At 34.4% G+C, this 46,722-nt stretch carries 34 protein-coding genes, 1 tRNA gene and 1 other RNA gene; 11 read left to right on the top strand and 25 right to left on the bottom strand.

Features of this window, described 5'->3' with window-relative positions; genetic code table 11:
* Window positions 1-530 precede the first annotated feature (530 nt).
* The 3 genes from ssrA to BW942_RS17385 form a co-directional block, all read right to left on the bottom strand.
* Window positions 531-878, bottom strand: a transfer-messenger RNA (tmRNA) gene (gene ssrA / locus BW942_RS17395).
* Between the two features lie 276 nt (window positions 879-1,154).
* Window positions 1,155-2,528 carry an LIMLP_03685 family anti-sigma factor gene (gene rsx / locus BW942_RS17390; protein ID WP_000845843.1) on the bottom strand — a complete coding sequence of 458 codons (1,374 nt, stop codon included), beginning with the start codon at window positions 2,526-2,528 and terminating at the stop codon, window positions 1,155-1,157.
* 9 nt (window positions 2,529-2,537) lie between these two features.
* Window positions 2,538-3,062, bottom strand: a complete 525-nt coding sequence (locus tag BW942_RS17385) for an RNA polymerase sigma factor (RefSeq protein WP_000250738.1) — start codon at window positions 3,060-3,062, stop codon at window positions 2,538-2,540.
* A 344-nt stretch (window positions 3,063-3,406) separates the two neighbouring features.
* Between BW942_RS17385 and BW942_RS17380 the strand changes: the two genes are divergently transcribed.
* Window positions 3,407-3,655, top strand: coding sequence for a DUF433 domain-containing protein (locus BW942_RS17380; protein ID WP_001038641.1), 249 nt, complete (start codon window positions 3,407-3,409; stop codon window positions 3,653-3,655).
* A gap of 422 nt (window positions 3,656-4,077) precedes the next feature.
* Here BW942_RS17380 and BW942_RS17375 read toward each other — a convergent pair whose 3' ends face one another.
* The 6 genes from BW942_RS17375 to BW942_RS17350 all read right to left on the bottom strand — a co-directional run bounded on the left by BW942_RS17375 (window position 4,078) and on the right by BW942_RS17350 (window position 12,919).
* Window positions 4,078-4,605 (bottom strand): NuoI/complex I 23 kDa subunit family protein, encoded by a 528-nt coding sequence (locus BW942_RS17375; RefSeq protein WP_000537600.1) that lies wholly within the window; start codon window positions 4,603-4,605, stop codon window positions 4,078-4,080.
* Window positions 4,592-6,040 carry an NADH-quinone oxidoreductase subunit G gene (locus BW942_RS17370; protein WP_000238902.1) on the bottom strand — a complete coding sequence of 483 codons (1,449 nt, stop codon included), beginning with the start codon at window positions 6,038-6,040 and terminating at the stop codon, window positions 4,592-4,594. Before BW942_RS17370 ends, BW942_RS17375 begins: the two co-directional genes overlap by 14 nt.
* Before the next feature lie 802 nt (window positions 6,041-6,842).
* On the bottom strand, window positions 6,843-7,985 hold the full coding sequence (aroC, locus tag BW942_RS17365; protein ID WP_001141234.1) for a chorismate synthase: 1,143 nt from the start codon (window positions 7,983-7,985) through the stop codon (window positions 6,843-6,845).
* Window positions 7,986-8,046: 61 nt separating this feature from the next.
* Window positions 8,047-9,543 carry an HD-GYP domain-containing protein gene (locus tag BW942_RS17360; protein ID WP_001974354.1) on the bottom strand — a complete coding sequence of 499 codons (1,497 nt, stop codon included), beginning with the start codon at window positions 9,541-9,543 and terminating at the stop codon, window positions 8,047-8,049.
* Between the two features lie 1,125 nt (window positions 9,544-10,668).
* Window positions 10,669-12,138: an HD-GYP domain-containing protein gene (locus BW942_RS17355; protein WP_000339988.1), complete on the bottom strand. Its 1,470-nt coding sequence runs from the start codon at window positions 12,136-12,138 to the stop codon at window positions 10,669-10,671.
* 166 nt (window positions 12,139-12,304) lie between these two features.
* Window positions 12,305-12,919 (bottom strand): ACT domain-containing protein, encoded by a 615-nt coding sequence (locus BW942_RS17350; protein WP_000614023.1) that lies wholly within the window; start codon window positions 12,917-12,919, stop codon window positions 12,305-12,307.
* A gap of 172 nt (window positions 12,920-13,091) precedes the next feature.
* Here BW942_RS17350 and BW942_RS17345 point away from each other — a divergent pair, with 172 nt between their 5' ends.
* On the top strand, window positions 13,092-14,912 hold the full coding sequence (locus tag BW942_RS17345; RefSeq protein ID WP_000828455.1) for an ABC transporter ATP-binding protein: 1,821 nt from the start codon (window positions 13,092-13,094) through the stop codon (window positions 14,910-14,912).
* 53 nt (window positions 14,913-14,965) lie between these two features.
* Window positions 14,966-15,364 (top strand): SET domain-containing protein, encoded by a 399-nt coding sequence (locus BW942_RS17340; RefSeq protein WP_000928001.1) that lies wholly within the window; start codon window positions 14,966-14,968, stop codon window positions 15,362-15,364.
* On the opposite strand, the gene BW942_RS17335 is transcribed toward BW942_RS17340, so the two are convergent.
* On the bottom strand, window positions 15,353-16,579 hold the full coding sequence (locus tag BW942_RS17335) for a DUF3095 domain-containing protein (protein ID WP_000616634.1): 1,227 nt from the start codon (window positions 16,577-16,579) through the stop codon (window positions 15,353-15,355). The two genes, BW942_RS17340 and BW942_RS17335, sit on opposite strands and share 12 nt — an antisense overlap.
* On the opposite strand from BW942_RS17335, the gene BW942_RS17330 reads away from it, so the two are divergent.
* A complete protein-coding gene (locus tag BW942_RS17330) occupies window positions 16,559-16,795 on the top strand; it encodes a hypothetical protein (protein WP_000606959.1) in 237 nt (78 codons plus the stop codon). The two genes, BW942_RS17335 and BW942_RS17330, sit on opposite strands and share 21 nt — an antisense overlap.
* 457 nt (window positions 16,796-17,252) lie before the next feature.
* Here the strand turns inward: BW942_RS17330 and BW942_RS17325 are convergent, their stop codons facing one another.
* Complete coding sequence (locus BW942_RS17325; protein ID WP_001974395.1) at window positions 17,253-19,295, bottom strand: sigma-54-dependent Fis family transcriptional regulator; 2,043 nt, start codon at window positions 19,293-19,295, stop codon at window positions 17,253-17,255.
* Window positions 19,296-20,139: 844 nt separating this feature from the next.
* Here BW942_RS17325 and tilS point away from each other — a divergent pair.
* Window positions 20,140-21,441 (top strand): tRNA lysidine(34) synthetase TilS, encoded by a 1,302-nt coding sequence (tilS, locus tag BW942_RS17320; RefSeq protein ID WP_001205041.1) that lies wholly within the window; start codon window positions 20,140-20,142, stop codon window positions 21,439-21,441.
* Entirely contained in the window at window positions 21,438-22,091 is a 654-nt protein-coding gene (gene yihA, locus BW942_RS17315) for a ribosome biogenesis GTP-binding protein YihA/YsxC (RefSeq protein ID WP_001001313.1), read from the top strand. The genes tilS and yihA overlap by 4 nt, the downstream gene beginning before the upstream one ends.
* A 222-nt stretch (window positions 22,092-22,313) precedes the next feature.
* Here the strand turns inward: yihA and BW942_RS17310 are convergent, their stop codons facing one another.
* The 3 genes from BW942_RS17310 to BW942_RS17300 all read right to left on the bottom strand — a co-directional run bounded on the left by BW942_RS17310 (window position 22,314) and on the right by BW942_RS17300 (window position 24,511).
* On the bottom strand, window positions 22,314-22,982 hold the full coding sequence (locus BW942_RS17310) for a hypothetical protein (RefSeq protein ID WP_000689734.1): 669 nt from the start codon (window positions 22,980-22,982) through the stop codon (window positions 22,314-22,316).
* A 115-nt stretch (window positions 22,983-23,097) separates the two neighbouring features.
* Complete coding sequence (locus BW942_RS17305) at window positions 23,098-23,445, bottom strand: PilZ domain-containing protein (RefSeq protein ID WP_001200973.1); 348 nt, start codon at window positions 23,443-23,445, stop codon at window positions 23,098-23,100.
* Window positions 23,446-23,572: 127 nt separating this feature from the next.
* Window positions 23,573-24,511, bottom strand: coding sequence for an MBL fold metallo-hydrolase (locus BW942_RS17300; RefSeq protein WP_000694733.1), 939 nt, complete (start codon window positions 24,509-24,511; stop codon window positions 23,573-23,575).
* Window positions 24,512-24,560: 49 nt separating this feature from the next.
* Here BW942_RS17300 and trmB point away from each other — a divergent pair, with 49 nt between their 5' ends.
* Window positions 24,561-25,214 carry a tRNA (guanosine(46)-N7)-methyltransferase TrmB gene (trmB, locus tag BW942_RS17295; protein ID WP_000249515.1) on the top strand — a complete coding sequence of 218 codons (654 nt, stop codon included), beginning with the start codon at window positions 24,561-24,563 and terminating at the stop codon, window positions 25,212-25,214.
* 726 nt (window positions 25,215-25,940) lie between these two features.
* Here the strand turns inward: trmB and BW942_RS17290 are convergent.
* From BW942_RS17290 to rsgA, 5 genes are all read right to left on the bottom strand, one after another.
* The gene (locus BW942_RS17290; RefSeq protein ID WP_000677438.1) at window positions 25,941-29,534 is read right to left on the bottom strand and encodes a tetratricopeptide repeat protein; all 3,594 of its coding nucleotides are present in this window, start codon (window positions 29,532-29,534) and stop codon (window positions 25,941-25,943) included.
* Window positions 29,531-31,144 (bottom strand): LIC10124 family lipoprotein, encoded by a 1,614-nt coding sequence (locus BW942_RS17285; RefSeq protein ID WP_001257938.1) that lies wholly within the window; start codon window positions 31,142-31,144, stop codon window positions 29,531-29,533. Before BW942_RS17285 ends, BW942_RS17290 begins: the two co-directional genes overlap by 4 nt.
* Before the next feature lie 152 nt (window positions 31,145-31,296).
* A complete protein-coding gene (locus tag BW942_RS17280) occupies window positions 31,297-32,226 on the bottom strand; it encodes a FecR family protein (protein WP_000833301.1) in 930 nt (309 codons plus the stop codon).
* 132 nt (window positions 32,227-32,358) lie between these two features.
* The gene (locus BW942_RS17275) at window positions 32,359-33,660 is read right to left on the bottom strand and encodes a hypothetical protein (RefSeq protein ID WP_000869088.1); all 1,302 of its coding nucleotides are present in this window, start codon (window positions 33,658-33,660) and stop codon (window positions 32,359-32,361) included.
* Window positions 33,657-34,613, bottom strand: a complete 957-nt coding sequence (rsgA, locus tag BW942_RS17270; protein WP_000893969.1) for a ribosome small subunit-dependent GTPase A — start codon at window positions 34,611-34,613, stop codon at window positions 33,657-33,659. The genes BW942_RS17275 and rsgA overlap by 4 nt, the downstream gene beginning before the upstream one ends.
* A gap of 17 nt (window positions 34,614-34,630) precedes the next feature.
* Between rsgA and BW942_RS17265 the strand changes: the two genes are divergently transcribed.
* The 3 genes from BW942_RS17265 to thiD all read left to right on the top strand — a co-directional run bounded on the left by BW942_RS17265 (window position 34,631) and on the right by thiD (window position 39,439).
* A complete protein-coding gene (locus BW942_RS17265) occupies window positions 34,631-36,460 on the top strand; it encodes an ATP-binding protein (RefSeq protein WP_000155537.1) in 1,830 nt (609 codons plus the stop codon).
* Window positions 36,461-37,189: 729 nt separating this feature from the next.
* Window positions 37,190-37,603 (top strand): MGMT family protein, encoded by a 414-nt coding sequence (locus tag BW942_RS17255; RefSeq protein ID WP_000680913.1) that lies wholly within the window; start codon window positions 37,190-37,192, stop codon window positions 37,601-37,603.
* A gap of 1,014 nt (window positions 37,604-38,617) precedes the next feature.
* Complete coding sequence (gene thiD / locus BW942_RS17245; protein WP_000368308.1) at window positions 38,618-39,439, top strand: bifunctional hydroxymethylpyrimidine kinase/phosphomethylpyrimidine kinase; 822 nt, start codon at window positions 38,618-38,620, stop codon at window positions 39,437-39,439.
* A 1,002-nt stretch (window positions 39,440-40,441) separates the two neighbouring features.
* Here thiD and BW942_RS17240 read toward each other — a convergent pair.
* The 6 genes from BW942_RS17240 to hisB all read right to left on the bottom strand — a co-directional run bounded on the left by BW942_RS17240 (window position 40,442) and on the right by hisB (window position 46,488).
* Window positions 40,442-42,265, bottom strand: coding sequence for a DUF885 domain-containing protein (locus tag BW942_RS17240; RefSeq protein WP_000033195.1), 1,824 nt, complete (start codon window positions 42,263-42,265; stop codon window positions 40,442-40,444).
* Between the two features lie 398 nt (window positions 42,266-42,663).
* Window positions 42,664-43,188, bottom strand: a complete 525-nt coding sequence (locus BW942_RS17225) for a hypothetical protein (RefSeq protein WP_000426720.1) — start codon at window positions 43,186-43,188, stop codon at window positions 42,664-42,666.
* 23 nt (window positions 43,189-43,211) lie between these two features.
* A complete protein-coding gene (locus tag BW942_RS17220; protein ID WP_001071434.1) occupies window positions 43,212-44,426 on the bottom strand; it encodes a vitamin K epoxide reductase/DsbA family protein in 1,215 nt (404 codons plus the stop codon).
* Window positions 44,427-44,516: 90 nt separating this feature from the next.
* Window positions 44,517-45,242 carry a 1-(5-phosphoribosyl)-5-[(5-phosphoribosylamino)methylideneamino]imidazole-4-carboxamide isomerase gene (gene hisA / locus BW942_RS17215; protein WP_000635440.1) on the bottom strand — a complete coding sequence of 242 codons (726 nt, stop codon included), beginning with the start codon at window positions 45,240-45,242 and terminating at the stop codon, window positions 44,517-44,519.
* Window positions 45,239-45,871: an imidazole glycerol phosphate synthase subunit HisH gene (gene hisH, locus BW942_RS17210; protein WP_000560473.1), complete on the bottom strand. Its 633-nt coding sequence runs from the start codon at window positions 45,869-45,871 to the stop codon at window positions 45,239-45,241. Before hisH ends, hisA begins: the two co-directional genes overlap by 4 nt.
* Window positions 45,868-46,488 (bottom strand): imidazoleglycerol-phosphate dehydratase HisB, encoded by a 621-nt coding sequence (gene hisB, locus BW942_RS17205; RefSeq protein ID WP_000130165.1) that lies wholly within the window; start codon window positions 46,486-46,488, stop codon window positions 45,868-45,870. The genes hisH and hisB overlap by 4 nt, the downstream gene beginning before the upstream one ends.
* 73 nt (window positions 46,489-46,561) lie before the next feature.
* On the opposite strand from hisB, the gene BW942_RS17200 reads away from it, so the two are divergent.
* Window positions 46,562-46,645, top strand: a tRNA-Leu gene (locus BW942_RS17200).
* Window positions 46,646-46,722: the final 77 nt, after the last annotated feature.

Genomic DNA, 46,722 nt, shown 5'->3' with positions numbered 1-46,722 from the left:
ACAGATCTCATTCGTCATTAGACTTTGTGAGTCCTGTGCAATTTGAAGTAAATGCTGCGTAAAAATGTGTCCAATAATTCGTCACTAGGTTAGAATCATGAATTATTTACGCCGAACTCTTGCTAAAACAACTTAAAATTCTAATATTTTTACTTCGAAAAGAATACAAAAATAAAATGCTTAAAGTCCGAGTGTAGATTTTTCTCTCAAAAATATAGATTCCGGAATAGATATAAATCGGTAAGAGTTCCCATATTTTGCAAATATCCAAAGACAAAAACCTAAAAGTCAAACTTACACATAAATTTGGAAACTACCACCAGAAGTTTATTGAGAAAAGGATCTGTTCGAGAATCATAAATACGTAATCTTGTGAGAACACTATAAATCTGACTTTTATATTTTTACAATGAAACTTTTTCCCACATCAAATTTGTGTTAAAATAATCAGTCTGAGAAAATAGATTTCAAAATTTATAATCAATCTTACAAATTTAAAATTGATTATTGGATTATATAAGTGATGAACTTTGGAGACGGCGGGGTTCGAACCCGCGTCCTATTGCGCCCCAGATCAGCCTCTACGTGTGTAGTCTGTGTATAAAATTTCGGAAAGAGGTTCACCCTCAGACAGGACTCTCTTTCCTATTCGGCTCAAATACAAACTCTTTTAGGAACCAAAAACCAAAAGAATCGCCTCCCGATCATTGTCAGAACATTTAGAATTCGAGAGAAAAAACTAAAGTTCCGTAGCAGAGATTAAGCTGCTAAAGCTAATTCGTTATTAGCGGTTATTGTTTGAAGGTTTTTAGAGGAGCCTACAACCTCTACACGCCACATAACCCCTGGCAACAACAGTCGAAACCAATTTCGTCCCCTGCTGTTCTTAGATTAGACTGTCAAAAATAAAAAAGCGGAATTTTATCGCAAGTTTTTTATAAAATTAAGAAACGGTAAAATGCTTTGATTGAAATTTATAGTGAATTCAAACATCAAACTTAAAAGATTTAAGAAATAGATCGAATCATATAGAAAACATTTCCCTATTTTTTATACCAACTACATTCTTTTAGATAACCAAAAAAAGAAGTTAAAATGAACAAATCCAAGAAGTTTATCCGTTTTTGATCGGGAATAAAATCGACAAATCAGTGTTATTCGAAATGGATTGAATCGACTGCATCAATAGGAAATAAAAGATTTCCATCATTCTTTAGAAGAATATAAAAACTTTCGTGTTGATATATAAAACCTTTTACTTGAGAACCATCTTTAAAATGAATTACTCTTTCATGATCAGGCTGATTTTTATCTTTTAAAATTTGAATTAAGGCCGTATTATCCAATTTTGCAACTAAGGACTTCAACTTTTCGACTTGTTTCAAATCGCTCGGAGCAAAACGAACCATAGATTTGAATTTCTCTTCTAATTCTTTTTCTTGATTTGGAAGAATATTCTTAATTTTTTTATTTAGATCCTCTTCCATAGAAAACATCCCGATTGTATTCTCGTTCCCGAGCCTACGAACGTCCGAATTTAATGCGAAGACAAAATCCTCTTCTAATTTCAAACCTTGGGATTTTGCTTCTTCAATACTTTTTTCTAAAGAACGAATTTTATTTAAACTAGATTCCGGGATTCCTTTCCAAGACAAAGATTGTCCCCGATTTACCTGAACTTTTCTGCTTTGAAAAAGAATCGGAAAATTCATTTTTAAAAATTCTTTTTCCTCTTTTGTTAAAGTGCTGGCGGTTTTTTCAAAAGCAATCAAAGGTCCTGTTTCAACTTCTACTTTTCCATCCAAAACATCTATATCCAGTTTAGAATAGGATTCTCCCACATTTCTGGAATAAATCACTTTCGTTCCTGCTAAAAAGGCTCTCACATCCGGTGAAAGAATCGCAAGTAGACCTTCCCCGGTAGATTCGTTCTGAATTGAATCTACCAGAACCGACCCTCGAGCCACATTCAAAGAAGAATACTTTTTATCTCCAGTAACGGAAACTTCAGAATCTGGCAACATTCGAACCGCAACACTTTGAGCCCCCTCTACTTGAAATTCACAAATAGAAAAATTACCAGAAACTAATTTACGATTGAGCAGACTCTCTCCAGGTTGAGACGCTACACCGTCGATTTTACAATCTCCGTAAGAATTGATAAAAACCTGATCTAATTTAGAATCCAACTCAAATTGATATTTAAACCAAAAAGAAACACCTACGACTAAAAATAACATGGCCGCCGTAAGTCCTAAAACCAAAGAACGAGATTTTAAAATCGTATTCGGAAATTCTAAAATCTTTTTCTGAATACTCGATTTTAAATGAGGGGTTTGTTTAATATCAGAAAAAGTACGAGATAGAATAGAATTAGTTCGAGTAGAACTTTGGTACATAGAACGAGCTCTTTCATTTTTAAGCACGAATTGAAGAAGTTCACGCTTATCTTCGGCATTCAATTCACCGTATAAGTACCTTCCTAAAAGGTCTTCAAAACGTTCTATATCGTCTAATTCCGTTTTCATAATAGAAGTTTAGAATTGAAATCCTTGCTGTTCTAATTTTGTTCTCAGTAAAGAAATAGCAGAAATTAATCTCCTACTTACCGTTCTTTCCGAAATTCCCAATACTTGAGCTGTTTCTTTTAAAGTTTTCTTTTTTAATTCTTTATACAATATTATACTCTTTTCTGGTTCAGGAAGACTTTCAATCGTATCTTTTATTGCTTTTTCCAAAAAAACCTTCTCTAAATTTTCCGGAATTTCCGGGTCTATCTCAATATCACCGACTAAATCACTGAGTCGTATATTTCCGAATTCTTTTTTCTGTTTATTGTAATGTTTGAAGTATAGATTTTTTGCAATCGAACAAGTCCAGGTGCTGAAAGAAGCAATCTTAGAATCGAATTTATGAAAAAAAGTAAATGCCTTTAAGAAAGCCTCTTGAGTCAAATCCTCGGCAACTTCCGGATCACCGCAAATTTTCAAAAGAAAATGATATACGGTTCGATAGTTATCCTCGTATAAAACTGAAAAATCTACAGAATCAGATTGAACCATTGAAATAAGTACCGATTACTCGGTCTTTTGCAGTTTTTTTAATAAATTACGATTCTAAAAGCACAAAAAAGAAATTAAAACTCGATCTTTTTTTGAAAACTTTGTTTGGAAAACTATGTCCTATTCGTCTCTATTTTCTATCTCGAGAAAATATATCTTCTTCTCTGCAAAGTATTATTTGGCTTTTGCAGTAAAACAACCAGTTCTAGTGGGACTCATAAATTATAGAACGATTGAATGTTAGAAGAACTTAATTTCACAAACAAACTTGGAGCCAGAGAAAACAAAATTCAAGATCGGAAAAAATTCGTTCTAATTTTGTTTGCTACTATTGTTAAGGATATATGAACAAAAATGAATTTACTTCGATAGAAGTCATTCCGGGTTATCTGGGAGGAAAACCCTTTATTAAAGGAACTGGAGTTCGAGTTTCAGAAATTTTAGATTTGCTTTTGGCAGGAATTTCTAGAAAGGGAATTTTAAGAGAATATCCAGGGATTTGTAATCACGATATTGATTCGGCGGTATCCTTTTTAGAAGCAAAATTGGAAATGGCAAGACAAAGCCAATATACCCACGAAAAAGTGAGCTAAAATAACATACTAAAAATTGACGGTAAAGTATTTTAAAGATTTAAGATTCAACACAACTTAAATCACTTTTAAGCTATTGTTATTTTTTCTCCTCATTAATTTTAAGAGTATAAGATCAACTTCTAACTATTACAGATTATAGCTGTTGGAAAAATCCATATTTATAAAACGGTTTTATCAATTCGTTTTAATGAAAACGGAAGAAAACTCACTTTTCAACAAATCTTATTATAGATTACATCTGGTTTTCGATTTCCAAAAAATTTATGGTAAAGGTTAAACTCGTAAAGTTTTGTAGATTTGAGTTTTCTTAAAAAGAAAAACTTTCAACTTTCGTAAAGTACCATCTTCGATTTGTAGGCTCTTAAAAAAATTTTGAAATAAACGTTTAAACTAGAAATCTATTCAACCAACTTTAAATTTTATTGCCTTTCTCCGATGATTGGTCCACCCACAAGTTGCATCATTCTTTCTTTGGTTAAGATTAGATCTTCTCGGTTATCGGTCGCCATCTCGCCCGGACCATCCAGATAAATCGCCCCTTTTGGACAAGCTTCCTCACACATTCCACAAAAAATACAACGTAGTAAGTCGATCTCGAACTTTTTAGCGTATTTATCTTCTGGATGAAGATGTTGAATTTCCGGAGTTACTTCTGCTGCTTCTATATAAATTGCATCCGCAGGACAAATCCACATACAACAGAAACAGCTTGTACATCTTTCTCTACCCTGTTCATCACGTTTCATCGTATGCATCCCACGAAAACGAGTGGAATACTTTCTTTTCTTTTCAGGGAATTCTATCGTTACCGCTTTTCTTAAAATCGCGGCCTTAATAAAATGTTTGAGAGTGATCCAAAGTCCTTTTCCAATAGAATAAAAATAAAACTTTTCATACCAAGAAAGTTTATGACGACTTGCTACTCTTACTACGTTAACGGTTCCCAACCTCAGCCTCCTTGGGAGAAGTTTTGACCAATTCTGCTATTCTCCGGAAAACAGAACCAGAATTTAATAGACCTTTAGGCGGCTCCATTACCTTTTGAAAAGACTGATTCAATCCATTTTTATTTGTAAAAGAACCGGCTTGTTCTGCAAACGTTTGAATCGGAATTCCGTAAGTTGCTTCAGATATTTCTTGAGTTAAATTTGTATTTAATAAAACAAGAGTAACGTTCGAAGGAATAGAATGTAAAAATTTCTTAATATTCTCATGAATCACAAAAACCAGATCAATCTCTCCTAACTCGATCGATTTACAAATCGCATTGATTTCTTGCGAAGATATAAATCCGGAATCTACCGCTCCTCTTGTATTTGGTCTAAAATCAGTAGTCATCAAAAAATCTTTTTGCTCGGGCGCCTTGTATTGAATTTCTTCTACCCTTGCTTCTACGATAACCGATTTTTCAAAAGATTCCACACTTTGAAGAATGGTTTTTAAATTTTCGTTCGATTCTTTTGCACCACCTAAAATCGCAATCCGTTTTGATTGACGAACTCTTTCCGCAATGGCAGGCAGCACTACGGTACTTTCCGATACGTTTCCATTTTGATAATACGCGAATAACCGATTTTCGTTCAACCAATCGATGTCAAAACGCCCATGGTCACAAAGAAAATACATGTCCTTTTCTTCGTCGATTCGAGGCATATATCGATACATTTTGTTATCTCTTACGTTAGTCGTAACATTGCAACCAGTACTACATCCATGGCAGATCGATTCCCCATTTTTATACCACCATACTCTAGATTTGAATAAGGTTTTATTATTGAGAAGTGCTCCCGTAGGACAAAGATCCGCAAGAGCTCCTTGAAAGTTATGCTGAATTGGTTCGTTCTTTGCAAGTCCTATGATAGAGTGATAACCTCTTTCAAAAAGTCCTAAATTGGATTCTCCTACGATTTCTTCTTCAAATCGAACACAACGATAACAGACAATACAACGGTTATGATTAATGATTAGATTAGAACCGACTTCTTCTTGAGGAACATTCCGCTTTTCTAATGTAAATCTGGAGTTACCCTTTCCTTCTTTGAAAGCATTGTCCTGAAGCTGGCATTCGCCAGCTTTGTCGCAAACGGGGCAATCTAAGGGGTGATTCGCAAGAAGAAACTCCATCGTTCCTTCTCTTGCTTCTTTAATTCGATCGTTTTTGGTGAAAATGGAAAGACCTTCCGTTACCTTCGTATTGCAAGCTGCTTGAAGTCTAGGAACTCCTTCAATTTCGATAAGGCACATTCTACACATTCCCACAATGGAAAGTTTGGGGTGATAACAGAAGAAAGGAATATCGACTCCGACATCTTTTGCCGCTGATATGAGGTTCTTTTTTTCATCCACCTCATATTCGATTCCGTCGATCTTAATTTTTACCATGGAATCATCCTTTTGATTCTTCCCGAATTTCGGGAACAGTTCTATAGAAACGTACCATTCTCATTCTGGCAACCCGTTTCTAAAACGGGATCGTGTATCTATTTTTATATTATGTGCTCTACCGTAGAAATCATACTGTGGGAACTCATACAATGTCAAAAAATTGATTTTTGATGATTGTACTCAAACTACATAATAAAGTACCTACTTAATAGTTAACACTTAATCATGTGAATTTAGGGAAAAAATCTGGGCGAATAAAAAACTCAATGCAACGACTCCCTAAACTCAACAAAACGCTTTCTATGGACCGCGTTTTAGTCGTAGTTAGTAGCTGAATTTTATATCTAAAAAGGCTCAGCCGACCTCGCTTTGGTTCTAATTCCCTTCAAAATTTCCACGATAATCGCTTCCACATTGGATCTATCGAACTTACTGAAACGGCACTCGGCATTTATGACAGATATTTAGATACCGATTTTATAAAGATCGATTCCGAATGTAAAATGATCGGTTTTTCTGAAAATGTGGGAACTACCTACGCATTTAACAATTTTCGATGATTCTAAAACCAAACCATCAATTTTCTATAGATTTGTGCACTTTCTACTTAGAAATCACTGCAAAACCTTAAAATATAGGAACTATTACAATTCTCAACGGTTAAAAAATTTTTCAAAAATCTATAAAAAACACCAGAACGTAGCGTAACGGGGACGAATAAAATTAATTTTAGAGTGGTCTCCAAAAGATTTGAACCTTACACTCGAAAGTTGGAACAATCACCTTTTGGGACTGATTCTTAAAGTTCTAAATCTTTGTAATAATCTGGAATTCTAGCCCACTTTTGGAACCATTGAGGATTGATCGCCCTTTGATATAAATATGCGTCTATGAGAACTAAATTTACAACTGCCTCGATAATTGGAACGGCTCTAGGGAGAACACAAGGATCATGACGACCTTTTGCTTCTAAAATGGTTTCTTCTCCTTTGAGATTTATAGTATTCTGTTTTTTAAAAATTGTAGAGGTTGGTTTAAAAGCGGCACGAATTACTAATTCTTCTCCATTGGAAATTCCACCCTGGAGTCCTCCAGAATGATTCGTTCTAGTCCTGACTCTTCCAGTTCCTTCTTCCACGTAAAATTCATCGTTATGTGAACTTCCGGTTAATAACGTTCCAGAAAATCCGGAACCCACTTCGAATCCTTTACAAGCAGGAATAGAAAGTATCGCCTTTGCCAAATCTCCGTCTAACTTGTCATATACGGGATCTCCTAAACCTGGAGGAAGATTATAAGAAACACATTGGATCGTTCCACCTACGCTATCTCCGGCTTCTTTCATTTTTAAAATCAAAGAACGCATTTGGTCAGCGCTACCAACGTCTGGACAACGAACTTCATTTTGATCGACTTCTTCCCTAGACTTAGGATATTTATCACCTATGTTAGATTGAACGGTTCCGATCGAATCCACCCACGCAATAGTTTCAATTCCAAGATCATCCTTGAGGATCATTCTCGCAATGGCGGCTGCGGCTACACGACCAATCGTTTCTCGAACGGAAGAACGTCCGCCGCCTACATGCGCACGAAAACCGTATTTCATTTGATAGGTATAATCCGCGTGAGAAGGTCTAAACGTGGTTCTTAAATTTTCGTAGTCTTTAGAAATCGTATTTTGGTTATCTACGATCAAAGCAATCGGAGATCCGATCGTTTTTCCTTCAAATACTCCAGAAACTACACGAACCGTGTCAGTTTCATCTCTAGGTGTGGTGAGGTTACTTTGTCCTGGTCTTCTCCGGTTTAAGTCTTTTTGAATTTCTTCTAAACGAATGGGAATTCCTGCGGGAACTCCTTCAACCACAACTCCCACAGAAGTTCCATGAGATTCTCCGAAAGTACTAACTTTAAAAATTTTTCCCCAGCTAGAAGGCATATTACCAAAAAAACAAGGGAAAGCTCAGGAATAAAGCGGTTTCTAAAAGAATCCTTTGGTTTTAAGCCGCAGAACGAGGAACAGTTCCTCTAAAACTTTGATCTACCTTCTCGTATAAACTTGGCTCTAATTCGGGATCAATAACGTAAATAACTCTTCTTGGATCCATACTGTTATTTAAATCGAATACTGCCTTTCTTTTATCCTGACGGAAAGAATGAGGATCATAACCTTGAATTTTAATTTTACCTTTGTTGATGATCACAGGGCGAATCGTTCCGATCCTTTCCAAAAGTGGTCTGGTCTGATGTCTAAAAATTTCTTTAATCACACAAGTTTCAAAATGAATCTTTCTTTGAGAATCCGTAGAAACGACTATAACGTAGTCACCCGGATTCAAAACGCTTTGGTTTTCGCAAAGACTAAGCGCCATAAAATCAAAAAAATCTCGGACGATCTTTTCATTATAAGAAAAGAAACTATTGTTTAAGATCAATTTCATTGAAGTAAGAGCATCATAAGAGTTACGCCATTCTTGATCAGAACTGAGAGAAGCAAACTCTCCAGAAATCGAAATGATTCCTGGATCTTCGTCCGTATAAGTATTGTTAAGTGCATAGTGAATTTGTTTTTGAATGTCTTCGATTAGAATTTTTTTTGTTTTATCATCCTTATACTTTTGAAGATATTCGGTTAGCCTCCGAATAATTATATTTGTAGTAGGATAATTGTTATTTAAACCCTCTCCTCGGAAAGTTCTATGACTATTCAGAACTGCGGATTTAACTTCTGAATTTACCCCACTTAAATTTCCAATCATAAGATAACTAATGATAGGATGATTTTTAATATAATCAAATTCTTCCGGACGAAGATCGGTATGATTTGGAAGTTTCATTCTAGATTTTCCTATATCTACCATAAAGGAAGCGAGCATAATATTGAGTTGTTTTGTCTTTTGAATTTCGTTATCGGTTTTACTCAGTGCTTTCAATCCTCTTAGTTTCATCGCCATAGAGATCACTGTACGTTTGGTCATCATTTCGGAGTCGGCTTTAATTCCCGCTTGTCTCATAACTTCGATCACATTCACAAGTCCGAGTTCCATATCTGTACTTCCCTTAAAGTCCGCGAGAATATCATCAATACCTTTTTGAACCAAACGAATGTGATTGTTGGTTAATGGAAAATGTTTAAGTTCCTCTAAAAGTTCAGAAGCCTCTTTAGCAAGTGCCACTGTAAGATTTGGATTGACGAGTTTGGTAAAGGAAACTTCCCTTCCGTGAACCATATCCGGATTATCTTTTGGTTTAGTAACTTTATCTTTTTCTGAGATAAGAAAGTAAATTCCTTGGCTTTCAAACTTTTGAAGTCTAGTGACGTCCTCTTCAGATGCGTCCGACTTTTTATGAATTAAGATCTGTCCGTTTTTATTATAAAAATCGACCGGTATTTCGCTTTGACTAATAAAACTCTTGATAACGTCGGAATTGAACTCGAACTTTTCTAAAAGTTCCCTATTAACCGATTGCGAGTGATGACTTGCATTAGAATTCATTTTATCAAATTCCATTAGTTATATTTTGGAAAGGAGTTGTATTAGAAAAAATTTTTGACAACCCTTTCTTAGAGAATGATACACAATCCGACTGGAAAAAAATTATTTATGAAAATCATAGAGATTTTTATAAAACGAGCTACAGAGATAGGCCCGTTTCTTCGTTTTAAAACCAGTTTTTTACTCTTAAAGGAGTTATTGAAATGACCTGAAAATGTTCATCGCTTTTAGAGGTATTAAATCTGAGTATTTAGAATTTTGTTCTAAAGAGAAATTCGTATTAAAATTCATGGCATTTTTTTCTGTAAGAATTAGTGAGGGCCGCTTTAAAACCAGAAAAAGTTCAATTGCTGAATTTTTTAACAAAAGGTTGTAGTTCCCACAGAAGCCGTCTCATTTTGACCGTTTATCTTTTTTGAAACTTACTTATTCAACGAATCGATGTGTGGTTCCCACATTTTTTAAATTTCGCCGCAAGTTCTAGATTTGCAGTAGTTTCATATATTTTAAAGTAGTTTAGACAAATTCCGACCTGTGTTTTGAAAATCCATATTTTGTCTTAAATAATCATTATATCATAAAAGAATTTTAGTCATGATTTTCTGTAGAATTTATCTAAACGAATTGATGTTTTGGTTTTTTACAATAAGTTTAACGCAAAAGAAATTTAGCCATATAACCGAATTCTACCCAAAAAAGGAATTATTACCTAGAGAGCTATAATAAAGTAGCTAATATTTTGTACTGAAATATTTATTTTGCGATAAGAATTTAAAATATACAATTTGTTATTGTATCATTTTAACTATGACATTTCGAACATTTTCCAAAATGGTATTTTCATCGGAAATTGGCTTTTCTAATTCTATATCTTGTTCTTTAGAAAAGAATATTAAAATTATATAATAAAAGTAATTAAGTTAAATCATATATTTATTTACGAGAAATACATGATATTATCTTAAAGATCCGAGCAATACCGGGTTTTTTAAAGAACTTTCATAAAATGAATTTTAAATTCGACAATGGTCTCAAAATAGAGGTTTTGTGTGAAAATTTAATTTAAACATTACTATATTTAAATTAACTAAAGTTCGCAGATTCCTTAATTCCGTAACTCGGTTTTTAAGCACTTTCTTTAGGAATTTCGCCGGTTTGTTTAGTTAATTCCTCATAAAGACGAGCGTCCATATTAGAATCCAAAACGTAAACGATCCTTCTCGGGTCTTGGTTTTTTTCGAGATTGTAAACCGCTTTTCTACGATCCAACTTTAAAGAAGCAATATCAAATCCTGAAATTCTAAGTTTACCCATATTACTAAAGTTAGGTTTAATGGTTCCTATTCTTTCTAACATAGGACGAATTTGAGTTTTATACATTTCTCGAATAATACAAACTTCAAAAAAAACTTTTTGATTAGAATCTTGTGTGACCACAATCACAAAGTCACCTTCCCGAATAAAAGGCTGATTATTACACAATGAAAGACCAATATGATCGTAAAAGTCTCTCAAGGTCTTTTCATTATATGCAAAAAAACTGTTATTCAAAATTAATTTCATTGCAACCAAAGGATCAAAAGCTTCTCTCCACGCTTGTCTTGTCGTCAAGGATGCAAATTCTCCCGCAATGGAAATAACCCCAATATCTTCCATAGGAAGATTGTTGGTAAGAATATTCCGAATTTGTTTTTGAATATCTGCAACCAAAACGGTTTTTTTAGGATCGTCCTTATACTTTTCCTTATAAACGTTGAGCTTATGAATAAGAACTTTTGGTTGAGGATAGTTATTATTCATTCCTTCCCCTTTATGAGGACGGTGATGATTGAGAACCAAAGTTTTAATATTATCGTCCAAGTCCGGAAGATTTGCTATCATAAGATAACTAATAATTGGATGGTTTTTAATATATTCAAATTCTTCCGCTTTCAGATCTCTCTCCATCGGAATTTTCATCTGAGTGTAGCCCACATCCGCAAGATAAGAAGACATCATTAGATTCATTTGATCTAATTTTTTCTGTTCCATGTCCACCTTAGTAAAAGCTTTTCCGGCTCTCACTTTCATAGCCATTGAAATCACGGTGCGTTTTGTAAGTATTTCGGAATCCATAGGAACCCCTGCGCTACTCATAACTTCTATGATGTTAACCAATCCGGTTTCCATGTCTGGAGTTGATTTAAAATCTTCTAATATTCCGTCTATGGACTTATTTAGATGTCTTAACTGATTTCCATGAAGGGGAAATTTTTTTAATTCGGATAAAAAATTGGAAGCGTTCTTAGCAAGATCTACGGTTAACTCGGCATTGACTAGTTTGGCAAAACTAACGTCTCGACCATTTACATTATTTGGCCCATCACCTTGTTTTCCGCCGGAAATCTTTTCGAATTCGGATTTTAAAAAGTAAATTCCCTGGCTCTCGAATCTTAATAATTTTGTAATGTCATCTCCGTCTGCATTTTCCTTTTTATGAATTAAAATCTGTCCGTTTCTATTATAAAAATCAACGGGAATTACGCTGTTAATTTTAAAATGCTGGATGATTTCTTCTGTAAAATCGAATTTTTGTAAGTCTTTCTGCGCGTCCATAAGAATAATCTTAAATAGTGAATTTTACTTTTTGAATATAGCTACGCTAATTAACGTAGATTAAAATAATCGCTTAAGAATTTCATTTTTAATCCATGAAAAGGTGGGAATAAAACGTTTGCACCGAATATTTTGAATAAAAGACGAAAAAAAAATATTTTACCACTCACTTCCATGAAGAATTCAAACTAATTTCGAGTATATTTCGACTGACGCGATCTTCTAAAGAAGTCCCAGCAAAACCTACTCCTTTTGTATCGGATAGAATAAACGTATCCTGGGCACGGTTTCCGGTTTGATCTGTACGAATTTTCGCGGAATGAATGTTAATACCGTTTTCTTTCAAAACCCCAGTAACAAAATAGAGAAGCCCCTTTCTATCTGGAGCTTCGAGTGAAAATTTCGTTCTGGTTGCAAATTCAACATCTTCAAATTCTAATCTAGAATCTGCGCTTAGATGAAATGTATTTCTAAGATCGATTTCGCTCGAGTGATGAATAATTTCTTCTAAAACAAAATCGTCTGTAAATACAGAAGACATCAAAACTCCCAATTTAGAAGCCTTAATTTTAGAATCGGTTTCCTCCGACTTTAAAGTAAAAATATCGTAACTATAAAATTGACCGTCTTCCTCTATTGTCTCGATGTCTCCCGAAACAATTTCCCAACCCATAAAAAACATCGCTTTCACCATTTTATGAAGAGTTCCTGGAGCAGTTTCGGACGTTTTTAACGTAACCGTATAGAACCCACCGTTTTCCTTATAGTGAAATTGAATCATTCTATAGACCTGGTTACAAAGATAATTGCCCTTTTCAAAAAAAACGACTCTTTTCCGACCGTATTCTGTCTCTTACCGGACGAAAAATTCTTGCTTCAAGATTTTGGGGGAAAACAGTCAAAGTAGAGTGGAAATAGAAGATATTCGCCGAAAATAAAAGGACTTATTTCCCATGAAAAGACCTCTCGAATATAATCCGGAATTGATCCAAAAGTCGGAACCTCTACCCGAAAAGGGTTCTTCTAAAAAATGGAAGGTCCCAAATCCGAAAAAAGAAAAAGCGGGCTCGGAAACGGAAGGTGCTCCTAGTTTATTGATTTTCGGTTTATTCCGATTCGCTAAAAAATATAAAGGAAGAATTTTCTTAATCATAGGACTTCTTTGTTTTGAAATCGGATTTTACGCTAGTATCCCATTTAGCTTTAAATACTTAATCGACGAAGCACTGATCAATCGAAATCAAAACGCTCTTTATTGGATCGGTGCTTATCTTGCCATTGGGACAATCGCTTTTGCAATCCTTGGAACTTTAAGAGATTACCTTTATAACTGGGCATCCGCAAGAATCATCCAAGATTTAAGACTACAGATGTACGAACATCTGGATCAATTGAGTTTAGATTTTTTTTCCAACAATAAATTAGGAGATATTCTCTCCAGATTTTTCAACGATCTTACAGCATTGGAACATGCACTTTTAGCATTCATTCCCTGGGGTTTAGGTCCGTTATTAGAAGCGGTTTTTGGAACCATTTTACTTTTTCTATTAGATTGGAAATTAGCTTTAATCGCACTTTTGATTTGGCCGATCAGCTTCTTAGGTCCGGGTTTTTTATCTAGAAAATCAACTGAAATTAGTTATACAAGAAAATTAGAAGAAGCTCAAGTACTGAGCCTTGTTGAAGAATCCATTTCAGCCCAAAACTTAATCCGTGCCTATGATCTAAGCGACTATTTCTTTGCCAGATTCAAAAATAACTGCGAAAAATTATTTCAAGTTTCTCTCAGATTGGGATTAACAAATTCATATTTAGAACGTTCTGCTGGTTCGGGGATTTTACTTCTGCAAGGAATTTTATTACTTGTAGGAACTATATTCGCATATCATAATACTCTTAGCATTGGAACATTAGCCGCTTTTTTATCTCCGTTTTTAAACTTGAGTTATTCCTTATTATATCTTTCTCAATATTTACCAGCCCTGAATCACGCGAGCGGCTCCGCAAAACGAATTTTAGAATTACTACGGACTCCCGTTTTCGAATCGAATCCAGAAGAATCTTCAATCCCGGAACTCAAAGAAGCAATTCATTTCGAAAACGTTCATTTTAGATATAAGGGAAGGTCTAAAAATTTAAGCGACATTACTTTGACCATTTCCAAGGGAAGTTATACTGCAATCGTAGGTGGCTCAGGAGTCGGTAAAAGTACTTTCATCAAACTTCTATTAGGAATGGTTCAACCAAACGAAGGAAGAATTCTTTTCGATGGTATGGATATTAATCTATTGTCTAGAAGTTCTGTTCGATCTTTAGTAGGAGTTGTATTTCAGGAAACATTCCTTTTTAATACTACAATTTTTGAAAACATCCGCATCGGCAAACCAAGTGCAACTTTAGAAGAAGTGATCGAAGCCGCTAAAAGAGCAGAAATTCACGAAACAATCCTTTCTTTACCCATGGGTTACGAAACGAACGCTGGAGATAGAGGAACTAAACTTTCCGGGGGTGAAAGACAAAGGATTGCAATTGCAAGAGCCTTTTTAAGAAATCCTCAGATCCTTCTTTTGGATGAAGCAACTTCTTCTTTGGATCCAGTAACGGAAGCGAGAATTATGAAAACGCTTTCTTTGTTAAGAGAAGGAAGAACCGTAATTTCTGTCACTCACAGACTTTCTACAATTCGAGAGGCTGACCAAGTTTTTCAAATGCGGAACGGTAAACTAGAAAGATTTTCGGTTCCTGAACCGGAACAACAAGCAATGGTCCTATAAAGAACTGTTTTCTTACTTGCAATTTTTTTCCGGGCTAATTTACATTCTTTCCAATGCTTTTAGTTCCCACTTACATCGCAGATTCTCCGATCGGCGGCTTTGGCCTCTTTGCAGGTCGAGATATTCAAAAAGGAGAACTGATTTGGAAATATCATCCTAAAACGGTTTGGGTTTTAACCGATTCCGAATTAAATTTACTTCCACATTCCGTTCAAGAAATGTTTCGCACATACTCTTATCAAACAGAAGGGAAATGGTTTTATTGTTCGGACAATTCCAAATTTATGAACCACAGTGATGATCCAAATACAAAAGAAGATTTTACGAGTGATCAAACCAATCCTATAGGACAGGATAGCGCGACTAGACTAATTCTAAAAGGAGAAGAGCTTACTTGTAACTATAAGCTCTTTGACGATAATTGGAAAATGAAACTTGGTTTAACCTCTTGAAGCTTTAATCTGTTCCTTAAGTTGAGCCGCTGCGAGAGCATAACCTCCATCTGCGGAGTCCACAAAATGAACTTCCCTTATAGAACCCTCATGCAAAGCACAAGTCATTAAAGCCCTATCAGAAACATGATAACCATAAAATAGTTTTCCTTGTCGATAGAGATCATCCAAAAACTTAAGAAACGATTCCCTAGAATCCGAATCACAGGCTATAACCATCTTTAAGGTTCCATCATATTTTCTAAAATCAGAAGCAATTACTTGAGACTTTCTTAATTCTCTAAGTTCTTTCCCATTTATTTTTGGACCAAATCTCCATTGTGTTTTGATGGCAAGATTGACTGCGAGCCCTTCGATTTTAATTTTAATCCTTCTCAAAAAATAAAAAATTCCGGTTCTACTTCCGGAATGAACCGTGGCCTCTTTACTTGGATACTTTCCAGACAAATCTACTTTAATTTTTTCTTCCTTGAGAGGATGAATTTCCACGTCATTTCCTAAAAGAACGCTGACTTGATCTAAAACTATTTTTAATAATTCTTGATCAGAAGAGGTACTTGGAGAATTCATCTTAACGATAAACGAAACCGTTTCTCCTCGATGACTCGGAATATCCTGCCAACGACAAGTAAATCCAGTAAAGTCAGGTTTGATTTTAATTTTATGTGTCAAAGGAATGATATAAGGATTAGAGGAATCGTCGTTTTTAATAAAACTTTCTGCTACATCCAAAGCATTGCCGGTTAAAATTGCTTGGTTATAAAAATCGGAAATTTTTAATTTACAAAGTTTTAATTCTTTTCCGGTTTTTTTTAACTCTCCTACGTTTACGATTCCTGCCCTGAGCTTTAATCCGAAGTTACTTTTTACCAATTCTCGGATCGAAAATAAAATGTCTCTCACACCAGGGAGAGCGCTATCCGGAAGTAACAAAGTCATTCCATCTCCACCGAATAAAAACGGATAATCCATATCCCCCATAAGATTGGAAACCGCCATTGCAGTGATACAACCCGCAATGTTTACGTCTTTGTAATGTCCACTTCGAATAGCATCTGTAGAATTTACAACGTCCGTAATGATTAAATTCCAATCGTCCGGAACGGTAAAATAATTGGAAGGTTCTATAATATCCGTAAAAGAAGAAAGCGAAGGTAAATATTTATAAAAATTCTGAGTGTTTAACGTGGTTTTTTGATCAATGGTCTGAATCATTCTTTTTCACCTAATTATAATTGTATTTTATTAGAAAATTTTAAACTTTTTCATATTCATAAACTTCTTTCCATCAGAAGAGATCATTTAAAAAGAATTTGGAATTTATACCAAAACAATTCATCACAAATTTATGATTTTGGAATCGGTTTTAAACTAATTTCAAATTCTATCCTGATTCGAAAGTTTCAAAATGTATTAATGTACTACATTTAGAAATTTTTAAAATTTTTACACGTATTTTTTAGAGTAAATCCAAGTATCTAAAAACATCGCGACCATAGGAAACAATGTCGCGAACTCCTTATATTCAATTTTATTTATTAAATTTGTTGAAAAATTCCATAGTGGTGATTAACAAAACTACTTTAATCAACCGTTTTTATGAAACAGATGGAGAATTAACTTTTCAATAACCTATTTGTATAAAATGAACTTTTATAATACCGATCTTACTATTAAATTGGAATTAAATAAGTAGTTCACACAATTTCTCCTTCTCTCTAACGAAACCATAAATTAAGTCACATTGTGTGATTTATGGCTTTTTAAGCGTCTTCTTTCTACTCATTCCCACTATGGTTTTGGATAAAACGTTTTGTCAATTGTGAAAGTAGTAAACGAAAATAATTACAAGTCCCGAAATTAACCCAAACTCTAAACGACCTAAATATCAATAATCGATTTTGAGATCTTTGATTTTTTTATCCAAAGTATTTCGATTGATTCCTAAAAATTTAGCAACTCTTGTTTTTGTATATTTGAACTTCTTCATCGCGTATTTAATCAAACGGGCTTCTACTTCTCCAACTACAACTTCGATAGCCCTTCCATCAAGCGCATCCAAATTTGAGGAGGAGAATCTAGAATTGGCAATTTCTACAGAAGATTCAGAATCCCCAGTTTCCGGATCAAAATCCTCATCTCCGTAAAGAAGACGTCCATTGATCTCAGAAAAATCTTGAATATCCAACATTTCTAGTTGAGAAAGTACAACCGCACGTTCTATTACATTTTCAAGTTCTCGAACATTTCCAGGCCAACTGTAATTCATCAAAAGTTTATGAGCCTCTCTCGTGACTCCCGTAATTTTTTTACCGTTTTCTTCGGCATACTTTGCAATAAAGTGATTGATCAAAAGTGGAATGTCATCCGATCTTTCACGAAGAGGAGGAGTTACCATATTTACGACGTTTAGTCTGTAAAAAAGGTCCGGCCTGAATCTTTTTTCAGAAATTAATTTTTCCAAATCCGCGTTAGTCGCCGCTATTACCCTTACGTCAATTTTTTTAGGTTTAACAGAACCGACGGCTTCAATCTCTTTCTCTTGCAGAACTCTCAAAAGTTTAGATTGTAAATTGAGATCCATCTCTCCGATTTCATCCAAGAAAATTGTTCCGGTATCTGCCATTTCGAACTTACCTTTTTTATCCGAAACAGCTCCCGTAAAAGAACCTTTCTTATGGCCAAAGAGTTCGCTCTCAAGTAAGTTTTCAGGAATTGCAGCGCAGTTGATCTTGATAAAAGGCTTATCAGCGCGAGAAGAATTATAATGAATTGCAGAGGCAATCATTTCTTTACCGGTACCAGATTCTCCAGTAATCAAAACAGAAGCTCTAGAATCGGAAACAAGATGAATCATTTCGAAAAGTTTTTCCATCGGTTTGGATTTACCGATCAAAGAACCAAATTTATATTTATTCTTTAATTCTCTTTTGAGAAGAACGTTCTCTCTCGAAATCTCCCTTTTTTCCTCGTCGATCAGTTTTTGAATCCGAATCGCTTGATAAATTACGGATGCAACTACTTGCAAAAAATCTAAATAAGTTTTTAAATCGATGTATTTTTTATGAACGAAATAAACGCTTACCACTCCCAAGACATCCGTATCCGATTTGATAGGAGCCGCAAGAAAACTAACGTTTTCCGGATTATTTTTAAAATGAGCCGCATTTCCAACTCGGTTTATAAAATTTTCGTCATTTGCAATAGATTCGATGATAATTGGTTCCCCTGTTTCAAAAACCTTTCCAGTAACACCTTCTCCTGGAAGATAAACCCCTTTTTCCATTTCTTCCGCAGTTAAACCGGAGGCTGCTTCCAATTTCAAAATCGCTTTTTCAGGTTCGAAAAGAACAATACTTCCGCGTTCTAAATTTAGGGATTTTTCCAAACGATCCATAATATCTTCAAAAATTTCCTGTAGAACCAAAGTGGAAGTAACAGTTCTGGAAATATCAATTAGCACTTGTTGAATTTTATTTTTTTGTTCGAGTTGTCTAAAAATTTGTAAGTTCTTAAAAATCTGGGCAGCTTGATTAGCAAGAGTAGAAATAATTTCTAAATGTTCTTCGTTGAAAGCTCCTTTACGACTGGAGTCCAAAGAAATTACTCCGATCACTACGTCTTCAACAATCATCGGAACCGCAAGTTCCGACATAATATCATCCTTTATGGAAATGTAATGTGGATTAGCGGTAACATCACTTACGATCATACCTTCGCCCGACGCGGCTACAATTCCGGTGATTCCTTCTCCAACTTTCAGTTTTACCTTAGTTCGAACGGAAGGATTCATCCCACGAAAAGTCACTATATCTAAAACGTTTTCTTTCTCATTAATCAACATCAAAGAGCCGGAGCCTACTTCGCAAATCTGAATGCAACGTTCTAAAATCAAATCCAGAAGTTTATCCGGATCTAAGGTAGAATTCATTGCCGTAGCAACTTCTTGTATAGATCTTAAGGGGCTAGGCTTCACATATCCTGACATGCTTAAAATTCTTGCGATTTGATAATTTTGAAGTCAATTCAAATTTTATTTTTCGCTTATTTATAAAGCGATTTTTTTAAATAATGCTAATAAATATTTATAATTTCGTTTGTTTTATCCAAGAAACTGTCTCAAAAGTTATCTTAACGACCTTAGGAGTGAAATTTAAGTTTCACAAAAATGTGAGAACTCGTACGCAAATTTAAAAAGATTAGAACTACTCAAAAGTTCGCACATTGCCAAATACGACGGTTTTTGTAGGAACTACTGCATTTTATTAAAAATTTCTAAAAAATGATCACTAAACCTATGAAAGTTTTGAAACAAACTCTATTTGAATTCTGTTTTCAGAAAATCTAAGTTTTAGCAAACTTAAGTTATATATAGTAGAGTTGAAAAATGAATTCTCCACCTTGTTTCTGCTTCATGAAATAGACGATTGAAGTAATTTCGTTAATGCCACCATGGGATTTTTCAACAACTCTGCTTTTTAATCTCAGATCATATTCGCTTGCAGATACTTGGGACATAACGCCATAAATCACAGACAAGAGGAATTCATAATCAAAAAACACTCCTTAAAACATAGAATGTAGAATCTCTATTATTTTTAGAAAGTTTTCTAATGTACTTACAACGAACTTACGTTAAACTAGACATTCGATCTGATTTGCCGAAACAGTAAAATTGAGTTTCTATAAAATTGTTCTAAACGGAATAATCCAGAAATCAATGAATAGAAACGATACGACTCTTGGGCAATCCGAAGAACCGTTAAGTCAGTACGATGAGAGATAAAATCTCCGAATCCACACAAAAGATTTTCCATGCAGTATGGGAAAGAATTGCTCCCTTTCACGAGATGATCCAGTCTCGTCCCGCGGTTCTTTCTTACTCCGGCGGAAAAGATTCATCTATTTTGTTGCATTTTTATTTCTGGCTGTGGATAGAAAAAAAAATACCTGCGCCTTGTATTTATCATCTAGACCATTCGATCCGATTCAATTTAGAACAGGAAAAAAAAATCTTTGAATATGCAGACAGTACATTTCCATTTTCTAAAATATTCAAAAAAAAGAATATTCCTGCTTTGTCAAGAAGGTTAGGCAAAACGCTTGAAGAGACAGGAAGGGCGTTTCGATATAAGGATTTAAAAAAAATTTCGGATCAATACGAAGGTTATATAGTCACTGGTCATCACTCGAGTGATTATCTGGAAACGATTCTTCTTAACTTAATTCGAGGAGGGGGTTGGAATTCTTTACGAACCTTAGGATGGTATGAAAAAAACCGCTTTAGACCTCTATTTGCATTCTCCCAAGAGGAAATTGAAACAATTTTACAATCCGAATTTTGGAAAATTTTTGAAGATGAATCTAACAATAGCGATGAATATCTTAGAAATCGAATTCGAAGCTATATTATACCTTTATTATTAAGAGAAGGGGCCAACCCAGATCGAATCTATAAAAACTTCCATAGGATAGAAAAACCAGTCTCTAAAATTTTTTCCAAAAAAAACTCAGATCATAAAATTCCTTCTTTTTTAAAAATAGATATTTGGGTTTTGAACGATCTTTCTCAAAGAGAAAGAAAATTCTTTATAGATCGTTATCTCCGTTCCTTAAACTTATACCCTACAACACGAAATTTTTTCAGAGATCTTACGGATCTTTTACAAAAAGAAAACTCGTTCAGCCTTGAAAACAAAGAGACATGGTTTTGGAAATCGACTTCTTCCGACCTTTATCTGATTCCTAAAAACTCTCCTTGTTTAAGAGAATTTAGATTTGAACCGAAAGAGATGGTTCTCAAATGGAACGGAAATCAAAAAAAAATCCCTCCAGATTTAATTCCGGATTTATGCCCTGCAGGAGCCAAAATCCGCAAAAACGGGATGAGTATAGAAATTTCCGAAATCCTACGACAAAAAGAGATTCCAGTTCCGGTTAGAAAAATGCTACCCATACTTCGCGGGGAAAGGAAAGTTGATGTGATCTGTCTGAGTCTTTGGGATCCTAAAATAGGCGACATCGTAGCGGACAGAGAGGTTGAAATTTTACCTGACTTTCAGGAGCCCGGAGTATGAACGAGGATCCTCAAAAAAAGGACGAACCATTCTTTAAAGACGTTGAGTTCAAAGCATCTTACGGAAAAGCAGATCAAATCCCTTCTCAAGGAACACCTCAGATAGCATTTGCAGGCCGTTCCAACGCCGGTAAGTCCTCCTTACTCAATGCAATTTTAGAAAGAAAATCTCTCGCAAAAGTATCTTCCACACCCGGAAAAACAAAACTACTCAATTTCTTTTTTGTAAATCATTCCATTTATCTCGTGGATTTACCTGGTTTCGGCTATTCCGCAAATTCTCATAAAGATCACGAAGCGATGATGGGTCTTTTAATGGATTACTTAAATCTAGCGAAAGACCTCAAATGTTTATTTTTAGTCTGCGATTCTCAGAGAGAATTACCGGAAGAAGAACTAGAATTGATCGGAACTTGTTTTGAAAGAAATATAAAACCAGTTTTAGTAAGAACAAAAATCGACAAACTCAATCAAAGTGATCTTTCTAAACTTAGAAAAAAAATGAAGAACATTCACGAATTATATCCTATGCTTGAAACTGTACTTGTTTCCAATAAATCCGGTAAAGGATTACCCGAACTTAGAAAAATTGTATATTCATTGATTGAAACCGTCAAAAATCGCCTGGAAAGAATCGAAGAAATTTCTTAATTTAACGTAAGCTTGTCGTAAAAAAATAAGAAAGAATTTGTTCATAAAATCGTGATTTGTGGGAGTTCCCACATTTTAGGAATCAAGATCACAATTTTTTTAGAATCATGAACCATGGATTTTTACACCAAACTCACGCTAAAATAAAGTATCCAGTACTTTACGTAGAACAAGGCTTTGTAATAAAAATTTACAGATACTCAATTTGATATGAATCAGTCATTAAATTCTAGCGTCTAAAAAATTACCGAGTTTATCAGAAACGTTCGTATTGAATATTTTTAAACTCATTCTAGTTTGTTTATCCATAAGTTCCTTAAAAGTATCCATCGTATCTTTCAAAACCGCTTTTAGTTTTTCCTGGCTGAGAACCATTTCAAGTTTTCTTTTTTTCTCTTCTAATTCAGTTTTTCGGATGGAATCGAATCCTTTTTCTTCCACATCTTTTTTCGTTTCGAAAATTTTAAGTTCAGATTCAATTCTACGAATTTCGGATAAAATTTGCTTTTCCCTATCCTCAGATTTGGTTTTAGAAGTTTCTTCTTTTTTAGGAAAATCTTTTTCTTTCAAAGATTCCTGCTGAGAAGTTTCAGTATCTTTACGCAAAGTTTCTTCTGATTTTTTTGCAGTGACAACCTCAGTCTCACCTGCAACCGCCACTAGTTTTCCATTTCGAAACTCATAATGGATTTTCATATTTAGAGAACGAATTTCGGCCCGATCTCTAAGCGCTTCCGACTTGAATTCGGCAACGTGTCCAAGTTCGTGAGAGATTACATGTAAAACCGACGTGGAAGCTGGGGCGCTTTCCAACTGACCATGTCCTATATAATACAGAGACTCATCCCTTGGAATTCCAAGTTGAACCTTATGTTCTCCGCCGATTTTCATCCTAATATTAGTTTCGGCTTATATAGTTCCAAGTTAAGGGTAGTATATAAAATATTTCTAAAATTAGAAAAAATTCTTTGATAAAAAGAAAAATAGGAAATTATAAATACGGATTTTAATCAGCAGAAGCAATCTTATTTAAAATTTCAGCAATTGCGGAATCCGATAAATTATGAAATACAAGCCCGTACTTATACTTCTCCTCGATTAAATCTTTTCGTATAACATCAGCCTCAATTGCAGTAGAAAGCATGGGGGACATAAACTTAACACGTTCACCCAAAAGAATCTCTTCTCTCGAACTAATCGAGGCGCCGATCATACTCATGTCTTCGAGATTTCCTAATATCTCATTTTTACCTAGAACCATTTTTACTAGATTATTCTTCCGGAAACGTTTATAAAAACGCTTATCCGCAAAAATATCACCTGTAGTTTTTTTTTGCCCTATCTCAGCTCTCATTGCGCCATCCAGAATAACTCAAATCAGATGAAATAAAAGAAAATTTTCAAGAAAGTAAAGAATAATAAATCTTTTGATTCTTTTTTAGAAGAATTTTAAATGCAGATCGATTTAAAAAAATCATTTTTTAGAGAGAAAACGAGTCATTCTCTCGTCCTAAGACAATTTCCATCTTAGAAGAAACTTTTGATTCCTGATAAAAAATTTTAAAAATATCTTCGTCCTTATGATCTGGTTCATGATGAGTAAGAACCAATCGTTTAACTTCCAAAATTTCTCCGCAACGCACCGCGACTCTACCTGAAGTGTGTCCCCAACCCACTTTTTTTTCGGCTTCTTCAGAACTATATTGAGCATCTATAATCAACATATCAGTTTTTCCGAAAGTTTTTTTGAGCTCAAAAAATTCTTCGAGATCAGGTTCTTGAACTTCTACATCGGTACAAAACAAGAAACTCTTATCTTGTTCTTCAAACCGAAACCCAGTACAATTCCCTGGATGTCTGAGAAGAAAAGGAGTTACCTTTACAGAACCGATTTTAATACTTTCATTTTTTTCCAAAAGATGAAACGTCTTGTTAGACATCATACTTGATAAGGTAACGGGAAAATGTTCTTCATTTTGTTGTCTTTCAAATCTCTCTTGAAGATTAGGAATCGTAGAATAGAAATGAATATTTACTCCAGGAAAGTAAGCTGGTTTAAAAAACATCCAACCTTGTATATGATCCCAGTGTGTATGTGTAATCAAAATGTGAACCGTATCTCCCGGTTTTAGACCCTCTGCTAGTAAATCGTTTCCTAGTTGTCGAATTCCCGATCCACAATCTATAATATAACGTTCTCCAGACTGAGCTTGTATAAAAACACAGGTTGTATTTCCACCTATGGTTCGGGATAAAGATGGATCTAAAGAATTCAAAAATTCTTCCTCTGAAAAGGTTTTATTATTCCGTTTGATTTCGGAATGTGCTGCTTTCAGAATCTTAAGAATTTTTTCCCTGTATTCAGATTCACTCAGTGGTGTGGGGAGCGAACCTCTTACGCCGTATAGTTTTATTTTCACTGTATTATATTAGACAAACAAAATGTGTAAAATTCCCTGACGAGAAACCATGGTCCAAGATCTCGAACAAAAACTCTGGTCGATTGCAAGTGGTATTCCCTTCTCTTCTGATTATTTTTTGCAAGCTAGCCCTATAAGGAAACTGAAAAAAGAAAATTTATTCTCAAAAGTGTTTGAGACATATTTTTTAGAATTAGGTTCCGGTTGGGGGGAAGTGGCAATCTCTATGGCTCTTCAAAGACCTAACACCGGTTTTATACTAATGGAAAAGAAATTTGATCGAATCCGTCATACGATACGCGAAATCGAAAAACATTCCCTCGATAATGTAAAAATTCTCTGCGTTAATTTTAATTGGTTCCTAGAGGAAGTATTTGAAGAAAATTTATTTTCCGAAATCCTACTGAACTTTCCAGACCCTTGGCCTAAAAAAAGACACCATAAAAAAAGAACTGTGAATTCTAAATTTCTGGAATCTCTAAAAATTCTACTCCCTGAAAAAGGTAAATTCTATTTTGCAACGGATTACGGTCCCTACGCAAGAAAGATAATTCGTCTTTTCAGAGATTCGAAAGCTTTCAGTCCGGAAAAAGTAGAACTTAAATCAGAAAGAAACGAAATTCCAGTTTCTCATTTTGAAAGAAAAAAACGGGAAGAAGGAAAAAGAATTTATTATATCGACCGGGTTCTTGTCCAAAAATAAGAATTACTAAACTCAAAGAGAGTAATTTCTAAACTTGACGATAGACTTATAAAACTTTTATAAAATAAAATTGTTGAAGAATTCTATAATGGGATTAGCAAAACTGTTTCAATTGTCCGTTTCAATACAACGGGAGTAAATGAAGAATTCATTTTTCAACAACTCTAATGAATTTTTAGTTTTTGTAATGGTTACAAAACATTAATCTTATACAGGAATTTAATTTTACTACTTGAATGTATGAAAATAATACTATACTGAGCTTATTTAAAAATTTAGAATGTAGTATCTCCTTCAAAAAGCCAACAACTCCGAGTTAGACACAATTTTTGAGTCTGTCTCAAAATCTTACATAACGCTTTAGAAATCTTTAATAAATTCCTAAAATCCCAAAGTGTGGATGTTTACAAACTTTCTAGTATTTTCTATCATTAAATTCTTATAATTGTTATGTCTTAAGAAAGGTTCTTTAAATTTTATAAAAGTTTTCAACGTAAAAACGAATTTTCTATTCAGAGTTATAATAGAGTTATTGAAAAATTAATTCTCCATCTTGTTTCTGTTTTATGAAAACGGCAGATTGAAGCAATTTTGTTAACCGTCGCTATGGAATTTTTCAACAACTCTAATATAAATGATGAAATCGATGACGGATCTTACAAAAAACTGTAGAAAACTTTTACAAGGTTTATCATTAGATCCCCAAATTTACGAAGTAAATAAATTTCATCGATAAACTAAAGAATAAACTTTTCCTTCCTCATCCTTTAAAGAATAAGACCAAATCGGTTTACCATCGATACTATATCGAATCGCTTTTCCAGATTTAAAAAGAACAATTCCGTCATCTTTTTTACCCGGCAGAATTCCTTCGATGTCTGAAGCTTCTACGTTAAACGAATTCAATTTAAGAGAACTGGATTCGATACGATAGACAGTTTTTCCCACGTGAAACCAAAGATAAGTAGAACGAACCACAAACTGAGAAGCCGAATCGTTCGGAAGATCCATAGAAGCAGACTTTTCGTTATCGAGCGAAACGATTTTCTTTCCGGACAAAAAGAAAATTCCAGTTTCATAAGATCCTAAATACCTAAGATCTCCGGTTCCCTTGTGAGAAATTTTTTTGGCATTCAAGTCCTTTAAAGAAGAATCATATACCTGCGCTTGAATTCCATCTTTCTGAGCAATCGAAAATAAAACGCCAGATTTAATACCAGACCAGAAAGAACCTTCAAAAACGACAGAACCATTCAATTCAAGTTGATCCGAATAACTGTAAATTTTAGATTTTTTTCCGGAGACAATTTCAACCAAAACATTTTCTCCAGAAAGATTTACCTTTTTAACTTCGCCGGAAGGAAGCATCGTTTCTCTTAATGTGATTCCAGTTTTTAGATCCATAACTTCGATTTTTTTTTCGGAAACTCCGACCAAACGTTTATCCGCTAACAAAAACTTGTAAGGTGTCGCAGTTTGAATTCTCCAATGACGAATTCCACGATCTTTATCTAAAGATTCCACGCTGGTTCCATAGTTTAATATTACAGAATTGTTAATTATAACTGGAACACCGATTAACTTTCCTCGGCTTTGATAAGACTGAAGAATTACCGGATTATCTTCGTCGGCAATTACTAATCTTTCCGCCTGAGCAGCGTGAGGTGATGATGGAAATTTTTCAGCCAGTTCTCTTCCTAAATCTAAAACTTCTTTTTTAATGGCAGGATTCGCCATTTTATTTCTTTGTTCGGAAAGAATCCGAATCAAAGCGAAAAGATTTCCCTCGTTTCTTTCCAAATCGAGCGCTTTACGAATTTCCTTTTCGGCTTGTTCTAAATCTCCTCGTTTGTAGTAGATATAAGAAATCTGATAATGAGCGTCAGAAAATTCTGGATTCTTTTGAATGATCTCCTTAAAAATTCCGATGGCTTCATTATAAAGGTTATCGTTAAAAAGTATAATTCCTATATTGTAAGGAGCAAGTTCGTTTGCTGCATCCTGTTGTGTTGCAGCCTCAAATTCTTCCTTGGAGAGTTTTTTGTTTCCAGAATGATATAAGGAAATTCCCTTACCAATTCTCGCCGCTACAAAATCTTTATTGAGTAAAAGCGACCTATCAAAAGCATCAATGGAAGCTTCATACTTTTTTCTTTGAAGATGTATGATTCCCATTTGATAATGGCTGTAATACGAATCCGGTTTTTTAGTGAGAATTTCTTTAAAGCCAATCTCTGCCTTGTCTATTTCTCCCTTTCTAAGTAAAAACGCGTTGATTGCTTCTCGAGTCTGAAGATTACGCGTTCCGGGAGGAGGATTTTCCAACATAGAAATTCCTTTTTCCTCACTTCCTAAAGCCAAATGACATTCAGCAATTTTAATATATAAAGTAAGCTTTCCAGTTTTTTGAAAGGCTTCCTGATAAAGCGGTATAGCTTTTTCGTATTGGCGTGTATCAAAAAGTTTGTTCGCTTTCTGAATGGTCGGAATTACGGTCGCAAATTTTTGATTTTCCTGAATCGTTTTTCTAGTTTCCGCAATTTCGGGAATATCTTTGGATAATTTTTCTGCTTTAGAAATCCAATTTAAAGCGGAATCGTGATTGTTCTTTTCATTTTCTTCGAGAGAAATTTTATAATACAACATCGCCAAACGAAAGTTGATTGCTTCATTATTTGGAAATTTCTTTTGAAGATTTTTATAAACGTTTTCCGCCTTTTCGTATTCCTTTTTATCTTCGTAAGTTCTTCCCAAAACGATTGCAGCAGAAGGATCATTTCCGGTTAAATTTTCTAATTCTTTTGTATATTGATTAGCAAGTGTTTGATTTTTTTGAGAAGAATAAAGTCGAATCAATCCTTGAAGCGCCGGGATATTTTGTTTATCGATAGATAGCGCCTTTTTAAAATTTTCTTCAGACGCTTTTAATTCTCCGGAAATGAAATGCAGTCTTCCAAAAGCGTTATAAACAGAAGGTTCTTGCTCAGAAGCTTTTTTAGCCTTTTCATAAAAGGTCTTTGCTATTTTTGTATCTCCCTTTCTGAGATGCCTATCTCCTTCATAAATTTGTTCCGAAACATCAATAAACGAAATAATTTGTTTCTTTTCAGATTCAGACTTTAAGGATTCAGCTTCTTTTCTTGCGGTTTTATAACGATTTTCCGAAATCAGTAAAAACACTAAGTTGGTCACTGGTTCTACAAACGTAGGATCCAGTTCTTTCGCCCTTGTAAAATATACGAGAGCCTTTGCCGGTTCACCTAACGCCTTCATATTCAAACCCATTTGGTTTTGATAAACCGCATTATTTGGAAACTGAGAAGTCGCCTTTTCCAGAACCGCTACAGATTTTCTGTAGTTTCCAGTTTTATAATATACTGCTGCAATTCCAGAAATTGCTTCTTGATAATCGGATTTAAGTGCGAGAGAACTTTCGAACGCTTTTAAGGCGACTTCGTATTCTCCCGATAAGATTCGGGCGTTGCCTAAAAAGATATAAGGCGTTGGATTTTTGGGATCGTTTTGAATTGCAGTTTGAAAATGAGAAGCCGCTTCCTTATAATTCTTCTTTCTCATCGCCTGGTTTCCGTTTTCCAAAGCGGAAGCAACTCTGGTTACGGAAGCGGATTTTTTTGCAGATAATAGTTCTGGATCATTTTTTCTTGCTTCTTCAAAATACACTTCGGCTTCTTCATACTTTTTAAGCTGTACCGCAGCGTCTCCAAGTTGCATATTCAATTGAGCTGGAAATGCAAATTCTTTTACGGGAATTTTTTTGAGAGTTTCATACGATTGTTCAAACTTTCCAAGATTTTTTAAGATCACCGCTTTTTTGAAAGAATAATTATATCTGTCTTTAACTTGCAAAGATTCTAATTTGCCGTAAACTTCAATCGCGTCCTCATTTTTACCCTCAGCTGTGTAAATGATGCCTAACGTGAGTAAAATCTGCTCGTTCTCAGAATCAATATCGGTCCCTTTTTTAAGGGAAATCAAAGCCTCTCGATTTTTACCGAGTTTATATTCAGAGACTCCGGCAAGATAATAACCGGGAGCGGTTGGGTATGTATTGATCGCAATATTCGCTTTTTCTAATGATTTTTCAAAATTCCCTTTTTGAAAATAAGAATTACCTTCATTCAAAATCCTTGATACTTTTTTGAGCTTTTCTCTGGTCGCAGAATCTTTTTCCAAAATTGCGTCTTGAGTTTGGGATTTTCTAAAATCCTTACTTAAACAATGAATCGTAAATTGTCCGCAAATTAAAACGAATACACTAATCGATATGATCTTGTTTCTCATGGAATTCAAACCTTTCATTTATATCCCTTATATTCGATCTTGAGGTTTCTTAACGGAGAACGTTTTGAAAAATTTTCTCCTCTCGTAAGAATGGAAATTCGCCAAACACCCGAAACATCGAGCCTATCTTCTAAAACTTTAGAATATCCTAAATACAATCGAATCGTTCCTTCTTTTACATCTGTTATGATTCGAAAAGGACGTCCGTCTTCTTTATCTTCTTTTTTAAATTTATACGTCCCGACATTGTTTCCATTGGAAGGAAAGGAATATACGCTAAGTCTTTCTTTTTCATATTCTAAACTGATCGTCTTTTTTGAAGTATGAAAAGAAATAGCAACGATTCCGGAATCCGATTCAGCAGTAATTGGAATGATTCCTTCCAGTTCCATATTTTCTGGCACAAACGGAGCAGAAAAAACTCCATACCACCCCGGTGGCAAAGAAGAAACATTCTGAAAGTCTAATGTTTTTCCGGAAAAAGCTTGAAATCCTTTTTCACCGGAAAGTTTCCAGAATTCCGGCTCTGAAATCAAATTATCTGTTTTATAAGGTAAAGCGATCTCTGTAATTTTATCAGCATCTACAATCAATTGTCCTTCGTAATAGACAAGAGGTCCGTTTTCGGTTTCTCGAACTAATTCTAATTGCATCGCTCCCGGTGTGAGGTTACTTCTATAAAAAGGAGTTTCTCCCATCTTTAAACCGTCTAACGCAACTTGAAGAGCTTCTGGAAAACTTAATATTCTTACACCACCTAAAGTTCTATCTTCTTTCCATTCTTGATAAATGGAAATTGTTTGTCCTGAACGAATTTGTAAAGATTTGCTAATGTCTTTTTGTCCTGGACGAGTAATCTGAATTTGTTGTAAACCTTCCGGCAATGGATAGTTTCTAAAAGAAGCAATTCCGATCTTTTCTCCTTGAAATAAAACTTCCGTGTCCGCAGAAGAAGCACTAAATGAAAGATAACCTTGAATTGATTTTTTTAAAATCGAATCAATTTCTCCAGAACTCAAAGATTTTTCCCAAATCGGAACCAAAGAAGATTTCGCATCCAGAGCTAAAACTCCGGAACCATGTTTTAAATAATAAGCTTGGTTGGCCTGCAATTCGTCTTCGATTTTAGGAGATTGAAACGATCCATCCACGCTTCCATATACGATTTCTTTTACAGGGTCCGTGATTTTTTGATTTACGACCCATTTCCCGGAAACTTCACGAATATCGGTTTTGATAACGGCGTCTACGTTCAACCTTTTGAGTTCTTGAGAAAGTTGAGAAGGATTCTTCCAAGACATTTCTTGGATACGAACTTGTTTTCCTTTTACTTTTGCCCAAATCAAACGTACTTCATCGCTCAAGAAAGCAGCTAACTTAGAATCCATTCCCTCCGGAGTTTGAATCGGAGATAGAACGAATACTGGAATCGTATTTCCGGTTTTTCGAATTTTATAATCCGAATCAGAACTTCCTCCTAAAATCGCCTCTTCTTCTTTAAGAGATTTAAACGTAGGTTCCTGTAAAACGGAATTAAAGTTTTCGATTTTTTGAACGGAAGAACAATCGATAAGAATCCATAAAAAAGAAAATGTAAAGAATCGTATCGGGCTAAAAGTTGATCTCATAACAGTTCCATTATTGTCCACCAGGTTGAATGAGAAATCCATTATAAAAAGATTGGAAGAACGATCATCCGTAATTTTCGATGATTCGATTAAAAATAAAAAAACCGGGGAAATTTCCCCGGTTGATCCAGTTCAAGGGTTTATTAAAAACCCTAAAATGTTTCTTTTGGATTCAATTTCAGTTTTTCCTTTTGTACATCTTGTTGTACATATTTGGTTTCGTTTACTGCCTTAGCGGTTTTTGTAATCTCGTCCGCGTTATTACGATCCGCTTCTCTTTTTTGAAACGCAGCTTTTACTTCTTCCACAGAACCAGATTGGCTCAAAATTTTGAGTTCTTCGCTGGAAGATTTAAGTTCTTCTACTAATTTTCCGTATTCGAAAGTTTCGTTTTTATGAAGAACGATGAGTTCTTTCATTTCGGAAAGAGAATCGTTTTGAAGTGAACGAATCAGTTTGTCGGTGAGTTTTTGATTCTTTTCAATTCTGAGCTCGCGGTTTTTACTCAGAATTACTTCGGAAGATTCTCCCTTTTTAGAAACTGCAATGGTCCCTTCGATCACTGCAAAACGAACGGTACAATTGGCTTTGGCACAATTAATCTTAGATCCTTCTGGACTTTCTACAGAAGTTAGGAAGGAAGTTCCCCTAACACCTGCAAGTGCAGTCGGAGTAGAAACGGTAAACTCTGTAGTTTTCTGACCTTTTTTTACCATCGTCACGATCTTTCCGTAGTTCACTTGAACATTTGTATCGGAACCGTTTGGATTCATAAGGCTGGAAATTTCTATATCGGAATTTTTAGACATCTTAATAATTCCACTGTCTGCGACCATAATCTCAGCTCCGCCGTTCGGTCCTGTTACAACACGGTCCGTAGAAGAAAGAGAAGCACCTAACTCTGCTTTTTTTTCTCCAGAATCGGAAAGAATTTTTACGTCTCCAAGAAGCCAAACGATTCTTGCGCTGGTAGCATTAGACTCGGTTTTTACCTGATCGCTGCCGGATGATTTGTTCGTGCTACAAACGAGCAATAACATCGCAAACGTACAGAGAATCACAATACTCAAATAACGTTTCATAAAACCCCCAAACTCTAAAAAGATGACATTTAAAATAACAAATTGTAGGAGAGAAAATTGCAAGAACTTAGAATTAATATATCATAAGAATGTAAGTATTTTATAGAAAAAAACTAACGTTTATAGAGAGATTCATTTTTTTTTCGGTTTTTCTGGTTCGACCATAATTTCGTCTAATTCTTCTTCCAACCTACATTTTGGATAATTATCGACGGGTAAACTGGTTCCGACCCAACCAAAAGCCTCTTGAGCCGTAATTACGTGAATATCCCAACCCATAACGATATTTGGACAATCCCACACTTTATTTTTACAAAGAACCTGACTAGACTTCGGTTTAGGATATGCCCAAGCAGAAGGAGGATAAACACATTTCATTTCTACTTCCGCAATCTTTCTGAGTCTTTTAACGTTTACTTCAAATTCTTTGAAAGTGGCTACTAAAGGGTTCGCTAAAAGTTCATCGAAATATTTTTTAGAAGTATTGTAAGCGATATAATAAACTAATTCTTCCATTACGTAATCCTTATCAACTGCGTTGTGACTTACATTTGCAATGTAACGAGCCAGTTTTAGGGCGTCGGTCAATAAGGCTTGGAATATATCGTAGGATTTTTCAGGAATCGCGTCCTCTCTAGAACCGTCCACTTTACTATCACTTTCACCGTCATTTGAAATAATATCGTCTAAAAAAGTTTCGTCTATATTTTCGCCAGGTGCGGCTTTATCGCTCGAAGTCGAATCCTCTATCATACCCAGAGGCATATGATTAGAAATCGATCCGTACGTAAATTCTATAAGATCAAGTTTTTGTAATATATCAGAGCACTTATGTGCAACTCTAACTTTTTCGTTGTCGTCAGAAGGTAATTTAGTAAATTTATCCACTCCGATTCGAGGAACATCCATAAGAATTCCTGCGGTAAATGCGTATCGTCTAAGAAGTCTGAATCTCATCGTATCGGGAATCATTACAATTCCGAGACTCAAAAGACCCAATTCACTTATGTATTTAAAGAAATTTAGATTTTGATTATATACTTTTAAAAGAGTCAAAGTCGTCTTTTTAGAAAGTAACGAATTTCGAATGATTCCCTTAAAATTATAATTTGTGTTTTCGTACATGAACTTCAGAAATTTCATGTCCGTAACTTTGAGTTGATTTACAATTTTTATTGCGAGTATATTCTGAATCTGTTCTAAAAGTTCCTTATTCAATTTAATTTCGAATTTGGGAGTATATTGTCCTTTAATATCCTTTAAACGAGCAAGGGTAGATTCCTTAACCTGTACTTCTTCTTTAACGAGTACATTTCCAGAATTGTCTTCAATAGGAGAAAGAAACCGAATCATGGATCCAGTTTCAAACTCTCTAGCAAAATCAATCAGACCTTCAATCGAATCAAACTCCAAACAAGAATGTGTCACTTTCATTTTGAAATCCTATCTCTCCGTGTGACTCTATGCGGGTTATCAAGGCTCGTAAGCATCGATTCTAAGCTCTTCTTTCTTTCAGACGTTAACGCTTCTTTTTCTAAAGCGGATAACATCGCGCAGTCGGAAGATAATTTACAACAATTTGGTTCTTCACAATGTTTTTTTTGACTGGAAAGTTCGGGAAAACTTTCCAGAATTTCCTCTTTTTTTAAATGGAGAATCCCCCATTCTTTAATTCCTGGAGAATCGATTAACGCCGTTCCATCTTCTAAAATAAGCAAAAGAGAATTTGTAGTGGTATGTTTTCCTTTATCTTTCGAAATACTAATCCCGGAAGTTTTCTGAACCTGCGTTTGAGTCAATAGATTGATTAAAGTAGACTTGCCAACTCCTGAATTTCCGACTAGAAACGTCATTTTTCCGTGCAGATATTTTTGTAATTCAGGAATTCCTTGACCAGTTGTACAGGAAATGCCTAACACCTTATACCCCAAGTTTCGATAGACTTTCATACGGTTTTCAGCTTCAACTTCGGAAACGAGATCCAATTTTGTAAATAAAATCAAAGGTTGTGTCCCAGATGTAAAAACCGCCGCCAAACATCTATCCAAGAAACCGTCTTTTGTTTCGGGAGACTTTAAAGAAGCAAGAACCGCCGTTTGATCCACATTGGCACATAAAACCTGCGTATCCCCTTCTCTGCTTTTACGCGTTAGGAAAGAACTTCTTTCCAGTCTTTCGCAAATTACCCAGTCTTTTCCCGTTGAAAACTCAGCTAGAATTTTATCCCCTACAACAAAAGGATGTCTTTCTTGAGCGGCAACAGTTCTTAACCTTCCACGTAGAAAAGCTCTTACGATTCCTCGTTTTGAAGAATAAATTTCATAGTACGCTCCGTAAACTCGGGAGATGGTAAAAAATTCTTTGACTGAGGAATCTGACTCTAACATGATCTCTATGCACTGTAATGACGATCCGAAGACTCATCGCCTTAGGGCCCATTGTATATTTAATTCTTCTGATAGTCTGTTTTCAGCTTATCTTTGCATTAATTATACGGTCATTCCATTTCTTTTCCTTGGAATCCTACGGATTTATTTTCACACTTTTAGTTGGAGCAATTTTAGGGTTTATAACCTATATCGTTTCGGTTAGAGTTTTAAAACTAACTTCCAGTAAATTTTTAAGAAGAATTTTTCCATTCCTTCAATTTTCTAATAGTGAAATCGTTAAATACCTTTCGATTTTAGATCAATTTAAAAACGATCTGATTGCTACAAATCTAACAGGACTCGTTTGTGAAAAAATTCTGAAATTCATCCAAACCATAATTCCAACAAAAAAAGTTATCGTCTTTTTCTGGAAGGAAGAAATGGGTAAGTTCGCGCCCTTTCCAGATTCAGGAGAAATTCAATTTTTCATTTTTGATCCGTTTCTTCTTTGGATTACCGAAAACGATAGGATCTATAATTTTAAAGAATTTGCAACCGATCCCAGTCTAAGTAAAATTCGCAATTCTGCTGAAAACTTTTTTACAAAAACCGAAGCCGAGTTGGTAGTACCTTTAATTCTCAATAAAAGTCTTTTAGGAATAATCGTTTTAGGTGAAAGACAAAATCGGAAAAATTATACTCTTTCCGAAATCAATAAACTGAATGAAATACGTTCTGTTTCGGTGATGGCGCTTTCAAATGCAATTTTCTACGAACGTCTAATTGAATTAACTGAAACCTTAGAAGAAAAAGTCAAGATTAGAACTCAAGAGTTAGAAGAAACACAGTCTCAACTGATCATGTCAGAGAAAATGGCTTCTCTCGGTATCATGGTGGCTGGAATCGCCCACGAAATCAATACGCCTGCAGGTGTGATCAACGGAGCCGCCGATAATTTAGATCAAAACATGAATTATCTGGTTCAAAACGTTTTTGACGTCGTTCTTTTTGCGAGATATAGAAAACTCAGAAAAAATTTCGAACTCGCCTTACTTCATTTACTTCGGGATAAAAAAAAATCAGAACTGGATTCGAAAGAAAAATTTCGTTTAAAAAATCAACTTAAAGAAGAAATGAAAAGTATGAACTTCAGTCCTACTCTTACTTCCGAACTCTCAAATTTTATTATAGAAAACCAGATCGGCAAAGAACGGAAATATATTTATAACATCATTTTAAAAGACGATGATCGTGGATATTTTATGCTAAAAAACGCGGCTTATATCAACCGAAATATCAAAAACATAAGATATGCCATTCGAAACATAGTTCGAATTGTAAAAGCGTTGAAATCTTATTCCCATTTGGATCAATCCAAAACATTTTCTTCTTCGAACATTATAGAAGGTATGGAAACTACATTAATTATTCTTAATAATCAAATAAAATACGGAATCGATGTAATTAAAAATTTTCAGGAAATCCCACTTGTAATTTGTAATCCGGATGAATTGAATCAAGTTTGGACAAATCTAATTCAAAATTCGATTCAGGCGTTAAAAGGAAAAGGTAAAATCGAAATTTCAGTTTTTCCTTGGAATGGTTATGTAGTTGTTGAAATTGAAGATAACGGTCCTGGAATTCCCGCCAAAATTCAAGATCGAATTTGGGATCCTTTTTTTACAACCAAGGATCAAGGAGAAGGGACGGGACTTGGTTTAGGAATCGTTAAGGGAATCGTGGAAAAACATAAAGGTAAAATTACTTTAAACTCGAATCCTGGAAAAACCGTTTTTAGAGTGGAATTACCAATCAATCCGGAAAATAATATAGTCAAAGTGGAAACGAGAAATAAAAAATTATAATAACTCAGAGAGGTTATTTTCTAGATCCAAATATTCAGTAAACCAATCATAAAAGAATTTTTTCCAAGTAACTACGAAAATTTAACTACATTAGAACTACTTGAAAGTTCGCAAACTGCCAAATGCGACCTGTCGAACGACCCATGGGGAGTGAGACGCTGAGTTTCACAGAGCAACCATAGAAGCGATGCATTGAGTTTCACAAAAATGTAGGAACTACTGCATAATATTAAAAATTTCTAAAGAATGATCGCGTAAAATTTTTTGAGGCTTTGGAGCAAGCTCTAAACTAATGTGAATTACTGATCTCTATAAAATTAAGTACCATTAATTTTATCACAAAACACTGATTCCATGCAAAATATTAGGCACTTTATTATATAGTTATGAGTAATTTTAGCGAATCACTCGTAATAAGAAAAACTTTTTTGGAAATTTAAAAATTGAAAGCACATCCAAAATGTTCTATAAAAAATATTAAAAATAGATTAATTAGCAAACCTACATGTTATTGACGAACATTTATATATTATATTTATTGAAAATTCCATTATGGAGTTTAGCAAAATCAATTCAATCGTCTGCTTCAACACAACGGAAACAAATGAAGAATTCATTTTTCAAAAACTTTATTCTAATTTTTTAAAAAATATTCTAAAAAATGAATATACTCATTTTAAAATTTTAGAAAAACACTTTGACTGAAAAATCAATTTTAAGGTAAATAACGTGAAACATAAAAAAGCAAATTCAGAAATTTCATTTTTTAAGGAAGTTTATGTTTTGGTAAAAAAAATTCCCAAAGGAAAAGTAACTTCTTACGGAAGAATAGCGGCACTTTTAGGAAAACCTAGAGCAGCTCGTGCCGTCGGGTACGCGTTAAACGCTCTTTCTAAGGATCAAGAACAAAAAGTCCCTTGGCAAAGAGTTATCAATAGTCAGGGAAAAATTTCCTTCCGAGGAGATACGGGGCGTTCAATTTTACAGAGGAAAATTCTTGAAGATGAAGGAGTCAAATTTGATTTTGCAGACAAGATAGATTGGAAAGTGTTTGGTTGGCCAGATATGATTCCATCTAAATCACTTCTTAAAAAAAGAAAACTAACATCTATAAGTGTTGTTAAACAAAAAAAGCGAAAATAGATCAAAGCCAAAATAAGCTTTAAAATTGTAAAAGTATGAATTTAAATTACTTATTTGATTTTTTTGATAAAAACTTATTCTTAAATTTAAGAACTGTTGTTTTATTCAAAGCTATGTAGAACTTTCCAAAATCTATCGAACACCAATAGAAGTGAAACGTTTTAATTTTACAAAAACGTGGAAACTTATATAAAACTATAACGCTACTCAGAACTATAAAATAAATTACCCGGTATTTTGCGCTGAAACATGGTTTTGCAATAAGAATTTAACGCGAAAGGGATCGATGCGGAGTCAAGTTATTGAAATTAAAGAAATTGAATGTATAACTAGAGTACACAATAACTTGACTGGAGCTGAGAGCCCGGTCCCGACTGTTCCATTAAATCTTTTTTTACGGACTATTGGCGGGATTCGCCCGGATTTCTTACGTCGAACTCACGTAATAAGAATTTAGACACTCAATTTTAAGAATCAGTAACTTTCAAAAATGAGGAACTCCACAAAAACAATCTTATGAAAAAATGGTTAAAAAACTATGAACTCATAAAAAGAGACAAATCTGTGGGAACTACTGCATAACTATTTTTGTTAAAAATTTACAAAATGATTTTGGACGAATTGGTTGATTTCTATTCCATTTTAGGAAAATGTTTAAAGAAACTTTTATAAAATGAATTTTTATGGATGATGGTCGTAAAACAAAGAACCTCCCGAATTAGCGAGCACAGTCGTGAAAAAGGATAACGCGCAAAACATTGTAAAATTTTAGGTTTGAAATCAAAGATTTGCCTTAAAATTCAGAACATTTTATCTAAGATTTAATAAGATTGTTGTCTTAAAATTTTAAGACATTTTTTTAAGTTTTATATTACTGATCTCTATAAAATTGAATACCGTTAATTTTATCACAAAACGCTGGTTCCATACAAAATATTAGGCACTTTATTATATAGTTATGAATAGTATTCGATAAATAAAAGATTCATCTTAAAACTACATTAGAGAAATTGAATGGATAATGAAAACATCAAACCAGTCACACTGACGATTGCGGGTTCGGATTCTGGAGGAGGAGCCGGAATTCAAGCAGATTTAAAAACATTTACAGCTCTGGGTACTTTCGGAACTTCCGCAATTACTTGTCTAACTTCTCAAAATCCTTCGAGTGTTACTGGAATTTTAGAAGTGAATGCAAATTTTTTAGAAAAACAAATCTTGGCAGTTCTGAATTATTTTCCAGTGAAAGCAATTAAAACCGGAATGTTATTTTCTACATCTATTATTGAAACAACGAGTTCTATTCTTTCAAAAAGAAAGAAAGAGGAAAACCATTTTTTTTTAGTAATCGATCCAGTAATGGTAGCGACAAGCGGCGCAAAACTTTTACAAGATTCTGCGATCGATGTTTTGTTAACAAAATTAATCCCGATTGGAAACTTAATTACACCTAACCTAGATGAAGCAGAAATTCTTTCCGGAAAAAAAATAAATACAAGTGCGGAAATGCCTGATCTTGCAAAAGAAATATTCGAAAAGTTTAAAGTCCCAACTCTTTTAAAAGGAGGTCATTTACAAAACGAGAAAGTTGCGATCGACGTTTTGTATGATGGTAAAAAAATTTCTAAATTTGAAAAACCGTTTGTAAATGGGTTTTATCCACATGGAACAGGATGTACGTATTCTTCCGCAATTGCTTCTTATCTAGCTCTAGGAAAAAATTTGATCGAAGCAATTGATTATGCAAAAGAATATTTACACGCAGCCATTGAACAATCCTATATCGCGGGAAAAGATAAAACTCTTAATCACACTCCGTTATTTCATAAAACTTAAAATCAATTTCAAAATGTTGCTGATACTGAAACCATCTACAGAACCCAATAAAAACTAATAATTAGCTCTTGTTAAAATAAAAAAATTGAGATAGGTTTTGTAAGAATTCCTACATTCATTTTTATTTTTATGGATCAAAACCATTTTTGCTCAGAGAATATCTGAATTTTTATAAGTTTAATTGTGAAAATCTAGATTCGTGGTAGTTCCCACATTTAAATTAATCTGTAAAGTTTAGATTCCAGCTTTTTTCAGAATCATGGGTTCTTTACGTCAAACTCACGTTGGATTATGCAGTATTTTGTATTGAAATAGAATCCTGTAATAAAATTAACAGTATTCAATTTTTATAGATCAGTTATAAGTAAGTAATTACCCTAAAGCTATTTTCTAGGATTTTATATATATTTTGAACAAGTTCTAAATCGAATCGAATGTATTTAGCGCTTATTGCAAAACCGTCCAATGTGGGAACACTACGAAAATTTAATGACATTATAGAACTACTCAAAAGTTCATAAATTACCAAATACGACTTAATTTGTAGGAACTACTGCATTTTATTAAAAATTTCTAAAGAATTATCGTGTAAAATTTTTTGAGGTCTTTGGACAAGCTCTTATTTAAAAACATGGAACATATAATTCATTAATCATGAAAAGACATTCAAAATTAATAAACTGTTGTAATAAAGTATAACTTGTCAAAATCTAACGTTTGTATCTTACTATTTGCATACATGAAAATAGAATCAAAAATGAATAGGTAATTTTTTTAAAAATATAGAAGTCCTCTTGAAATTGTGCCAAGCCTAGAATGGTTAGCTTTTTTAAAAGGATCTCATATTCTAAGTTTTGAAACAAGTGTAGCGCATATTATTTTTATGCGTCCGAGTAGTAAGAACTCCATAAAATCTAAAAATTCTCTGATTAGGACTATCAGATAAAATCATTGTTTAGCAATTATCATCCAATCAATAAATCATCATATAGAAGTTCCAATTTATTTTTTTTCCTGGTCGTTTAACAATTCATCTTGTATAAGTTTTTCTAAGATGTTCAGCGGCAAAGAACCATTATTCAAAACCACTGAATGAAACTCTCGAATATCAAAAGTTTCCTTTTTACGAGCCTTTACTTTTTCTCTGAGTTCTAAAATTTTCAACATTCCGAGTTTATAAGAACAAGCCTGGCCAGGATAAACTACATATCTTTCTATTTCCGCAGTCACGTCTTTCGGAGCCATTCCAGTATTTTGTATCATATAAGAGATCGCTTGTTCTCTATTCCACCTTTTATAGTGCAACCCTGTATCGACAACGAGCCGAACCGCACGGAACAATTCCGCTTGAAGCCTTCCTAAATCCGAGTATGGATCTTGAAAAAAATCATAGTCCTTTGCAAGACGTTCCGCATATAAGGCCCAACCTTCTACATAAGCCGTAAATGTAGCCGTGTTTCTAAAACGAGGAAGTTTTTCTAATTCTTGCATGATTGCAATCTGTAAGTGATGCCCAGGAATTGTTTCGTGATACGTCAAAGTTTTCATGCCAAATTTAGGAATTTCTTTTGTATCTCGAAGATTCGCATAAAAAATACCAGGTCGAGAACCGTCTAACGCAGGTTCGTCGTAATACGCTCCCGGTGCAGTCTTTTCTTTAAAGACTGGAATTCTTTCTACTTCAACCTTACTTTTCGGCATTCTAAAAAATAAGGATTTAGTTTTTTCTTCAGAATCTTTTAGAATTTTCTTATATTCTTCTAAAGCATGAAGTTTGCCTTCTTCGGTGTCTGGAAATAAGAACTTAGGATCTTTTCTAAGTTCCGACATAGCAATCGGAATAGGCATATTCTTTCCGACCTTTTTCAAAATTATTTTCATTTCGTTTTGAATTCTAGAAACTTCGGATAATCCTATATTATGAATTTCTTCTGGAGTCAATTCGGTCGTAGTATGTTTTTTTAATTCATGAATATAATAAAGATCTCCATCTGGAAGTTTCCAAACCCCTGCCCTTGAATCCGCGTGTTCTTTCTGTTTTAAAAAAAGAATTAGTAATTTTGAATATGCGGGATATACTTTTGATTCAATCGATTGTTTCACTCGTTCTAAAGAACGATTTTGAAAATCCACGGAAACCGAATCGATTTTTTTAATTTTCTTTTCGAATGTCGTATAAAGAAGATTTTTCTTTGCCGGAACCGCTACAAACCCTTTGACTTCCGAAATCAATCGATCCAAAATAAAATCTGGCGGTAGAATACCGTTTTTATCCCTAAACAAAATTCCTTCTATGAGTTGATCTATTTTTTTAGGAATAGCTTCCAATCTTGCAATGTAATCTTCTACATCTTGAGAAGATGTGACAGGATGTTGTGTAGCTAAAAAAGTAGGGAGCTGACTTTGAACTCCAAATAGTTGATTTGCAGGATAATCGTGAAATAAAAATCTTTCACCAGAAATTTTTAATCGAAGAGACCATTCTAGAATTTCAAAAGAAAGTAATTCTTGTCCTGATAAATTTTCTTTTCCGTAAGATAAAAGAATCTCTAGATCCTTTTTTGCTTTTTTTAAGTCTTGTTCTTGTTTTTCAATCGATATATCCGTAAGTTTTTTTTGATAACCTCCAATTCCAAAGCGATTCAAAATACCAAGAGAAGTTAGATATTCTGGATCTTCTAAAATTGATTCCCAGAAAATTTTTTCATAAAATAATCCAAGTGTAATAGGTTTAAAAAAAATCGTATGTAAAATCAGAGTAAATGCTAAAGAAAGTAAGATTAAAATTCCAAAGAGAATTTTTTTGAAAATAGAAAATTTTGACATAGTAAAACACAATTCACAAGGTCCCAAAATATGAAAGTTCTATTTTTATAGAAAGAATTGAAAAACTTAGGCGTCTCTTTTCCGCTCGAAAAATACCAAACTGAAATTTTCTCGTTTTACAAATGAAAACAAATTACTCTCAAACAATAATTCTAAATTATTTTTTGAGACAGATCATTATTTAACGTGAATCAACGCGAAAGGGATCGATGCGGAGTCAAGTTATTGAAATTAAAAAAATTGAATGTATAACTAGAGTATACAATAACTTGACTGGAGCTGAGAGCCCGGTCCCGCCTATTTCATTTAATCTTTCTTTTACGGACTATTGGCGGGATTCGCCCAGATTTTCTTACATCGAACTCACTTTATTCATTACTTTAGAAATAAATAATTTTCTAAAGTAAGGGAAGGATGACCAAAAAAATAAAAGAAATCAATAAAGTCCAGATCCCTGCGGAAGACAGGGAAAACCAAAGAGAATTTTGCCATTGGATTAAAGGAACGGCAACGAACAAAATCATTCCGAAATAAGAAAAATAAGGAGAACGATCATAGAGACGTTTTTGCCATTCTATAAATCCTTCCTTAAAATCTTTTACATCTCCTCGGAATTTTAAATCTAAGATCAACTCGCCGATCCAACCGGAGACAGAAAAGACAAAAGCCCACACAAAAAACAAAATCGATACCAAAAGCGGAACTTTTTCAAAACGAGTCAAAACATGAATCACAATAAGAAACAAACCCAAAACTGGTAAAATCGGATAGAAAATTTTAGTTCTCAAAAATTTACTTTCGGCAATGTAACGAAAAAAAGATATTGAGTTTAGAGATTGAAAAGATCCGCAGAATAAACATTGGATAGATTCCGCTAAAATATGCGTACCGCAATTTCTGCAGAATCGTTTTTCGTTCTCCATATTTCTAAAATAAAAGATCTACCCTAATTGATAAGCTGCCGAATCAATTGGTGTAAGAAATCAACGTTAGGAGTTCCACTTTTTGGAAGAGGTTTGCTGTTAATGAACAAGGTAGGAGTCGAATTGATTTTCAGTTTTTCGGCCTCATCCACTTCACGATTGATCTGATCTCTAATTTTTGTAGAACTCATACAAGATCTAAACTGGTTCATGTTCAGACCGTTCTTTTCAGCAAGACGAGTAACGGTTACTGCAGTGTGCATCACCCCTGCCTCATTATCATCATAAAGACCAGTATAAACCGGGTAAAACTTTTTCTGCTCATTAGCACAAAGCGCCGCACTTGCAGCCACACAAGAGCTCGCTTCGGGAGATTTTCTTCCGACAAGACGATTACAATTTCCATCCAAAGGAAAATTTTTATAAGCGACTTTAATAATTCCGTTATACTCGCTTAAGAAAGATTTTAGAATCTTACTTGTATGCATACAATGACCACAATTAAAATCTGCATATTTTACAATCGTAATCGGTGCATTTGGATCGCCTACAACAGGTACATCTTTTAAATCAATGGAAACCGTTGGAGTTGTTCCAAATTCTTTCAATTGTTCCGAAATAGACTTTTCCCCATTGGCAGCCCCGGATACAAGTCTTGCTCCACCCGTAGAAATTTTTCCCCCGTAAAGTCCTAGAACAAAAAAGGAAAGTATAACGATAATAAAATTGAAAACATTTCCGTTTAAAGAATTTAAAACGGTTCCAATCGATTTATCCGAAAGAGATTTAAATGTGGGAAAATTCACGATAAGAAGTGCAATCGTTACTACATACGTTGCAGCACAAAGACCGCATAACGCTTTAATTACTCCAACAGAGAGTAAAAATAATCCTAAGTCGGCAACAAGTCCAAGAACTAAAACATAAAACGCTAATCTAAGATTTGCTTCTGCGGATTCTTTTTTAATTTCTGAAAAAACAAAAAGAAAACCTACAAAACCATAAAACAGAAAACCGAACAAAGCGATCGGAAGATCTCCTAAACCAGGAACGTTTCGAATTGCAGAATAAGCGCTTTCAGAAACCTTATCACAAGAACCAGATTCACTCAGTGCATTACAAATGGTTTCTCCCACCGAACTAGGATCACCGTAATATTTTTGGATGAGTAAAAAAGAAAAAATCAGCCCCAACACGGAGAGTATAATTGATATTTTATTTTTAGAAAATTGATTCATGAATATCCCAAAATCTTGTAAGATAGATTTACCTTTATGTGTGGTTCCTTTTCAGATGGAAAGAAAAATCTAATTCTATTTTCTGTTTCCTTAAATGGAAGAAATTGCTTTTGCAAGATCCAGCTTTCCTTCGTACAAAGCTTTCCCAGTAATCACTCCGTAGAGAGAAATTTTAGTTTTAAGAGAAGAAAGATCCATCAAATCCTTGAGAGATGCAATTCCACCGGAAGCAATTACTTGAAACGGATAAGAATTTAATATTTCTCTATATGCTTCCAGATTCGGACCTGCGAGTGTTCCATCTTGAGCAATATCTGTAAAAACAATATGTTCAATTCCCGCTTTTACAAGCCGCTCTAATAAGTCTCTGTAATGAATACCTGAATCTTTTTCCCAACCTGCAATTTTTACAATCCCATCTCTTGCATCGACCGCTACCACGACTCTTTCTTTTCCGTAATTATCGAGTGCATATTTCAAAAGATCCGGATTTGTAACAGCAGCGGTTCCAAGAATAAAACGATTGATTCCAATTTTATCGTAATAAGCCAATTTTTCTTTATCACGAATTCCACCACCTAACTGCACTTTGAGGGAAGTAGTCTCTCGGATTTTTAAAATAGAATCTTCATTGACACCGAGTTGATTTCTAGCTCCGTTTAAATCTACTAGATGAAGCAAAGTCGCCCCATTCTTAGCAAAACTTTCCGCAAGTTTCCAAGGTTCGGAAGAATAGATTTTCTTTTCTTCATAGTTTCCCTTAAATAAACGAACTGCACAATTATCGAATAGATCTATAGCAGGAATTACAATCATATAAAACGAATAAAATTCTCCAAAAGTTTAAGTCCGTGGGTATGTGATTTTTCAGGATGGAACTGTGTTCCGAAAATATTATTTTTCTCTACAACGGCTGGAAATTTTTCCTGGTAGTAATCACAAAGTCCGGTGATCGCATTTCCTTCAGCGTCAGTAGGTCTATAAGAATGAATGAAGTAAAAAAAAGATTGATCTCCAATTCCTTTTAAAAGAACACTTTTATCTTTTCTACGAATTTGAAGGCGATTCCAACCAATATGCGGAACTTTAAAATCCTTTCCGTGAAATTTTTTGATTTTACCTTTGATATATCCTAAACCTTCGATCTGCTCTTTTTTTGAACCTTGAGCAATCTCTTCTGAAGATTCAAAAAGAATTTGAAAGCCGATACAAATTCCGAAAAGAGGTTTTCCGGAAGTTACGTGTTTATCAATCGTTTTCCGAAGTCCAGTTGAATTCAAGTTCTCCATCGCTTTATCAAAATGTCCGTCACCTGGTAATATTAGAGCTTTTGAATTTTCAATCGTTGAATGATCTTTTGTAAAAACAAAATCCTTAGTATAAAGAGATACGGCTTTTAAACAAGAATGAATATTTCCCATTCCATAATCAAGAATGGCGATCATTCTAAGACTCCTTTAGTGGAAGGAATTGCACCTGCGGCTGCAGAGTCCTGTGCAATCGCCATTCTGAGTGCTTTACCTAAAGCTTTAAAAATAGATTCGTGAACATGATGTTTGTTATCTCCGTAATGAACAACTACGTGTAGATTCATCTTTGCATTGAGAGCAAGCTTTTGTAAAAATTCCAAAGAAAGTTCTGCATCATAAATTCCAAACTTGCCCGTTAGCTCAGGCCCAGTGTATTTAAAAAAGTATCTACCACCTAAATCCACGGCAACGGTAGTAAGAACTTCATCCATAGTAAGAGTAAAATGTCCATATCTAAAAATTCCGGCCTTATCACCTAATTGTTTATGAATTGTAGTTCCCATTAAAATTGCAGTATCTTCCACGGAATGATGACAATCGATTTCAATATCCCCTCTTAACCAAAGATTTAAATCGATCAATCCATGTTTAGAAATATGTGAAAGCATATGTTCGAAAAAAGGAATCTCTGTATCAAACTGATATTGACCGGTTCCTCGAAGATTCATTTCCAATTTGATCTCGGTTTCGGAAGTTTTTCTTTCTGCTTTCATTCTAACTGGATCATAGAATCCGATCAACTTGTCTGTCAATGAATTCCAAAATAATGGATGACGGAAAAGCTAAACCTATCGAAATTGTAGGAGCAATTTCTCACTATAAATCGCCGAAGTGGCGGAATTGGTAGACGCACTGGCTTCAGGTGCCAGCGACCGCAAGGTTGTGGGGGTTCGAGTCCCTTCTTCGGCAGAAATAAAATTAACAAACATAACAGGGGCTCGAAGCGAGAACTTGAAAAGCGTTTTGAGCTTTCCTAAAAAGCGAAA

Origin of the sequence: Leptospira interrogans (assembly GCF_900156205.1) — a bacterium.
In the GTDB taxonomy this organism is placed as follows: Bacteria; Spirochaetota; Leptospiria; order Leptospirales; family Leptospiraceae; genus Leptospira; species Leptospira interrogans.
This window is presented reverse-complemented; position numbering and strand designations above follow the sequence as displayed.

Coding starts and splice junctions, on each gene's coding strand:
- rsx (WP_000845843.1), bottom strand. CDS start 2,528: ATGAAAACGGAATTAGACGATATAGAACGTTTTGAAGACCTTTTAGGA.
- BW942_RS17385 (WP_000250738.1), bottom strand. CDS start 3,062: ATGGTTCAATCTGATTCTGTAGATTTTTCAGTTTTATACGAGGATAAC.
- BW942_RS17380 (WP_001038641.1), top strand. CDS start 3,407: ATGAACAAAAATGAATTTACTTCGATAGAAGTCATTCCGGGTTATCTG.
- BW942_RS17370 (WP_000238902.1), bottom strand. CDS start 6,040: ATGGTAAAAATTAAGATCGACGGAATCGAATATGAGGTGGATGAAAAA.
- aroC (WP_001141234.1), bottom strand. CDS start 7,985: ATGCCTTCTAGCTGGGGAAAAATTTTTAAAGTTAGTACTTTCGGAGAA.
- BW942_RS17360 (WP_001974354.1), bottom strand. CDS start 9,543: ATGAATTCTAATGCAAGTCATCACTCGCAATCGGTTAATAGGGAACTT.
- BW942_RS17355 (WP_000339988.1), bottom strand. CDS start 12,138: ATGGACGCGCAGAAAGACTTACAAAAATTCGATTTTACAGAAGAAATC.
- BW942_RS17350 (WP_000614023.1), bottom strand. CDS start 12,919: ATGATTCAATTTCACTATAAGGAAAACGGTGGGTTCTATACGGTTACG.
- BW942_RS17345 (WP_000828455.1), top strand. CDS start 13,092: ATGAAAAGACCTCTCGAATATAATCCGGAATTGATCCAAAAGTCGGAA.
- BW942_RS17340 (WP_000928001.1), top strand. CDS start 14,966: ATGCTTTTAGTTCCCACTTACATCGCAGATTCTCCGATCGGCGGCTTT.
- BW942_RS17335 (WP_000616634.1), bottom strand. CDS start 16,579: ATGATTCAGACCATTGATCAAAAAACCACGTTAAACACTCAGAATTTT.
- BW942_RS17325 (WP_001974395.1), bottom strand. CDS start 19,295: ATGAATTCTACCTTAGATCCGGATAAACTTCTGGATTTGATTTTAGAA.
- tilS (WP_001205041.1), top strand. CDS start 20,140: ATGAGAGATAAAATCTCCGAATCCACACAAAAGATTTTCCATGCAGTA.
- yihA (WP_001001313.1), top strand. CDS start 21,438: ATGAACGAGGATCCTCAAAAAAAGGACGAACCATTCTTTAAAGACGTT.
- BW942_RS17310 (WP_000689734.1), bottom strand. CDS start 22,982: ATGAAAATCGGCGGAGAACATAAGGTTCAACTTGGAATTCCAAGGGAT.
- BW942_RS17305 (WP_001200973.1), bottom strand. CDS start 23,445: ATGAGAGCTGAGATAGGGCAAAAAAAAACTACAGGTGATATTTTTGCG.
- trmB (WP_000249515.1), top strand. CDS start 24,561: ATGGTCCAAGATCTCGAACAAAAACTCTGGTCGATTGCAAGTGGTATT.
- BW942_RS17290 (WP_000677438.1), bottom strand. CDS start 29,534: ATGAAAGGTTTGAATTCCATGAGAAACAAGATCATATCGATTAGTGTA.
- BW942_RS17285 (WP_001257938.1), bottom strand. CDS start 31,144: ATGAGATCAACTTTTAGCCCGATACGATTCTTTACATTTTCTTTTTTA.
- BW942_RS17280 (WP_000833301.1), bottom strand. CDS start 32,226: ATGAAACGTTATTTGAGTATTGTGATTCTCTGTACGTTTGCGATGTTA.
- BW942_RS17275 (WP_000869088.1), bottom strand. CDS start 33,660: ATGAAAGTGACACATTCTTGTTTGGAGTTTGATTCGATTGAAGGTCTG.
- rsgA (WP_000893969.1), bottom strand. CDS start 34,613: ATGTTAGAGTCAGATTCCTCAGTCAAAGAATTTTTTACCATCTCCCGA.
- BW942_RS17265 (WP_000155537.1), top strand. CDS start 34,631: ATGACGATCCGAAGACTCATCGCCTTAGGGCCCATTGTATATTTAATT.
- thiD (WP_000368308.1), top strand. CDS start 38,618: ATGGATAATGAAAACATCAAACCAGTCACACTGACGATTGCGGGTTCG.
- BW942_RS17240 (WP_000033195.1), bottom strand. CDS start 42,265: ATGTCAAAATTTTCTATTTTCAAAAAAATTCTCTTTGGAATTTTAATC.
- BW942_RS17225 (WP_000426720.1), bottom strand. CDS start 43,188: ATGGAGAACGAAAAACGATTCTGCAGAAATTGCGGTACGCATATTTTA.
- BW942_RS17220 (WP_001071434.1), bottom strand. CDS start 44,426: ATGAATCAATTTTCTAAAAATAAAATATCAATTATACTCTCCGTGTTG.
- hisA (WP_000635440.1), bottom strand. CDS start 45,242: ATGATTGTAATTCCTGCTATAGATCTATTCGATAATTGTGCAGTTCGT.
- hisH (WP_000560473.1), bottom strand. CDS start 45,871: ATGATCGCCATTCTTGATTATGGAATGGGAAATATTCATTCTTGTTTA.